The sequence below is a fragment of the Pseudomonas sp. HMSC08G10 genome, from assembly GCF_001808425.1.
GTDB lineage: Bacteria > Pseudomonadota > Gammaproteobacteria > Pseudomonadales > Pseudomonadaceae > Aquipseudomonas > Aquipseudomonas guariconensis.
The window spans coordinates 141,677-199,347 of record NZ_KV793331.1; the positions used below are offsets into that span (position 1 = coordinate 141,677).

A 57,671-nucleotide genomic window follows, 5' to 3' on the forward strand; every position below is an offset into this window, starting at 1 on the left:
ATCACCAGGTCCGCGTCCAGCGGCACATCGTATGGAAAATTTTTCCCCAGGGTGTAGTTCCATAGTTAGAAGGTACATATGAATCCTACAACGTGCTCCTACGGCGCTTACCGCGCCTTCGTTCACAGCCCCGCTATATACCCGACAGAATCCTCTCAGCCAATTCTCAATAATCTCCATGACCGTTCAACTTGGAGAGGCTCATGCCCCCACAAAAAATCGGAAGCACTTATTATCTAGATGAAGGCCTCTATATCAATGCTTATCGCGACAAGCCATTTACAGGTGGCATAGGTGGCGGTGGAAGCGGCTCGGGTGGCTGGGGACTGAACGAAGGCCCACGTAGGGGAGAGGGGCAAGGGTCTCAACGCCCGCGTCATGACATCATACCTGGCTGGAACACTATATTATTTGACGAACTAAAAGGCATCAATGCTGATATCGATAAAAAAATGGCGCCTCGCTACAATGCGCTTTCCAAAACAATAGAGATCGAAATCAACGAAGCAAAAATTCGCCATATTTCAAAAGGCGCCACTCCTTACATTAAAGCCAAAGCCGAACAGCGTGGATTGTTTGAACTCATCCACAGCAAACGAAGCGAATACACCACCCACCTTGAAAGAGAGCTTTCATTCTGGGGTAGCAACATCTTCTACAAACCCCCAATCTATTTTATTTCCAAAGGCACGAAGCTCCTGAAGAAAAACAAACTAGATGCGGCATTCTTGGGATACGAAACCTCTTTACAATCCGCCCATGAGCGAAAAATAATTGACCGAATATTCGAAGCCATCCGCCCGCACCTTCATGCCACAGCGAAAGCGTTGGAAACCGCTGAAAATCTTGCCCAACTTGATTACGCCCTAACAATAAAAACCCTCGATGAAAGAGCCGACGCCATCCGGATCGAACAAGTATTTTATTTCCAGACCCTCCCTGGCTTCTTACAAAATGATTTACTGAGGGCATCTCCGAAGGCAAGCCAACAAAACTCGGTACAAACGTTGGCCTACTATGAACAAGCACTACGGACGTTGGCTGCTAATAGGGCTAAAGCGATAACCCCTTATCTCAAGGCCAATCCCAACATTAAGGCCCCTCTGACAAGCGCTGAGCTGGAAGCACTTGATAGCCTGATCCAACATCAACAGCTCAAAGGTGTCGGGCCACGTTGGCTCGACTATCACAAGTCACTGCTCAACAAGGAGTCTGCTCGGATACTGAACGACACACTGACGGCATTTTCTGGACTGAATGCCCGTGCAAAACGAGTGGAGCAACAGCGAACCGCCGCCAACGCGCAGGAAGCGGCTCGCAAAAAAGCAGAAGCTGAACGCAAAGCCAAAGAGTTGGCTCAGCAAAAAGCGGACGCAGCGCGCAAAGCCGAAGAGCTCGCGCGCCAAAAAACCGAGGCTGAACCCAGAGCAAAAGAAGCTCAGCAGAGGGCTGAAGCTGAACGCCAAGAGATCAGTTTCATCGCACTGGAAGGCGCTTCGGTCTCCTTACCGCTGGCGCTTCCTATCGGTGCAGCCACCTTCGCGATTCCACAAACAGCCTACATTGCACTGCAAAACGCCATACAGGAGGCCGTGACTGGTTTGGCCCGCATTGCAGCGCCAGTGGTCGGTAACATCCTTGTTGGCACTCTGTTTCTGGCTTGGCCTTCGACATTGGGAAACAGCGAACGGCGCTACCTGGTCAGCGTCCCTCTCACAGACCTTTCTACACCTGACAGACCAGACTTAGCAGCCCTGGCTCTGAAATCGGAAAGTATCGACCTGCCTTATCTGATCGCAAGCAGCGGGAGCGGGGCCGAACTAGATCTGTACCTCACCCCCGGAGGTCGGGCGGTTCCTGTTCGCGCCGCCACGTTCGACAGCCAACGCCAAGTTTACAGCCTCGCACTGGACAACCCGCAGCGCATTCTTACTTGGACGCCCGCCAACGCACCAGGTAGCGAACATGGGAGCCCCACCAGCCTGCCACCCATCCCGCCCGGCTCTGTCGTCTACACCGGCAGCAGCTTGAATCCGGTCAAGACGGAGCAACAGGGCTATCCTGCGTTGGATCTGCTGGATCAAGAACGGCTGATCGTTACCTTTCCGGCTGATTCGGGTTTGCCACCGATACTGGTGATATTCAAAGATCCTCGCCTGGATCCGGGGGAACATTATGGGCAAGGCTTGCCCACCTCCGGCGTCTGGCTTGGAGATCAAGCGCGTAGCTCAGGAGCGCCTATCCCATCGCAGATTTCAAAGGCGCTATCGGGTAAAGCGGTGCGAGACATGAAAGAATTCCGAGAGGATATTTGGAAAGCGGTGGCACAAGACAATCAACTTTCCGCCCAGTTCTCCGAAGCCAACCTGAAGCGCATGGCATCAGGGCTAGCTCCAAAAGTACAAAGTATTGATCGGCACAAGTCACAGTCTACTTTTGTACTTCATCATCACATTCCTGTTTCAGCAGGCGGTGCGGTCTACGACCATGACAATATTCGAGTCGTCACCCCAAAAGCTCACTTACAAATTCATTACGGAGAGCAGCCATGAAAGAGAAAAGCAAAATCTCTGACTATACTGAATCAGAGTTCCTCGACTTTTTAAAATTAATATTCGAGACAAACGGATCCAGCCCTGATGAAATACTGGACCCATTACTGGATCATTTTGAAAACATTACCGAACACCCGCTGGGGACTGATCTAATTTTCTGGCCAGAAACGGCTGAATTAGGAAAGCCAGAGCAAATTGTTCGAATTGTCAAAGAGTGGCGCTTGGCAAATGGCAAGGACGGCTTCAGAGCTTCATAAAATTGGGCCAGTCAAGGCCCCTTATGAAACGTCAGCGCTCACCGGCCTCCTGCTCCTATCAGCCTGTAGCGCCGGCGACCCCTACCTGGCGCCAGACAACCCAGATCAACACTTCAACTGCGACATGGCCTCTTACAGCCCAGCGTGCGCGCAACACAGCGATTATGACCGGCACCTGGAAATGATCAGGACCGAAAAACAGACCCGCCGTCTGTTGCGCAACTAGTCAGGTGCCATAAACAAAAAACCCCGCCGAAGCGGGGTTTTCTGTTTATGGCAAGCGGATCAGATCGCGCCGCGCTGACGCAGCACGTCCAGCACCTGCTTGACGCCCTCTTCAACGCTGGTGGTCTGGGTATCGATCACCAGGTCCGCGTCCAGCGGCACATCGTACGGGAAGCTTTCGCCCGGGATGTTGTCGCCGCCTGCAGCGTACAGGCCCTGTGGGTCACGCTCGCGGCAGGCGATCGGCGAGGCCTGGACGTAGACAGTGACCAGGCGCTCCTTGCCGATCAACGCCTTGGCCTGCTCGCGACCTTCGGCATCCGGCGCCACGAAGGCGGCCAGGGTCAGCATGCCGGCTTCGTTGAACTGGCGCGCCACGTGGGCTGCGCGACGCCAGTTTTCGGTACGACCGGCGCGGTCCTGTGGCAGGCCCTTGTTCAGGTCGTGGCGCAGGTTCTGACCGTCGAGTACATAGACCGCACGGCCCATGTCGAACAGCTTGCGCTCCACGGCATAGGCCAGGGTGCTCTTACCGGCGCCGGAGAGGCCGCTGAACAACACGGTGGCTGGCTGCTGGCCAAAGCGCAGGGCACGCTCTTCGGTGGAGACGTGGGCGAGCTTGCCATGATGGCCGGTGCTGCCGTGCGGCAGGACTGGCGGGGCAATGATCATGCCGGCGCCGACGGTACCGTTGGTCAGGCGGTCGATGACGATGAACGCGCCGGTGGTGCGGTTGCTGTCGTAGCCGTCCAGGGCGATGGCGGCATCCAGGCTGACCTTGACGCGACCGATCTCGTTCAGTTGCAGGGCACTGGCAGCGCCCTGCTCCAGGGTGTTCACATCGACCTTGTGGGTGATGCTGGCGATCGAGCCCGGCACGTAGCTGGTGGCGCGCTTGATGTCGTACTTCTTGCCTGGGAGCATCGGCTCCTCGGACATCCATACCAGCATGGCGTCGAACTGGTCGGTGACCGGCGGAACGTTGTCGGCATGCACCAGCAAATCGCCACGGGAGATGTCGATCTCGTCTTCCATGGTCAGGGTCACGGCCTGGCCTGGGCCTGCGTTTTCCAGCTCACCTTCGAAAGTGACGATGGACTTGACCCGGCTGCTCTTGCCCGACGGCAGCACGACCACTTCGTCACCCTTGTGCACGACACCGCTGGCGATGGTGCCGGCAAAGCCGCGGAAGTTCAGGTTCGGACGGTTGACGTACTGCACCGGGAAGCGCAGGTCGGTGAAGTTGCGGTCGGCCGCCACTTCCACGGTTTCGAGGATTTCCATCAGCGCAGGGCCGGTGTACCACGGCGAACGCTCGCTGCGGTTGACCACGTTGTCGCCCTTGAGCGCCGACATCGGCACGAAGTGCAGGCTCGACGGCTTGAGGTTGATGCCCTCGGCGAACTTCAGGTAGTCGGCCTTGATCGATTCGAAGACCTGCTCATCGAAGTTCTTCAGGTCCATCTTGTTGACCGCGACGACGATGTGCTTGATGCCCAGCAACGAGGCGATGTAGCTGTGGCGACGGGTCTGGGTCTGCACGCCATAGCGCGCATCGACCAGGATGATCGCCAGGTCGCAGGTCGAGGCGCCGGTGGCCATGTTGCGGGTGTACTGCTCGTGGCCCGGAGTGTCGGCGATGATGAACTTGCGCTTGGCGGTGGAGAAGTAGCGGTAGGCGACATCGATGGTGATGCCCTGCTCACGCTCGGCCTGCAGACCGTCGACCAGAAGCGCCAGGTCCACTTCCTCGCCGGTGGTGCCGACCTTTTTCGAGTCACGGGTGATGGCCTCGAGGTGGTCCTCGTAGATCATCTTCGAGTCATGCAGCAGGCGCCCGATCAGGGTGCTCTTGCCGTCGTCGACGTTGCCGCAGGTCAAAAAGCGCAGCAGTTCCTTGCGCTCGTGCTGGGCCAGGTAGGCGAGGATGTCCTCGCTGATCAGATCAGATTGGTGCGACATGGAGTAACCCTGAAATTAGAAGTAGCCTTGGCGTTTCTTGTCTTCCATGGAACCGGCGCCATCGTGGTCGATGACGCGGCCCTGGCGCTCGGACGTACGGGTCAGGAGCATTTCCTGAATGATGTCCGTCAGGGTCTCGGCTTCCGACTCGACAGCACCCGTCAACGGGTAGCAGCCCAGGGTACGGAAACGCACCTTCTTCTTGACGATGCGCGCTTTCTCTTCATCGGTCAGATGCTCGAGGATGCGCTCGTCGTCGATCATGATCAGGGTGCCGTTCTTCTCGATGACTTCACGCTCGGCAGCGAAGTACAGCGGCACGATCGGGATACCTTCGAGGTAGATGTACTGCCAGATGTCCAGCTCGGTCCAGTTCGACAGGGGGAAGACGCGGATCGACTCGCCCTTGTTGACCTTGCCGTTGTAGATGTTCCACAGCTCCGGGCGCTGGTTCTTCGGGTCCCAGCGGTGCTTGCTGTCGCGGAACGAATACACACGCTCCTTGGCGCGGGACTTCTCCTCGTCGCGGCGGGCGCCGCCGAACGCGGCGTCGAAGCCATGCTTGTCCAGCGCCTGCTTCAGGCCCTGGGTCTTCATGATGTCGGTGTGCTTGGAGCTGCCATGGGTGAACGGGTTGATGCCCTGCGCCACACCTTCAGGGTTGACGTGGGTGATCAACTCCAGGCCCATCTCCTCGACCATCTTGTCGCGGAAGCGGTACATCTCCTGGAATTTCCACTGGGTGTCGACGTGCATCACCGGGAACGGCAGCTTGCCTGGGAAGAAGGCCTTGCGCGCCAGGTGCAGCATCACGGCGGAGTCCTTGCCGATCGAGTACAGCATCACCGGGTTGTCGAACTCGGCGGCCACCTCGCGGATGATGTGGATGCTCTCCGCCTCCAGCTGTTTCAAGTGCGTCAGTTTGTCGACCATGGCTACTCACGAAAAACGATCTTATGGACGGCCTGCGGGCCGTGTTCGAGCGAGGAACTGTATCACAGCGCCTGATTCTATTTAGGAGGCTGACTAGACCGAAAGAATCTAACGATATGACTGCGGGTTTGGGGACGTGGAGCGCGCCTTCGCGGCTAAACCCGCTGCCACAGCCAATCCTCTGCGGGAGCGGGTTCACCTTTGAAATAGCCGAGATCAGATGGGGTTGGGGCAGTCGATGAACAGGTGCTCCACCGCAAAGCGCCGTGCCAGGTAGTCGCCCAGCGCCTGCACGCCGTAACGCTCGGTGGCATGGTGCCCGGCCGCGATGAAACTGATGCCGTTCTCCCGGGCGCTGTGGAAGGTCTGCTCGGACGCCTCGCCACTGAGGAACAGATCCACGCCGGCAGCGATGGCGGTGTCGATGTAGCCCTGACCGCCACCTGTGCACCAGCCGACCCGGCGCACCAATTGTTCGCCCTCGATCACCAACGGCTCACGCCCCATCACTTCCTGCACCCGGCGGGCAAAATCGCGCGCCGACATCGGCTCGGCCAGGGAGCCCACCAGACCGACTACTTTGGGGTTCTGCGGGTCCAGCGGCCCCTCGACGGTGATGTCCAGTTGACGGGCCAACTGCACGTTGTTGCCCACCTCAGGGTGTACGTCCAGCGGCAGGTGGTAGGCGAGCAGACTGATGTCATGCTTGAGCAGGGTTTTGATCCGGCGCTGCTTCATGCCCGTGATGCACGGGTTCTCGCCTTTCCAGAAGTAACCATGGTGCACCAGCACCAGATCGGCCTCGGCCTCAACTGCCGCATCCAGCAATGCCTGGCTGGCAGTGACGCCGCTGACGATCCGGCTGACCTGCGGACGGCCTTCGACCTGCAGGCCGTTGGGGCAGTAGTCTTGGATCTTCGCGCTGCCCAGGTAGCGCTCGGCTTCCTCGACCAGAGTGTTCAGGGCGACGGCCATGGAAAATCTCCTCGAAATCTGCACGTTCGGCGGGCACAACGCCCGTATAATGGCCGCCATTATGGGCCGTCGCCGGCTTCGGGGAAACCGGCTGCAACCCGCCTGGGGATCAGCTCGTGGCACGCTCATCCGCGAGTAAACCCGCGGACGCTGCACCACGTTCAAGACCGTCGCCTGATCAACGCTTTCACGTGTATGATCGCGCGCGCTCGCACCCTTGCTGCGTAGCCACTGGCCCCTGCCCTACTCCCAGGATTCATTCGATGCTCAAGGCTCTGCGTTACTTTGGCTGGCCCCTGCTTACCGGTGTGCTGGTCGCCCTGCTGATCATCCAGCGCTTTCCCCAGTGGGTCGGCCTGCCCAGCCAGGACGTCAACCTGCAGCAGGCTCCGCAGACCTCGCGGATCGTGCAGGGCCCGGTGTCCTATGCCGATGCCGTGACGCTGGCCGCGCCGGCAGTGGCCAACCTGTACACCACCAAGGTGGTCAACAAGAGTGCCCATCCGCTATTCGAAGACCCGCAATTCCGCCGCTTCTTCGGCGACAACCTGCCCAAGCAGCGGCGTTGGGAGTCCAGCCTGGGTTCGGCAGTGATCATGAGCCCCGAAGGCTACCTGCTGACCAACAACCACGTGACCAGCGGCGCCGACCAGATCGTGGTGGCGCTCAAGGACGGTCGCGAGACCCTGGCCCGGGTCATCGGCAGCGACCCGGAAACCGACCTCGCGGTGTTGAAGATCGACCTGAAGAAACTGCCTGCGATCACCATCGGTCGCTCCGACAATATCCATATCGGCGACGTGTCCCTGGCCATCGGCAACCCCTTCGGCGTCGGCCAGACCGTGACCATGGGCATCATCAGCGCCACCGGCCGCAACCAGCTGGGCCTGAACAACTACGAAGACTTCATCCAGACCGACGCGGCGATCAACCCCGGCAACTCCGGCGGCGCCCTGGTCGACGCAAACGGCAACCTGATCGGCATCAACACCGCGATCTTCTCCAAGTCCGGCGGCTCCCAAGGCATCGGCTTCGCCATCCCGGTAAAGCTGGCGCTGGAGGTGATGAAATCGATCGTCGAGCATGGCCAGGTCATTCGTGGCTGGCTGGGCATCGAGGTGCAGCCGCTGAGCCAGGAGCTGGCCGAGTCCTATGGCATGCAGGGTCGTCCAGGCATCGTCGTGGCGGGCATCTTCCGCGATGGCCCAGCCCAACGTGCCGGCCTGCAACTGGGCGACGTGATCATGAGCATCAACGGCGAACCTGCCGGAGATGGTCGCAAGTCGATGAACCAGGTGGCGCGGATCAAGCCCAACGAGAAGATCACCATCGAAGTGATGCGCAACGGGCAACAGCTCAAGCTGATCGCCGAGGTGGGGCTGCGACCGCCACCTGCGCCGGTCGCCGCCCAGGAAGAAAAGTAACAAAAAGGGCTGCTTTGCAGCCCTGGCGCAGGCTTTCACGGCCCCTCCCACAGCGAAGATCCGGGCGAAGCCTGCGAAAGGGCCGCGTCGCGGCCCCGGTCACATCAATGCAGGATCTGGCTCAGGAACAGCTTGGTCCGATCACTGCGCGGCCGGTCGAAGAAGTCATCCGGCGCGGCCTGTTCGACGATCTCCCCCTTGTCCATGAAGATCACCCGGTTCGCCACGGTCCGGGCAAAGCCCATCTCGTGGGTCACGCAGAGCATGGTCATGCCGTCCTCGGCGAGTCCCACCATGGTATCGAGCACTTCCTTGACCATCTCCGGGTCCAGCGCCGAGGTCGGTTCGTCGAAGAGCATGATCTTGGGCTTCATGCACAGGGCGCGGGCGATCGCCACCCGCTGTTGCTGGCCACCGGACAGTTGCCCCGGATACTTGTGCGCCTGCTCGGGAATGCGCACCCGCTCCAGGTAGTGCATGGCGATTTCCTCGGCTTTGCGTCGGGGCATCTTGCGCACCCACATCGGTGCCAGGGTGCAGTTTTCCAGAATGCTCAAGTGCGGGAACAGGTTGAAGTGCTGGAACACCATGCCCACCTCGCGGCGGATCGCTTCGATCTGCTTGAGGTCGTTGGTCAGTTCCACGCCATCGACGACGATGCGCCCCTGCTGGTGTTCCTCCAGGCGGTTGAGGCAACGGATGGTGGTGGACTTGCCCGAGCCGGACGGCCCGCACAGCACGATGCGCTCGCCCTGACGCACATTGAGGTTGATGTCCTTCAGTACGTGGAACTGCCCGTACCACTTGTTCACACCCTGCATCTGGATGATGCCTTCGGGGCCGACAGGCTGCTTGATCGCTTCACTCATTTCGAGACTCCTAACGCTTGTGGCCAGTGTCCAGCTTGCGCTCCAGGTGCATGGAGTAGCGGGACATACCGAAACAGAAAATCCAGAACACCAAGGCGGCGAACACATAGCCCTCGGTCGCCATGCCCAGCCAGGTCGGGTCGGCCGCAGCCTGCTTGACGCTGTTGAGCAGGTCGAACAGGCCGATGATGATCACCAGGCTCGTGTCCTTGAACAGGGCAATGAAGGTGTTGACGATGCCGGGGATCACCAGCTTGAGCGCCTGAGGCAGGATCACCAGCCCCATCGACCGCCAGTAGCCCAGGCCCATGGCCGCAGCCGCCTCGTATTGGCCCTTGGGAATGGCCTGCAGCCCGCCGCGGACCACCTCGGCGATATAGGCCGACTGGAACAGGATCACCCCGATCATCGCCCGCAGCAGCTTGTCGAAGCTCATGCCCTCGGGCAGGAACAACGGCAGCATCACCGAGGACATGAACAGTACGGTGATCAGTGGCACGCCACGCCAGAACTCGATGAAGGTCACGCAGACCACCTTCACCGCCGGCATGTTGGAACGCCGTCCCAGCGCCAGCAGGATGCCCAGGGGCAAGGCGCCAACGATGCCGACGGTGGCGATCACCAAGGTCAGCATCAGGCCGCCCCACTGGCTGGTCGGAACCGTGCTCAGACCCAGGTAGCCACCGTGCAGCAAGGTGTAGGCGATGATCGGGTACAGCACCAGAAAGCCCAGGCCGTAGGCCACCTTGCGCGGGAAACGCTTGATGAACAGCGGCGCGGCGCCCAGCACGGCGAGCCAGACGGTCAGGTCGACCCGCCAGCGCAACTCCACCGGGTAGTAGCCGTACATGAACTGGCCGAAGCGTTGCTGGATGAACACCCAGCAGGCGCCTTCCTTGGTGCAATCGGCACGGGTGGTGCCGACCCAGTTGGCATCGATGAACGCCCATTGCACCAAAGGCGGCACGATCAGCCACACCAGGTACAGGGCGAACAGCGTCAACAGGGTGTTCAGCCAGCTGGAGAACAGGTTCGCACGCATCCATGCGAGCACGCCGACGGTCTTGACCGGTGGCGGCATGTCAGGTTTGAAAACATGGGCAGTCACTGGCGTATCCTCACCGCTCGATCAGCGCGATGCGCTTGTTGTACCAGTTCATCAGCAGCGAAATGCTGATGCTGATGGCCAGATAGACACTCATGGTGATGGCGATCACCTCGATGGCCTGACCGGTCTGGTTGAGCACGGTACCGGCGAACAGCGAGACCATTTCCGGGTAGCCGATGCCGGCCGCCAGGGATGAGTTCTTCGCCAGGTTCAGGTACTGGCTGGTCAGCGGCGGCACGATCACCCGCAATGCCTGGGGGATGATCACCTTGCGCAGGGTCGGCCCCTCGCGCAGGCCAAGAGAGCGCGCGGCCTCGGTCTGGCCATGGCTGACCGATCGGATGCCCGAACGCACGATTTCGGCGATGAACGCTGCGGTATAGATGGTCAGCGCCAAGGTCAGGGCCAGCAGTTCAGGGATCAGCACCCAGCCACCGACGAAGTTGAAGCCCTTGAGCTGCGGCACTTCCCAGCTCAACGGATTGCCGAACAGCAGCACGCACACGCCTGGGATGCCGATCAACATGAGCAGCCCCACCCAGAACTTGTGGAACGGCTCGCCGGTTTCATCGAAGCGCTTGTTGGCAAGACGCACCATCAGCGCGATGGCGACGATCGCCAGCACCACGGCGCCCACGAACGGCCAGAAGCCCTCGGCCATGGAGGCACCGGGCATGTTCACGCCACGGTTGCTGATGAAGAAGGTGTCCTGCAGGTTGATGCTGCCCCGCGGCCCCGGTAGCGTCAGGAACACCGCGAAGTACCAGAACAGGATCTGCAACAACGGCGGAATGTTGCGGAACGTCTCGACATAGACCGTCGCCAGCTTGTTGATCATCCAGTTCGGCGACAGCCGCGCCACACCGATGATGAAGCCCAACAGCGTCGCCAGGATGATGCCGATGAAGGTAACCAGCAGGGTGTTGAGCAGGCCGATGAGAAACACACGGGCGTAGCTGTCCGACTCCACGTAGGGAATCAGGTGCTGGGCGATGCCGAAGCCTGCGCTGCGCTCGAGAAAGTCGAAACCCGAGGTGATGCCCCGGTGTTGCAAGTTGGTTTGCGTGTTGTGGAACAGGTACCAGCCCAGGCCGACCACTAAGACCACCGTGACGATCTGGAACAGCCACGCGCGCACACGTGGATCGCTCAGGGAAAACCCCTTCTGCGCGCCAATTTGATTTTGCATGTAATGCCCCGAAAGGATGGGATCGAACAACCTGCGGCGGCGCGGTGCCGCCGCAGGTGCAACCATCAGCGCACTGGTGGCGCGTACTGGATGCCGCCGTTGTTCCACAGGGCGTTCATGCCACGATCGATCTTCAGGTCAGTGCTCTGGCCCAGGTTCTTCTCGAACACTTCGCCGTAGTTACCCACCTGTTTGACGATCTGCACCACCCAGTCCTTGGGCAGCTTCAGGTCCTTGCCGTACTCGCCGTCGGCGCCGAGCAGGCGGGCGACGTCGGGGTTCTTGGTGGACTTGGCCTCGGCCTCGACGTTCTTCGAGGTGATGCCTGCCTCTTCGGCGTTAAGCATGGCGAAGAGGGTCCACTTGACGATGCTGAACCACTCCTCGTCACCCTTGCGCACGACCGGGCCCAGAGGCTCCTTCGAGATGGTTTCCGGCAGCACCACGTATTCGCTTGGCGCGGCCAGCTTGGAGCGCTGGGCGAACAGCTGCGATTTGTCGGAGGTCAGCACATCGCAACGACCGGACTCCAGCGACTTGGCGCTTTCATCGGAAGTGTCGAAGGTGATCGGGGTGTACTTCAGGCCGTTGGCACGGAAGAAGTCAGAGACGTTCAACTCAGTGGTGGTACCGGCCTGGATGCAGATGGTCGCGCCATCGAGCTCCTTGGCACTGGAGACGCCCAGCTTTTTGTTGACCAGGAAACCGACGCCGTCGTAGTAGGTCACGCCGGCGAATACCAGGCCCATCCCGGCATCACGCGAACTGGTCCAGGTGGTGTTGCGCGACAGGACATCGACTTCACCCGATTGCAGCGCAGTGAAGCGTTCTTTGGCGTTGAGCTGGCTGAACTTGACCTTGGTCGCGTCGCCGAAGACGGCGGCGGCCACGGCGCGGCACACATCGGCATCGATACCGACGATCTTGCCGGTGCTGTCCGGTACCGAGAAGCCCGGCAGGCCGTCACTCACGCCACACTGGACGAAGCCCTTCTTCTTTACCGCATCTAGCGTAGCGCCAGCGTGGGCGAAGCTGGTGGCGCCCAGCGCAGCGGCAGCGGTCAGGACTGCCAGGGTGGTTTTCAACATCTTCATTCACAACCTCCAATCGCTCTTGTTGTATCGAGCCGGAATTGCACCGCACCCTTATGAGGCGCATCCGACCCCTTGTTGGCTTGTTATCGGGTCAATTGGCGCAATGGGCCGTTCTGGTGACAGCCTTCTATCCGCACGAGGGGTGTTACCGTCTCCGGCCATCCCCTCGCATCGGTTGATTCATAGCAAAGGGCGTACCACAGTCTCGGGCTCAAGCGTTTAAGGGGTCGTCAAGCAGGAAAAGTTGTAGAGTTGCGACATCTTCTTGTGGCATTACCCATACACGCCTTTATTTCATGCACTCGATCAGGCGCGTGCGCACACTTTCGGAGCAGTCATGACCAACCCGTTGATCCTCGAACCCCAGAACACCGCAGACGCCTGTGTTATCTGGTTGCACGGCCTGGGGGCCGACCGTTACGACTTCCTACCGGTGGCCGAAGCGTTGCAGGAACACCTACTCAGCACCCGCTTCGTTATGCCCCAGGCGCCGACACGCGCGGTAACGATTAACGGCGGCTACGCCATGCCCAGCTGGTACGACATCAAGGCCATGACGCCTGCGCGCGCTATCGACGAAGCGCAGTTGGAAGCGTCCGCCGATCAGGTGGTGGCGTTGATCGAAGCCGAGCGAGCCAAGGGCATCGACCTGACGCGAATCTTCCTGGCGGGGTTCTCCCAGGGTGGCGCGGTGGTGCTGCACACGGCCTATATAAAGTGGCAGGAAGCCCTGGGCGGTGTACTGGCGTTGTCCACCTACGCGCCCACTTTCAATGAAAACCATCAGCTGAGCGCCTGCCAGCAGCGCACTCCGGCCCTCTGCCTGCACGGCGTGCACGACCCGGTGGTGATCCCGTCCATGGGCCGCACGGCCTATGAGCACCTCAAGCAGTGGGGCGTCGAAGTGGCCTGGGAGGAATACCCGATGGAACACGAAGTGGTGCCCCAGGAAATCAACGATATCTACAACTGGCTGGTGCGCCACCTGCGCTAGCGGTGCAATCTGCTGTAGTTGTAGGCGCACCGCACTACGCCCTGCCCGGTTCTTGCATTACACTGCCGGGCGTACATTCCTTAACCAGTTGACGAGACGATCGTGCTCAAGGCACTCAAGAAAATTTTCGCCAAGGGCGACGCCGCACCCCAGGCCAACGTGCCTGCCGCCGGCGTGATGACGCCCCCACCTGCACCTGCGGTCGTACCGCCGGCGCCCCCAGCCTCGCCGGTCAATACGCCCGAGGCCACGTCCCCCACTCGCGACGACAAGCCCGCCAAGGACAAGCCACGTCGCGAACGCAAACCCAAGCCCCAGGCCAGCCTGTGGAAGCCGGAAGATTTCGTGGTCGAGCCCCAGGAGGGCAAGACCCGCTTCCATGACTTCAAGCTTTCCAACGAGCTGATGCATGCCATCCATGACCTGGGCTTCCCGTACTGCACGCCGATCCAGGCCCAGGTGCTGGGTCACACCCTGCGCGGCAAGGACGCCATCGGCCGGGCCCAAACCGGCACCGGCAAGACCGCCGCGTTCCTGATCTCGATCATTTCCCAGCTGCAGCAGGTACCGCCGCCCAAGGAACGCTACATGGGCGAGCCGCGCGCGCTGATCATCGCGCCGACCCGCGAGCTGGTGGTGCAGATCGCCAAGGACGCCATGGCCCTGACCAAGTACAGCGGCCTGAACGTCATGACGTTCGTCGGCGGCATGGACTTCGACAAGCAACTCAAGGCCCTGGAAGCGCGTCACTGCGACATCCTCGTAGCCACGCCAGGCCGCCTGCTGGACTTCCACCAGCGCGGCGAAGTGCATCTGGACATGGTCGAGGTGCTGGTGCTAGATGAAGCCGACCGCATGCTCGACATGGGCTTCATCCCCCAGGTCCGGCAGATCATCCGCCAGACCCCGCCCAAGAGCGAGCGTCAGACCCTGCTGTTCTCCGCCACCTTCACCGATGACGTGATGAACCTGGCCAAGCAGTGGACCACCAACCCGGCCATCGTCGAGATCGAGCCGGAGAACGTGGCCAGCGAAACGGTCGAACAGCACGTCTATGCAGTGGCCAGCAGCGACAAGTACAAGCTGCTGTACAACCTGGTCACGCAGAACAAGTGGGAACGGGTGATGGTCTTCGCCAACCGCAAGGATGAAGTGCGCCGCATCGAAGAGCGCCTGGTGCGCGACGGCATCAATGCCGCCCAGTTGTCGGGCGACGTGCCGCAGCATAAGCGCATCCGCACCCTGGAGAACTTCCGCGAAGGTCGCATCGCGGTGCTGGTGGCCACCGACGTGGCCGGCCGTGGCATTCACATCGACGGCATCAGCCACGTGATCAACTTCACCCTGCCGGAGGACCCGGACGACTACGTGCACCGCATCGGCCGTACTGGCCGTGCCGGGACCAGCGGTGTGTCGATCAGCTTCGCCGGCGAGGACGATGCCTACCAGCTTCCGGCCATCGAAGAGCTGCTGGGGCGCAAGATCAAGTGCGAGATGCCACCGGACGAACTGCTGAAGTCGATACCGCGCAAGCATCACTGAGCCGTGTACCTTGGGGCACCTTGTGCCCCTTCCCGAGCGGTCCGGCGCCCCGGCAAGACCGCTCCCACAAGCCCTGCGCCGAGCCGCAGGGCCTGTTCTGCGGGCCAAGCCCCACCCCTGCTTTCTCTACCCCTCCCTTTCTGGCGCCGAACTGCGCCCCAACCTTTTTGCGCCTGCGATATTGTCCAAATAAACAAAAAGTCCATAATGGAAAAAATAGTTTATCTGGAGCTTCGTATGACCGCGCCCCTCGTCGTCGATCAACAACACGCCCGCCAATTGCTCGCCCAGGTGGATGTCCCACACATCCTGCGCAATCTGTTCCGTGACCTGGCCAGCGGCCAGGCGGTACAGCCACCCCAACAACTGGTGGAGTTTCCGGCTGGCCGGGGCGACTTCATCAACTATGGCGGCGTGTTGGCCACGGAGCGGGTCTATGGGGTAAAAACCTCACCCTACATCGTCCGTGACCAAGGCCCCCTGGTCACCGCCTGGACCCTGCTGATGTCCATGGACAGCGGTCAACCTCTGATGCTCTGCGACGCCGGCGAACTGACCACCGCCCGCACCGCCGCTACCACTGCCGTGGCCATCGACGCGCTGGCCCCAGGCCATGCCCGCCGCCTGACGGTGATCGGCAGCGGTCCGATCGCCCGCGCTCACCTGCACTATGTGCGCGGCCTGCGCGACTGGCAGGACATTCGCCTGTATTCCCCCAGCCTGGGCCAACAGAGCGCAGGGCAACGCGAACACCTGGCCGGCCTCGACAGCCGCCTGCAATTGATGGAAAACCTCGAGCAGGCCCTGGACGATGCCGACGTGATCATGCTCTGCACCTCCTCGGCCGTGCCAGTCATCGACCCACGCACGCTGAGCAAACCGGCGCTGATCACCTCGATCAGCACCAATGCCGTGCGCGCCCATGAAATCCCGCCAGCCTGCCTGGCCGAAATGGATGTCTACTGCGATTACCGGGTAACCACCCCCGCCAGCGCAGGCGAAATGCGCATCGCCGCCGAGCAACTGGGGTGGCAGGCAGACGCGATCGTCGGCGACCTGCCGCAACTGCTCAGTGGCAACGCCGCCGCGCCCGCCTACCACCGCCATGCCTTCTTCCGCTCCATCGGACTGGGCCTGGAGGACATTGCCCTGGCCAATGCCCTGTATCAGCTGCTGCGCGAAGCCTGAGGAGAACAGCATGCAGACTGCCGACTACATCATCGTCGGCGCCGGTATCGCCGGCGCCTCCACCGGCTACTGGCTCGCAGCCCATGGCCGCGTGCTAGTGCTCGAGCGCGAATCCCAGCCTGGCTATCACTCCACCGGCCGTTCGGCGGCGCTCTACACCGCCGCCTACGGCACGCCACAGGTACGCGCCCTGACCCTCGCCAGCCGTGCTTTTTTCGATCATCCGCCCAGTGGTTTCGCCGAGCATCCTCTGCTCACCCCGCGCGGTGAGATGACCGTGGACTTCAACGGCGATCCGGCCGAACTGCAACGCCAGTACCTCAGCGCCAAGGCCTGCGTGCCCGAATTCGAGCTGCTCGATGCCGACCAGGCCTGCGCCCGCCTGCCGGTGCTGTGTCGGGACAAAGTCCATGGCGCCCTCTACGACCCGAGCGCCAGCGACATCGACACCGATGCCCTGCACCAAGGCTACCTGCGCGGCATTCGCCGGCAACAGGGCGAAGTGCGCAGCGATTGCGAGGTGCAACGGGTAGAGCGTGACGCCCAAGGGCTGTGGCAGGTGCATACCAACCAGGGCAGTTTCAGCGCCCCCGTGCTGATCAACGCCGCGGGCGCCTGGGCGGACCACATCGGGGTACTGGCCGGCGCTCGCCCCCTCGGCCTGCAACCCAAGCGCCGCGCTGCCTTCATCTTCGCCGCCCCCGAGGGCGTCGACTGCCACAACTGGCCGATGCTGGTCAGCCTCGATGAATCCTTCTACATGAAGCCGGATGCCGGCATGCTCCTGGGCTCTCCCGCCAATGCCGACCCGGTGGAGCCGCACGATGTACAACCCGAAGAGCTCGACATCGCCTTAGGCATCTATCAGATCGAGGAAGCCACCACCCTGCGCATCCGCCGTCCTACCCGCACCTGGGCCGGGCTGCGCAGTTTCGTTGCCGACGGCGACCTGGTCGCCGGCTTCGACCCGCAGGTGCCTGGGCTGTTCTGGGTCGCGGGCCAAGGCGGCTACGGCATCCAGACCTCACCCGCCATGGGCCAGGCCAGCGCCGCCCTGGTGCGTGGCGAGGCGCTGCCGGATCACCTGCATGGCTTTGGCCTGACGGCCGCCATGCTATCCCCGGCACGCCTGTCGGGATGACGCGCCGCCGCGATTGCGGCACACTCGCAGCGCCCTCGCCGCAGGGCGCTGACACAGCCTGGAGCCTGCCTCAATGCCATCCCCTCGCCCTGACCCGGCCCTGGACAACTACCGGGCCATCGCCGATGCCATCGCCACCCTGTTCTTCCCCCACGCCGAAGTGGTGCTGCACGACCTGCGCACCCAGAAGATCGACTACATCGCCAACAACCTGTCCAAACGCGAGATCGGCGACGATGCGGCCCTGGAAGACATGCTCGAGCACGGTACCGATGAAACCAACATCGGCCCCTACGAAAAACTCAACTGGGACGGGCAGAAGATCCGCTCGTTGAGCACCGTGTTGCGCGATGCCGCAGGCACACCCCTGGCCATGCTGTGCATCAATCTGAATATCTCGCTGTTCGAGAACGCCAAGGCGGCGCTGGATCTGTTCCTTTCGCCCAGCCGATTGATTCCCCAACCCGACGCGCTGTTTCGCGATGACTGGCAGGAACGTATCAACACCTTCCTCAACGGCTGGCTGCGCCAGCGTCAGTTGAGCCTTAACCTGCTGACCCGCGATCACAAGCGCGAGCTGGTCCTGGCCCTGCATGCAGAGGGCGCTTTCAAGGGCAAGAGTGCGGCCAACTACGTGGCCAACGTGCTGGGAATGGGACGGGCGACGGTGTACAAGCACCTGAAAGAACTCAAGGCCTGAGCGCTGCAGAGGTCCCTTGACGATTGCCGGGGCTGCGCAGCGGTCGGAAAAGGGGCGCAAGGCGCCCCCAGCGCAGTGTTTCAGTCGCCGTAGATATCCGATTTGAAGTACTTGGCCTGGATCTTCTGGTATTCGCCGTTGGCACGAATGGCATCGATGGCGCTATTGAGCTGGCTCACCAATTCGGTGTTGCCTTTGCGCACCGCGATGCCGGCACCTTCACCGACGTACTTGGGGTCCTTCAGCTCCGGCCCTACGAAGGCAAAGTCGGCGCCCCGAGGCATCGACAGGAAGTCCTCCAGGGGAATGGTATCGGCAAAAATGGCATCCACACGCCCGGACGCCAGGTCCATGTAGATCTCTTCGTTGTTGCTGTAGCGGTTGACCTTCACACCCATGGGTTCGAGCACTTCAGTGGCATAGCGGTCAGTGGTGGTGGCACGCTGCACGCCGATGGTCTTGCCTTTGAGGCTCTGGTACTGGTCATCGACAACCGCCCCCTTCTTCATCACTAGGCGCGATGAGGTGAAGTAGTACTTGTGGGTGAAGTCCACCGATTGCTTGCGCTCTTTGGTAATGGTCATCGACGACAAGGCCGCATCGATCTTCCTGACCTTCAACGAGGGGATCAGCCCGTCGAACTCGACCTCGTTCCAGACACACTTGACCTTCATTTGCGCGCACAGGGCATTGCCGATCTCGTAGTCGAAGCCCACGATTTCGCCCTTGTCGTTTTTCGAGGCAAACGGCGGGTAGGCGGCCTCGATACCGATGCGCAGGACGTTCTCGGCAGCGTACAGGTTGCTACCGGCCAACAGGCCCAGGGCCAGACCACTGATCAGGGTGAGCTTTCTCATGGGGGGATCTCTCTCGCTCGTTATTGGAGGTGTGGTGCAAGACAGAGCAAAGGTGACAGGCGCAAGGCTGCCTGGAATCATTTTGTACTTATGATTCCATACTGGACTTTTTTGTATAGAAACTCAACTACCAACCACAACATGCAGCACAGGCAGACGCATCCGGCCCGCCCGTGCCCCGGCAGGTTCACCAGCGACCGGCGGCATCCTGGTCGCTTTGCCGACCTTCGACCCAACGCGGCCCATCCTGGGTGTTCTCTTTCTTCCAGAACGGCGCCCGGGTCTTGAGGTAGTCCATGATGAAATTGCAGGCATCGAACGCCGCCTGACGGTGAGCGCTGGCCACGCCGACAAAAACGATCGGTTCGCCCGGCTCCAGCGCGCCGATGCGGTGCAGCACCTCGACCTTGAGCAGTGGCCAGCGCTGCTCGGCCTCGACGACGATCTTGGCCAACGCTTTCTCGGTCATGCCTGGGTAATGCTCGAGGAACATCCCCGCCACTTCACGGCCATCGTTGAAATCCCGCACATAGCCGACGAACCCCACCACCGCGCCCACGCCGACGTTGGCCGCGTGCATCGCATTGACCTCAAGGCCTGGATCGAAGGCCTGCTCCTGTACTCGAACGCCCATGCTCAACCTCCCGTGACCGGCGGGAAGAACGCCACTTCGTCGCCCTCCTCCACCGGCTCGGCCAGCTTGCTCAGATCCTGATTGCGTGCGCACATCAGGTTCTGCTCGGCCAGCACCTCGTATTGCCCGCCCTTGGCCACCAAGGCCTGGCGCACGTCGTCCAGGGTCGCGAAAGTCCCTTCGAGCGGCTCGCCATCGACCCCTAGCAATTCACGATAACGGGCGAAATACACCACCTGAACCTTCATCACGCCTCCACCTGGTAATGGCCGCTCTTGCCGCCGAGCTTCTCCAGCAGGCGTACTTGCTCGATCACCATGCCTTTGTCGACGGCCTTGCACATGTCATAGATCGTCAGCGCCGCAACGCTGGCGGCAGTCAGCGCTTCCATTTCCACACCGGTCTGCCCGGCCAGCTTGCAACGGGCGACGATGCGCACCGCATCAGAACCTTCGGCGTTGAGCTCGACCTTGACGCTGGTGAGCATCAGCGGGTGGCACAGCGGGATCAGGTCGCTGGTCTTCTTCGCCGCCTGGATCCCGGCGATGCGCGCCACGGCGAACACATCGCCCTTGGGATGCTCGCCGTCGACGATCATCTGCAACGTCTGCGGCAACATGCGCACCCGCGCTTCGGCCACCGCCTCACGCGCGGTCACGGCCTTTTCGGTGACGTCGACCATGTTGGCGCGCCCCTGGGAATCGAGATGAGTCAGCACTGCATTGCTCCTGTGAAGGGAACAAAGAGTGTAAACCCGCAGGTCAGCTTTGAGCAGTGGTTGTGTCGCAGGCAGGCCAAATCACACTGGCGGCGGTGGGAGCGGGGGTATCCGCGTAGAGGACGCCACAGAAGCCGGGCGGCGAACCGCCCGGCAGACTGGGGTTTACAGATGGGACTCGGCGTACTCGGCCAGCACCGAGCGTGGCACGCCCTGCAAGGTGATATGAACGCCGTGAGGGAAGTCCTTGAAGCGTTCGGTGAGGTAGGTCAGCCCGGAGCTGGTGGCCGACAGGTAAGGGGTATCGATCTGCGCCAGGTTACCCAGGCACACCACCTTGGACCCTGCCCCGGCACGGGTGATGATGGTCTTCATCTGGTGCGGGGTGAGGTTCTGGCACTCGTCGATCAGGATCAGGCTCTGCTGGAAGCTGCGCCCACGGATGTAGTTCAGCGACTTGAACTGCAACGGGACCCGCTCGAGGATGTACTCGACGCTACCGTGGGTACTCTCGTCATCCATGTGCAGGGCTTCGAGGTTGTCGGTGATGGCGCCCAGCCAAGGCTCCATCTTCTCGGCCTCGGTCCCCGGCAGGAAGCCGATCTCCTGGTCCAGCCCCTGCACGCTGCGGGTGGCGATGATGCGCCGGTAGCGCTTGCTGACCATGGTCTGCTCGATGGCGGCGGCAAGCGCCAGGATGGTCTTGCCGGAGCCGGCGGCGCCGGTCAGGTTGACCAGGTGGATATCCGGGTCGAGCAAGGCGAACAACGCCAGGCTCTGATGGATGTCGCGGGGTTTCAGCCCCCAGGCTTCCTGGTGCAGCAACGGCTCCTGGTGCAGGTCGAGCAGCAGCAGTTCGTCTTCACGGATGCCTTTGATCCAGCCGACGAAGCCTTGCTCGTCGATGATGAACTCATTGACGTGCACCGCCGGCAGGTTGTCGGTCAGTTGTACCCGATGCCAGGTGCGACCACGCTCCTGCCGGGTTTCGACCTTGCTGACGCGATCCCAGAACGAGCCGGTCACCGAGTGGTAGCCCTTGGACAGCAAGGAGACGTCATCGACCAACTGGTCGGTGCTGTAGTCCTCCGCGGCGATGCCGCAGGCACGCGCCTTCAGGCGCATGTTGATATCCTTGGTCACCAGCACTACGTCCAGATCTGAGCGGCGGGCACGCAACTCCAGAAGCTGGTTGATGATGATGTTGTCGTTGAGGGTTTCGGGCAGCAGCCGGTTTGGCTCGTTGCGTGGGCTCATCAGGATCGACAGGAACCCTTTGGGCCCGCTCTTGCCACGCTGGATCGGCACGCCCTGCTCGACGTCGCTGGGCGAGGCATCGCCAAGGGTCTGGTCGATGAGGCGGATGGCCTGGCGGCATTCGGCGGCGATGGTGTGTTTGCCGGTCTTGAGCTTGTCGAGTTCCTCCAGCACCGTCATCGGAATGGCGACATGGTGCTCCTCGAAGTTGAGCAAAGCGTTTGGATCGTGGATCAGGACATTGGTATCGAGCACATACAGGATTGGCTGGGTGGAGGAAGAATTGCGTCCTTGGTCATCCATACTCGGTCACCTTATGTGAAAGCCACACGACGCGTAATGCTGCGCCGCAGAGTGACCGCCGTTCTCCCCGTATCCGCGTCGTTACGGGCGGGGAGCGCACCTGGCAAGGAGGGCCTGGATGACGCCACCTGTGCTGCAGGATTCGGCTGTCTGGTACCTACATACCGCATTAATGATGACCAAAAAAAGTCTTTTTACGTTCCTTTGAACTTTATTTTTCCGATTGACGTTCAGGGCTTGGCTTGTGCCGTGAGCGGGACTAGAGTCAAAGATCAAGCCCCATCACGCTGCCCATATTCCCGGCAATCTTCCCAGCCGATTCCACTCTGCGCCGTGTTGCGCAACAGCCAATCCAGCGCCGGTTGCGCCTTGGGCAGGTTGTCGTGGAACTGGATCACCCCCTTGCGCCACAACAGCATCAAGGTCAGCACCCGATGCGCCGAGGCCTCGGCGCTCAGTGCACTGTCGTCCTGGGCGTCGATGTCCCACAGCGATACCTGAAGCTTCTGGCTGGCCATGAATGCCTCGCCATCGGCACGACGCTGTCCGTACGGCGGGCGGAACAACGGCACATACTGCGCCGGCAGGTCGGACTGGACCCGGGCCTGGGCCCGGCGCAGCGAATCCTGCCAGTCCAGCCATTGGGCATGGGAGCGATACTCCCAGCCCTGGATGCCCACGCATTGCCCGGCATAGAGCGCCCCCACAGGGGCACGCTGCTGCAAACGGTTGCCGAGCACGAAGAACAGGCCGCCGAACTTTTGCCGACGCAGATAATCGGCCAGCTCATCAGTGGCACCGCCCGCGGGGGTGGGGCCACCGACGAAAGTCAGCAGGAACACCCGGTCGTTGAGCTCATCGCCTGTGCGCTCGCTGTCCGACAGGCGCTCGACCTCGCTGCTGGTCTGAGGGAACAACGCCGCCTTGCGCAGTTGTTCATCCAGGTAACGAGTGTGGAATGCCCGGCTGGGCTCGAGCCAGCCGGTATAGAACTCGCCCACGCCGGAGGTGAAGGTGGCCGCCAGGGTCCGCAGTTCGGCCATGGACTCCAGCGGATAGCAGAAGGACGCATCCTGCTCGCAACTGCGCTGGGCCTGTTGATAGTTTTCCCATAGCCGCTGCCACATGCGCGCGCGCACCGCACGTATCACCGCCAGGTTGATCTGGCGCAGTTGCAGGCGCGCCGCCAGAGCCGGCTCGTCGAGCATTTCACTCTCCTGTAGCACCTGGGCGAACGACAGGATTTCGGCCCGCGAAGCGACATCGAACAACGCCGGGCTGTCCAGTTGTTCAGGCCACAGCGTGCGGTCCAGGGTGGCCTGGGGCGAAGGGGCAGCTTGGGCGGCAAGGCTCAGCAGGCCGGCCAGCAGGACGAAGGCAATACGCACGAATCAAGCTCTCCGCAGCAACATGACGCGCACTATAACGTGGCGTTGGGCGATGGTCCGTGACTATCGTCGCGATAGTTTGGTCTTGCCGGCCCCAGCCCGTAGAATCCGCCTCGACGATTCCAGGAGCCGACCCGATGCTGACGGTGATTTCCCCCGCCAAGACTCTCGACTACGACACCCCGCCGGTGACCCAGCGGTTCACCCTGCCCCAGTACCTGGACGACTCCCAGGTGCTGATCACCCAACTGCGCGAATTCACACCCGCACAGATCAGCGAACTGATGCACCTTTCCGACAAGCTCGCCGGCCTCAACGCCGCCCGCTTCGGCAGCTGGACCCCGGATTTCACCCCGGCCAACGCCAAGCAGGCGCTGCTGGCGTTCAAGGGTGACGTGTACACAGGCCTGGACGCCGAAAGCCTCGGCGAGGACGACTTCAGCTACGCCCAAGACCACCTGCGCATGCTGTCGGGCCTTTACGGCCTGCTGCGCCCGCTGGATCTGATGCAGCCCTACCGCCTGGAAATGGGCACCAAGCTGGTCAACGTCCGCGGCAAAGACCTCTATGCCTTCTGGGGCACGCGCATCAGCGAATGGCTGAACCAGGCCCTGGCCGATCAAGGCGATGACATCCTGCTGAACCTGGCCAGCAACGAGTACTTCAGCGCGGTCAAGCGCAGCGCCCTGAAGGCACGGGTGATCGATGTCGACTTCAAGGACTGGAAGAACGGGCAGTACAAGATCATCAGCTTCTACGCCAAGAAAGCCCGCGGGATGATGAGCCGCTTCGTGATCCAGGAGCGCATCAACGACCCCGAACAGCTCAAGCGCTTCGATGTGCAGGGCTATTTCTACAGTGCCGAACAGTCCAAGCCAGACCACCTGGTGTTCCTGCGCGACCACCCTGCCGAATAAGACCTTCAGGTCCTGCGCATTACCGGTGGGAGCAGCGGTCTTGTGTTGCTTGCAGAGGCCCCTTCGCGGGTAAACCCGCGAAGAGGAGACCACTGAGCAAGACCGCAGCCCCTACTGGCCATGTCACCTCATCCGACAGCCCTGCAATGGGGCAGGCTTCAAATGGCCATCTCGCCATAATCCCGACGTCAAAAAAACCACGAACCTACCGTTATTGCAAAACGCCATAAGACCGTTCGTAGTTTTTTGACGAATTTTGAAAAAAATTTTCGCATGCTGGCATATAACCATCCCACGTCGTTTTCGCCCTTTATATATAGGGGTGAAACTGATACGTGCTATCAGATTGAAAGTATTTTCCACTGAAAAAATATTTAGAAATCTTTCATAGCTGCAGAACCCACCTTGGAACTTCTGCTACCGGCAATCGCTCATAGGACCCGTAACGAGTTTCTTGCGGGTGTCGTGAGAGATGACTTACAGATGACAACCGGCCGGTATCCACTACCGGCTCCGATAACTTCGACAGACGCAACGGTATCAACCGAAAGCCCTGTCCACGAAGGAGAGACGCGCCCCTACTAATCGTCCTAGTGGTTGATTTCATAGGATTTTTTCCAATTGAAAGAGCAAGCACAGCAGTAGGCGTAATAGCACACTGCAATAAAGACGGCTGCATTTCAGGGCACGCCTTTTAATACTGGCCATTTAACTGCCAACTTTGAGTGCACAACTTTGCGCGCTCTGGATTTATTCATGCCTGCGTTCGGTGATATGTGCAATCGCCATGGCACCGTGCGCCCGAAAACTGCTGGTTAATCAACCCGGTCCGGCTCTTTTGCGAAGGAGCCGACGTGATAAACACACGAGGTGAATACGATGCGTATCAGCATCTTTGGTTTGGGTTATGTGGGTGCGGTCTGTGCAGGTTGCCTGTCGGCACGGGGTCACGAAGTGATTGGCGTGGACGTGTCCAAGACCAAAATCGACCTGATCAACCAGGGCAAGTCGCCCATCGTCGAGCCGGGTCTGGAACAGCTCCTGCAGCAAGGCATCGCCAACGGCCGCCTGCGTGGCACCACCGATTTCGCCGAAGCCATCCGCGCCAGCGACGTATCGATGATCTGCGTCGGCACTCCCAGCAAGAAGAACGGCGACCTGGGCCTTGAGTACATCGAGTCGGTGTGCCGTGAGATCGGCTACGTGCTGCGCGACACCGAGCGTCGCCACACCATCGTGGTACGCAGCACCGTGCTGCCGGGGACCGTCAAGAACGTGGTCATCCCGATCCTCGAGGACTGCTCCGGTAAGAAAGCCGGCGTCGACTTCGGTGTTGCGGTCAACCCGGAGTTCCTGCGTGAAAGCACCGCCATCGCCGACTACGACCGCCCACCGATGACCGTCATCGGCGAGCTGGACAAGGCCAGCGGCGACGTGCTCCAGGCCATCTACGAGGAACTGGACGCACCGATCATCCGCAAGCCGGTCGAAGTGGCCGAAATGATCAAGTACACCTGCAACGTCTGGCACGCCACCAAGGTCACCTTCGCCAACGAAATCGGCAACATCGCCAAGGCCGTGGGTGTCGATGGTCGCGACGTGATGGACGTGGTCTGCCAGGACAAAGTCCTGAACCTGTCGCAGTACTACATGCGCCCAGGTTTCGCCTTCGGCGGCTCGTGCCTGCCCAAGGACGTGCGTGCCCTGACCTACCGCGCCTCCAGCCTCGACGTGAAAGCTCCGCTGCTCGACTCGCTGATGCGCAGCAACGAGTCCCAGGTGCAGAACGCCTTCGACATCATCGAAAGCCACGACAAACGCAAGGTCGCTTTGCTCGGTCTGTCTTTCAAAGCTGGCACCGACGACCTGCGCGAAAGCCCGCTGGTGGAACTGGCCGAGCGCCTGATCGGCAAAGGTTACGAGCTGAACATCTACGACCAGAACGTCCAGTACGCCCGTGTCCACGGCGCCAACAAGGAATACATCGAGTCGAAGATCCCCCACGTGTCCTCGCTGCTCAATGACGATTTGCAGCACGTCATCGACAACGCCGACGTGATCGTCCTGGGCAACCGCGACGAGAAGTTCCGCGCCCTCGCCCAGCAGGCGCCAGCAGGCAAGCAGGTGATCGACCTGGTCGGCTTCATGACCAAGCCGACCTGCAACACCAGCCGCACCGAAGGCATCTGCTGGTAACCCCCGGCCGGGCAGCGGGCGACCGCTGCCCTTCCCCCTGATTCGCGCGACGGATGCTGAACATGCAAAGACTCCAGACAGTGCTGCTGCAGTGCGCCGGATGGCTGCTCTACATGAGCCTGCTCATGTTGATCGCCTTGGCCTTGCCCAGCGACATCTTCGACTCGCAGTCGAAGCACTTCATCTTCCTGGTCGGCGCGGTCGGCATCTGGCGCTACTCCATGGGCGCCACCCACTTCATCCGTGGCATGGTGTTCCTCTACGGCGTCTACCCCTACCTGCGCCGCAAGGTACGCAAGCTGGGCAAAGCTGCCGACCCGTCCCACGTGTACCTGATGGTCACCAGTTTTCGCATCGATGCCCTGACCACCGCGCAGGTGTACAGCTCGGTGATCCGCGAGGCCATCGAATGCGGCTTCCCCACCACCGTGGTCTGCTCGCTGGTGGAGATGTCCGATGAGCTGCTGGTCAAGAGCCTGTGGGCCAAGTACAACCCGCCCGCCCACGTCAACCTGGACTTCGTGCGCATCGCCGGTACCGGCAAGCGCGATGGCCTGGCCTATGGCTTCCGGGCCATCTCGCGGATGATGCCGGACGAGCATGCCGTGGTGGCGGTGATCGACGGCGATACCGTGCTCGGCGAAGGCGTGGTCCGCAAGACCGTGCCGTGGTTCAAGCTGTTCCCCAATGTCGGTGGCCTGACCACCAACGAATTCTGCGAAGTGCGCGGCGGCTACATCATGAGCGAGTGGCACAAGCTGCGCTTCGCCCAGCGCCACATCAACATGTGCTCGATGGCCCTGTCCAAGCGCGTGCTGACCATGACCGGGCGCATGTCGATGTTCCGCGCAAGCGTGGTGACCGACCCTGAGTTCATCGCCGACGTGGAAAGCGACTCGCTGCACCACTGGCGCCTGGGCCGCTTCAAGTTCCTCACCGGGGACGACAAGTCCAGCTGGTTCAGCCTGATGCGCCTGGGCTACGACACCTTCTACGTGCCGGACGCTGCGATCAACACGGTCGAGCACCCACCGGAGAAAAGCTTCATCAAGGCCAGCCGCAAGCTGATGTACCGCTGGTACGGCAACAACCTGCGGCAGAACTCCCGCGCCCTGGGGCTGGGCCTCAAGCGCCTGGGCCTGTTCACCTGCATCGTCCTGCTCGACCAGCGCGTGTCCATGTGGACCAGCCTGCTGGGCCTGACGGTGGCGGTGATCGCCAGCCTCAAGTTCGGCATGGGCTTCTTGCTTGTGTACCTGCTGTGGATCGGCATCACCCGCCTGATCCTCACCATCATGCTGCTGTGCTCGGGCCATAACGTGGGGCCGGCCTACCCGCTGATTCTCTATTACAACCAGATCGTCGGCGCGCTGATGAAGATCTACGTGTTCTTCCGCCTCGACAAGCAGTCCTGGACCCGCCAGCCGACTGCCCTCAAGCGTGACCTCGAAAGCTTTCAACAATGGTTCAACACCTGGTCTTCACGGACCATGACCTTCTCGGCAGCCAGCATCTTCGTCGCTGTGCTGTTCATGGTCGTGTGAGCCCCCCGGAACGGATCTAACAGGAACGAAATCGCCATGAATACCGCCGTGAACGCCAATGTCGTGCATGAGTCCGAAGCCCAGCGCCAGCATGTCCGGGTACGTATCCCTGCCAAGCTGCGCTACCTGGACCGCAATCGCGAACCGCACGATGTGAAGGTGGACGATCTCTCCGCCGGGGGCCTGTCCTTCCACACCAGCAAACCCTTGAACGTCGGCGACGTGCTGCGCGGTCGCCTGCAGTTCACGGTCGACAACCTGGGCCTGTCCATGGACGTCGAGTTCCAGGTGCGCTCCTACCAGAGCACCGGCCGCACCGGCGTGCAGTTCCAGAACCTCGAACCGCGCGACGTGGCCACCCTGCGCCATATCATCACCACCTTCCTGTCCGGCGAGATGATCAACGTCGGCGGCGTGCTCAGCACCCTGCAGCGCGACAACTTCACCAAGGCGCGCAAGCAGAAAGACAGCGGCTCGGGGCTCTCGGCCTTCGGTCGCCTGCGCGCGGTGACCGTCAGCCTGGGCGTGTTCGTGGTCGGCGTGGCGGCGTTCGGCTTCATCGCCAAGTCGCTGTACGGCATGTACTTCGTCAGCCACGCCGAGGCCGGCGTGGTCTCGGTGCCCACCACCAATGTCACCATGCCGCGCGACGGCAGTGTGCAGAGCCTGGTGGAAAACGGCGCCCAAGTGGTCAAGGGCGCGCCGCTGGCAAGCTTCAGCACCAGCATGCTCGATCTGCTCAAAGGCCACCTGGACGACTCGCAGCTCGAGCCCGCCAAGGTCGAGGAGCTGTTCGGCAAGCAGCTCTCCGGCACGCTCACCAGCCCATGCGACTGCGTCGTCGCCCGCCAGCTGGTGGATGACGGCCAGTACGCCAGCAAGGGCCAGCCGATCTTCCAACTGGTGCCACGCACCACCAACCCGATGGTCGAGGCGCGCTTCAGCTATCGCCAGTTCGACCAGGTCAAGCCAGGCACCCGCGTGCAGTTCCAGGTGGCCGGCGAAGACGAGATGCGCACCGGCAAGATCGTCAGCAGCGCCAGCCTCAACAGCGAAGACCTGGCCTCGGACATCCGCGTGCAGATCAAGCCCGACAGCGGCCTGCCGGCAGAACTGGCCGGTCGCCCGGCGGCCGTCAACGCCGATCGTGGCCCGTCCCTGGACTGGCTGATCGACAAGGCCGTAGCCCGCGGGCTGTAAGAGGGATCGGACCATGAACCCTTCGAACCGTATGACACCGCTGCAAGCGGCCGGGGCCTTGTTCGCGGGTAAACCCGCTCCCACAGGGATCGAATCGAGCCCTGTGCGCAGTGTTCGCCCGCTGGCCTGGTGCGGCCTGGCCTTGGCCGTCGCCCTGGCCGGCTGCTCGGGCCTGCCCGACCAGCGCCTGGCCAACGAGGCCATGAAGCGCGGGGACACCGCCCTGGCCGAGCGCAATTACAAGGCCCTGGCCGACCTTGGCTACAGCGATGCCCAAGTGGGCCTGGCCGATATCCAGGTCGCCACCCAGGACCCTGCCAAGCTCAAGGCCGCCGAGGCCACCTACCGCGCCGCCGCTGCCACCTCGCCCCGAGCCCAGGCACGCCTGGGTCGCCTGCTGGTGGCCAAGCCTGGCACTACCCAGGCCGAGCGCGAGGAGGCCGAAACCCTGCTCAAGCTCGCCGCCCAGCAAGGCGAGCGCAACACCCTGATCCCGCTGGCGATGCTCTACCTGCAATACCCGCAGAGCTTCCCCAAGGTGAACGCCCAGCAGCAGATCGACCAGTGGCGCGCCGCCGGTAACCCCGAGGCGGGCCTGGCCCAGGTGCTGCTCTACCGTACCCAGGGCACCTACGACCAGCACCTGGGCGACGTCGAAAAGATCTGCAAGGCCGCGCTGGACACCACCGACATCTGCTATGTGGAACTGGCCACCGTCTACCAAAAGCGCGCCCAGCCCGACCAGCAGGCCGCACTGATCCAGCAGCTCAAGGCCGCCTATGGCCGTGGCATCGTGCCGGCCACCCGGGTCGACAGCGTCGCCCGCGTGCTGGCCGACCGCAGCCTGGGCCAGACCGACGAAAAGACCGCCAAGGACCTGCTCGAACAGGTCGCCCCGGTCAATCCGGCTTCCTGGGTGAGCCTGGCGCAGTTGGTGTACGACTTCCCGGAGCTGGGCGACAACGACCAGTTGCTCGCCTACATCGAAAAGGGCCGTCAGGCCCAGCAGCCCCGCGCCGAACTGTTGCTCGGCCGCCTCTACTACGAAGGCAAGACGCTTCCGGCCGACGCCAGCAAAGCCGAAGAACACCTGCAGGCCGCCGCCGCAGCCGGTGAAGTCAGTGCCCACTACTACCTCGGCCAGCTGTACCGCCGTGGTTACCTGGGCCACGTCGAACCGCAGAAAGCCGTCGACCACCTGCTCAGTGCCGCCCGCGGGGGGCAGAACAGCGCCGACTACGCCCTGGCCCAGCTGTTCAGCGAAGGTCATGGCATCCGACCTGCCCCGACCAACGCCTGGGTGTTCGCCCAACTGGCCCAGGCCAACCCGTCGCCGCAATCGACCGAGCTGCTGCAAAAGCTCGACACGCAATTGAGCCCTGACCAGCGCAACCAGGCCCAGCGCCTGCTGGATCAGGAAAAGCAGGCACGCGGCAGCATGGCCCAGGTCGGTTCCAACCCCCTGGCCTTCGAAGCCCTGCAAGACGACGCAAAAGAAGAAGTAGACGGTGAGGACTCGCTATGACGCTCAATCCCTTCGTGAAAGCCGGCATTGGCCTGAGCTTCGCCCTGCTGTGGTCGTGCCCGACCCTGGCGGACATGACCGCCGAGAAGAACTTCGGCCTGGACATCAAGATCACCGGCCAATCCGAGGACGACCGCGACCTGGGCACCCGCTCCGGCGGTGACGTCAACGGCCTGGGCCTGGACCTGCGCCCTTGGGTCTACGGCGAACGCGGCAACTGGAGCGCCTTCGCCATGGGCCAGGCAGTCGCCGCCACCGATATCATCGAGACCGACACGCTGCGCCAGTCCGAGGACGGCAGCACCGTGGACAACGCCGATGACAGCCGCAAGCCGGACAAGAGCTACCTGGCCATGCGCGAGTTCTGGGTCGGCTACAGCGGCTTCACGCCCTACCCAGGCGAACAGCTGCGCCTGGGCCGCCAACGCCTGCGCAGCGATGACGGCATGTGGCGCGACACCAACATCGAAGCGTTGAACTGGACCTTCGACACCACCCTGCTCAAGGCCGATCTGGGTGTGGCACAGCGCTTCAGCGAATACCGCACCGACCTCACCGAGCTTGCGCCCGAGGACAAGGACCGCACCCACGTGTACGGCAACGTTGCCACCCAGTGGACACCTGGGCATTGGGTCGGCGTGCGCGCCCACCACTCCAGTGACAGCGGCAGCCTGAAAGACCCCGGGGAAACCGTCGACCCGTTGGACAAGACCCGAACGGGCGATCTGACCTGGCTGGGCCTGGAGGCCAACAGCGACGCCTACAACTGGCGCAACGACCACACCGTCAACTATTGGGGCAGCGTCACCTGGCTGACCGGCGATCGCGACACCCTCAGCACCCAGACCGTGGGCAACGACCAAGTCGCCACCGGCAAGCAGAGCGGCGATGTCAACGCCTGGGCCACCGACTTGGGTGTGCGCCTGCGTCTGGACCCCAACTGGCAGGTCGGTGCGGCCTATGCCCGCGGCAGCGGCGGTGGCGGCAGCGACGGTTCGAGCAACTACGAGCAGACCGGTCTCGAGAGCAACCGCTCCAACTTCACCGGCACCCGCTCGCGCGTGCACCGCTTCGGCGAAGCCTTCCGTGGCGAGCTGGGCAACCTGCAGGCGGCCACCCTGTTCGCCTCCTGGCAACTGCGCGACGACTATGACGCAAGCTTCATCTACCACAAGTTCTGGCGCGTCGATGACCAACAGAACATCGGTTCCAGCGGCATCAACGCGGTGGTCGAGGACAACGGTGTGAACCGTCCGCTGATCAATGGCGAGAAGGACCTGGGCCAGGAAATGGACGTGGTGGTCACCAAGTACTTCAAGCAAGGCCTGCTGCCGGCTTCGATGAGCCAAGCCATCGACGAGCCGTCAGCCCTGGTGCGCCTGCGTGCCGGCGTGTTCAAGCCAGGCGATGCCTACGGCAGCGAAGCTGATTCCTACATGCACCGCGCCTTCGTCGACGTGATCTGGCGCTATTGAGGCCCGGGAGAGGACACTCATGAACCTTCACCCGCATTTTCGCCATGGCCTGCTGGCCAGTGCCCTGCTGCTGGCCAGCAGCGGCCTGGCCTATGCCGAGCCGGTCAAGCCGGTGGTCAAGGAATTGCAGCAGGCCAAGACCTACACGGTCTCCAGCGCGCCGATCGAGCCGTTGCAGATGGACCCGCCCAAGCTGCCCGACCTCTCCGGCTACACAGCCGAAGCGGTTCAGAAAAAGCTCGACCGCAGCCACAAAGGCAAGGTCAGCGTGCGCCGCATGCTCCAGGAGGAATCGCTCAAGGAGTTCATCGGCGGCGACAACAAAGGCGCCGAGTGGGTTCGTCGCCAGCAGGGCATTCCCCAGGCGATCTTCATCGATGATGGCCATGTGGACCTGGTGCAGTTGAGCAAGCAGGTGCCCAAGCAGTACCTGCGCGAAACCGAGCCGGGCGTGTACCTGGCACGCCTGCCGATCGTGGTCGGGCGCAAGGGCGTGCTGGAGATCGATGGCAAGGTCAAGGAACTGCGCCTGTCCCAAGAGGGCGGGTCATTCCTGATCAACGACGGCAAGCTGTTCGTCACCGACACCCAGGTCACCGCCTGGCGCGAGAAGGACAACGGCCCCGCCACCTTCCGCAAGCCGGACGAGTTCCGTCCCTTCCTGTTGTCCTGGGGCGGTACCGAGACCTACATCGTCAACAGCAAGATGGCCAGCTTCGGCTACGCCAAGTCCAAGTCGTATGGCGTCAGTATCTCCCAGTACACGCCGAACATGGCCAAGCGCATGGGCCGTCCGGAACCTACCGGCTGGATCATCGGCTCCGAATTCAGCGACATGTGGTACGGCTTCTATTGCTACGAGACCCAGGACTTCGTGATCAAGGACAACACCTATCGCGACAACATCGTCTACGGCATCGACCCCCACGACCGCTCGCACCGCCTGATCATCGCCGGCAACACTGTGTACGGCACCAAGAAAAAGCACGGGATCATCGTCTCGCGTGAGGTCAACGACAGCTGGATCATCAACAACAAGAGCTACGACAACAAGCTCTCCGGCGTGGTCCTGGACCGTAACAGCGTCAACAACCTGGTGGCCTACAACGAGATCTATCGCAACCACACCGACGGCATCACGCTGTACGAAAGTGGCGACAACCTGATCTACGGCAACAAGCTGCTCAACAACCGCCGCCACGGCATCCGCGTGCGCAACAGCGTGAACATCCGCCTGTACGAAAACCTCGCCATGGCCAACGGCCTGGTGGGCGTGTACGGGCACATCAAGGACCTCTCCGACACCGACCGCGACATCGCCCTGGACCCCTTCGATGCCAAAGTCTCGCTGATCGTGGTCGGCGGTGAACTGGCGGCCAATGGCTCCGGTCCCCTGTCGATCGACTCGCCGCTGTCGGTCGAGCTCTACAAGGTCTCCATGCTCGCCCCGCGCAAGGCCAACGGCATCAGCCTCAACGGCGTGCTCGGCGAGCGCCAGGACGAAATCCTCGACCTGCTGGTGCGCCAGCAGAAGGCCGTGCTGATCGACCCGGTCGAACGCCAGACCGAAATGATCGATTAAGGAAGCCCAGACCATGACTCCGCATCTGATGAAACTGCTCGGCTTGTCCGCCGCCCTCCTGGCCATCAGCCAGGGCGTGCGCGCCGCCGATGTGCAGGCCCCGAGCTTCACCGCCGAGCCTTGCTGCCAGCTGTGCCCAGAGGCCCACGACGCCAGCCGTTACGTGACCCGCTACCAGCAGAACTTCACGACTCTGGTCCAGGCCAAAGGCGACTGGCTGTTCCGTACCCGCGAAGACCTGCGCACCGAATTCAACACCACCCCGGCCGGCTACAAACGCCTGCAACAGGTGCATGACGCGTTCAAGAAACGCGGCGTGGAACTGGTGCTGGTGTACCAGCCAACCCGTGGCCTGGTGAACCGCAACATGCTCAACCCCGCCGAGAAAGCCGCCTTCGATTATCAAAAGGCGCTGGGCAACTACCAGGCCATGCTCAAGCGCTTCGCCAGCATGGGCTACAACGTGCCCGACCTGTCGCCGCTGACCAACGAGCAATTGGCCGCCGCCGACCAGGGCAAGGACTTCTACTTCCGCGGTGACCAGCACTGGACGCCCTACGGCGCCGAGCGCGCGGCCAAGATCGTGGCCGACACCGTACACAAGATGCCAGCCTTCGAAGGCATCCCGCGCAAGGAATTCGAAACCCACAAGTCCGGCCGCATGGGCAAGACCGGTACCCTGCACAACGTCGCCGGGCAACTTTGCGGCACCAGCTATGCGGTGCAGTACATGGACCAGTTCGCCACCGAGCCCAAGGGCGGTGCGAGCGATGGCGACGACCTGTTCGGCGATTCGGGCAATGCCAAGATCACCCTGGTCGGCACCAGCCACAGCGGCAAGAACTACAACTTCTCGGGCTTCTTGCAGCAGTACATCGGTGCCGACGTGCTCAACGTCGCCTTCCCCGGTGGTGGCCTGGAAGGTTCGATGATCCAGTACCTGGGCAGTGAGGAATTCAAAAAGAACCCACCGAAGATCCTCATCTGGGAGTTCTCGCCCCTGTACCGCCTGGACCAGGAAACCATCTGGCGCCAGATCCTCGCCTTGCTCGACGACGGCTGTGACGACCGTCCGGCCCAGATGAGCGCCAGCGCCACCCTCAAGCCCGGCAAGAACGAGCTGATGGTCAACGGCAAGGGCGGTGTGATCAAAGACCTGATCAACCGCAATCACCAGCTGGACATCAAGTTCGAGGACACCTCGGTCAAGGTCCTGCAGGCCACCCTCTGGTACCTCAACGGCCGCCACGAGGACATCAAGATCGAGAAGCCGGAAACCTCCGACACCGACGGCCGCTTCGTCTTCCAGATGCGTGAAGACGAGGACTGGGCCAGTCAGAACCTGCTCGCCCTCGAGATCCAGGGGCCGGAAACCGGCACCCAGAAGGTCGAGGCCAAGCTGTGCAAACGCAACAACTTCGCCGGCCCTGCGCAGAACACCGCGCAGGCCGGCCAGTGAGGCGACCATGAACCCATTGCGCACAATCACCGCACCTGCCCTGCTCGCCCTGGCCCTGTTCGGCCCGGCCGCGCAGGCCGGCAGCCTGGTGCCGCCACAGGGCTACTACGCAGGCATCGAGAAGCTCAAGAAAGGCGACGGCAACTTCCGCTGCGAACCGGCGCCCAAGCCCTACACCGGCCCCCTGCAGTTTCGCAGCAAGTACGAAGGCTCCGACGGTGCCCGTGCGACCCTGAACAAGGCGTCCGAAAAGGCCTTCCGCCAGTCCACCGAGGACATCACCACCCTCGAGCGTGGCGTCAGCAAGATGGTCGGCCAGTACATGCGCGATGGCCGCCCGGCCCAGCTCGACTGCGCCCTGGCCTGGCTGGGTACCTGGGCGCGGGCCGATGCGCTGGCGTCCACCGACTACAACCACACCGGCAAGTCGATGCGCAAATGGGCGCTGGGCAGCATGAGCGGCTCGTGGCTGCGCCTTAAGTTCTCCAACTCCCAGCCGTTGGCCGCGCACCAGGCCGAGGCCGAGCTGATCGAGAAATGGCTGGCGCGCCTGGCCGAACAGACCGTGCGCGATTGGAGCGACCTGCCGCTGGAAAAGATCAACAACCACAGCTACTGGGCGGCCTGGTCGGTGATGGCCACTGCCGTGGCGACCGACCGGCGCGACCTGTTCGACTGGGCGGTGAAGGAATACAAGGTCGGCGCCAACCAGGTGGACGAGCAGGGCTTTTTGCCCAACGAGCTCAAGCGCAAGCAGCGAGCCCTGGCCTACCACAACTACGCCCTGCCGCCGCTGGCGATGATCGCAAGCTTTGCCCAGGTCAACGGCGTGGACGTGCGTGGCGAGAACAACAACGCCTTGCAGCGCTTGGCGCAACGAGTGCTCAGCGGGTCGAAGGACCCGAGCGCGTTCAAGAGCCGCAACGGCGAGAAACAGGACATGCACGACCTGAAGATCGACAGCAAGTATTCGTGGATGGAGCCCTACTGCAGCCTCTATGCGTGCAGTGGCGACACCCTCCAGCGCAAGCGCGGCATGCAGCCGTTCAACAGTTTCCGCTTAGGCGGAGACCTGACCCGGGTCTACGACCCGAGCGCAGAGAGCAAGAAGTGACACGACACCCTGTGGGAAGCGGGTGAACCCGCTCCCACAGGGCCTAGGTATCTCCCACTTTCGAGTGGGGGGTTTGGGGGGCGCTGTGCCCCGGATGCTGTGAACAAAAAGGAGAACCGGGATGGTCTTCTCGTCCAACGTGTTCCTGTTCCTGTTCTTGCCGATCTTCCTCGGCCTGTATTACTTGAGCGGGCAACGCTATCGCAACCTGCTGCTGCTGATCGCCAGCTACATCTTCTATGCCTGGTGGCGGGTGGACTTCCTGGCACTGTTCGCCGGTGTCACCCTGTGGAACTACTGGATCGGCCTCAAAGTCGGCGCCGCAGGCGTGCGTACCAAGCCGGCCCAACGCTGGCTGCTGCTGGGTGTGGCAGTCGACCTGGCGATTCTGGGCTACTTCAAGTACGCCAACTTCGGCGTCGAGAGCCTCAACGCGATCATCACGTCGTTCGGCCTGGAACCGTTCATCCTCACCCATGTGCTGTTGCCGATCGGTATCTCGTTCTACATCTTCGAGTCGATCAGCTACATCATCGACGTGTACCGCGGCGACACACCGGCCACGCGCAACCTGATCGACTTCGCGGCATTCGTGGCGATCTTCCCGCACCTGATCGCCGGCCCCGTGCTGCGTTTCAAGGACCTGGTCGACCAGTTCAACAACCGCACCCACACCCTGGACAAGTTCTCCGAAGGCTGCACCCGCTTCATGCAGGGCTTCATCAAGAAAGTGTTCATCGCCGATACCCTGGCGGTGGTCGCCGACCACTGCTTCGCCCTGCAGAACCCGACCACGGGCGATGCCTGGCTGGGCGCACTGGCCTACACCGCGCAGCTGTACTTCGATTTCTCCGGCTACAGCGACATGGCCATCGGCCTGGGCTTGATGATGGGCTTTCGCTTCATGGAGAACTTCAAGCAGCCGTACATCAGCCAGTCGATCACCGAGTTCTGGCGGCGCTGGCACATCAGCTTGTCGACCTGGCTGCGTGATTACCTCTACATCACCCTGGGTGGCAACCGCAAAGGCACCTTCAATACCTACCGCAACCTGTTCCTGACCATGCTGCTGGGCGGGCTTTGGCACGGCGCCAACTTCACCTACATCATCTGGGGCGCCTGGCATGGCACCTGGCTGGCCATCGAGCGCGCCCTGGGCATCGACACCAACCCGCAGCGCTTCAACCCGATCAAGTGGGCGTTCACCTTCCTGCTGGTGGTGGTTGGCTGGGTGATCTTCCGCGCCGAGAACCTGCACGTGGCCGGCCGCATGTACGGCGCCATGTTCAGCTTCGGTGAGTGGCAGTTGTCGGAACTCAACCGCGCCCAGCTCACCGGCCTGCAGGTCGCGACCTTGGTGGTCGCCTACGTCACCTTGGCGGTGTTCGGCCTGCGCGACTTCTACCGCAACGCCAAGCCCACGCCCAAGGCCACCCCGGTGCAGATCAACGCCGACGGTTCCGTGGGCCTGGACTGGACCCGCGTCATGACCCGCGCCCTGGTCCTGCTGCTGTTCGTTGCCTCGGTGCTCAAGCTCTCGGCGCAGAGCTACTCGCCGTTCCTCTACTTCCAGTTCTGAGGACAGGACCATGAACCGGACACTACGCATCACCTACTCCCTGTCGTTCCTGGGCCTGCTGACCGGGCTTGGCGCCTGGTCGGTGGGCGGCCTTGAAAGCTTCAACCGCACCGAGCAGATGACCCTGCTCAACGGCAAGCTGGCCAAGGCCGCCGAGACCCACTACGACGAGCAGTTCCCGATCAAACGCATCGGCACCAACCTGTGGGCGGCGTTGGACTACAAGCTGTTCAACGAAGGCCGCCCGGGCGTCGTGCTGGGCCGCGAGCAGTGGCTGTTCAGCGATGAGGAGTTCAAGCCCACCGCCGGCGCTGAGCAACTGATGCAGGAGAACCTGGCGCTGATCCGTGGCGTGCGCGACACCCTGCAGCGCCAGGGCACGCAGCTGGTGCTGGCGATCGTCCCGGCCAAGGCGCGGATCTATTCCGAGTACCTGGGCAAGGACCAGCCGGCCAGCCTGCACGAGAACCTGTACAACCAGTTCCACGCCCAGGCCCGCCAGGCCGGTGTCTTCGCTCCGGATCTGCTCGCGCCCCTGGAGCAGGCCAAGGCCCGTGGCCAGGTGTTCCTGCGCACCGACACCCACTGGACGCCCATGGGTGCCGAGGTCGCGGCCCAGGCCCTGGCCGAGGCGGTGTCGCGCCAGAGCCTGCTCAATGGCGACCCGCAGGCATTCATCACCGAAGCCGGCGCCACCAGCCCCTACAAGGGCGACCTGACCAACTTCCTGCCGCTGGACCCACTGTTCAGCAACCTGTTGCCCTCACCGGACAACCTGCAGCAACGCAGCACCCGCCCGGTCGAGGCCGAAGGTGAAGCAGGCGATGCCCTGTTCGCCGAAACCCGGATCCCGGTGGCGCTGGTCGGCACCAGCTACAGCGCCAACCCGCACTGGAACTTCCTCGGCGCCCTGCAGCAAGCCTTGCGCAGCGACGTGGCCAACTACGCCGAAGACGGCCATGGCCCCCTGCTGCCAATGCTCAAGTACCTGCAGAGCGACGCCTTCAAGGACGCTCCCCCGCAAGTGGTGGTGTGGGAATTCCCCGAACGTTATCTGCCAATGAAGAACGACCTCAGCGCCTTCGATCCGACCTGGATCGCCCAGCTGAAGAACACCCGCAAGACCGAAGAAAACCTGGCCCTGTCGTCCAATCGGACGGTTCACTGAAGAGGACATCAACATGACCAACAAACCTTCCTTCGCTAAAGCCTTCACCCTCGCTGCGGGCCTGTCCCTACTCTCGCTGCAGGCCCTGGCCGGCGCCGATGCGGCGCTCTATGGCCCAAGTGCGCCAAAAGGCTCGACCTTCGTGCGCCTGTACAACGCCTCCTCCAGCCCTGCCGCGGCGTCGGTGGGCAACACCCAGATCAAGCCGGTCGGCGCCCAGGCCAGCAGCGACTTCAGCTTCCTGCCCGGAGGTGACTACACCGCCCAGGTCGGCGGCAAGAGCGTCCCGGTCAAACTGGCCGCGGACAAGTACTACACCTTGGTCAACAACGCCGGCGGCAGCCCGCAACTGATCGAAGAACCACCGTTCAAGAACAAGCAGAAAGCCCTGGTGCGCGTGCAGAACCTGAGCGACCAGTCGCTGACCCTCAAGACTGCCGACGGCAAGACCGAAGTGGTCAAGCCTGTGGCCGCCAAAGGCCGTGGCGAGCGCGAGATCAACCCGGTCAAGGTCAGCCTGGCCCTCTACGAAGGCGACAAGAAAGTCAGCGACCTCAAGCCGGTCGCCCTCGAGCGCGGTGAAGCCGCGGTGCTCTATGTCACAGGTTCCGGCAGCAACCTGTCGCCGGTCTGGGTCACCCGTCCCGTTGCCAGCAACTGATTCAAACCCCTATCGACCTTTTGGAGAAACATCATGATTCCGGTAATTCTTTCTGGTGGTAGCGGTTCGCGTCTGTGGCCTCTGTCGCGCAAGCAGTTCCCCAAGCAGTTCCTGGCCCTGACCGGTGAGCACACCCTGTTCCAGCAAACCCTGGAGCGCCTGGTGTTCGAAGGCATGGACAGCCCGATCGTGGTCTGCAACAAGGACCACAAGTTCATCGTCCAGGAGCAACTGGCCGCACTCAACTTGCAGACCCAGGGCATCCTCATGGAGCCCTTCGGTCGCAACACCGCGCCTGCGGTGGCCATCACCGCGATGAAGCTGGTCAACGAAGGCCGCGACGAGCTGATGCTGGTCCTGCCGGCCGACCATGTGATCGAGGACCAGAAGGCCCTGCAACGCGCCCTGGCCTTGGCCACCGTGGCCGCCGAGCGCGGCGAGATGGTGCTGTTCGGTGTGCCGGCGACCAAGCCTGAAACCGGTTATGGCTATATCCGCTCCAGCCAGGATGCCCTGCTGCCCGAAGGCGTGGCGCGCGTGGCGCAGTTCGTCGAGAAGCCCGACGAGAAGCGCGCCAACGAGTTCGTCCGCGCCGGCGGTTACTTCTGGAACAGCGGCATGTTCCTGTTCCGCGCCAGCCGCTTCCTCGAAGAGCTGAAAAAGCACGACCCGGACATCTACGACACCTGCCTGCTGGCCCTGGAGCGCAGCGACGAACAAAGCGACGTGCTGAGCATCGACGCTGCGACCTTCGCCTGCTGCCCGGACAACTCCATCGACTACGCGGTGATGGAAAAGACCCAGCGGGCCTGCGTGGTACCGCTGTCGGCCGGCTGGAGCGACGTGGGTTGCTGGTCGTCGCTGTGGGAAGTGCACGAGAAAGACGACAACGGCAACGTCACCAAGGGCGACGTGGTGGTGCAAGACAGCCACAACTGCATGATCCACGGCAATGGCAAGCTGGTGTCGGTGATCGGCCTGGAGAACATCGTGGTGGTCGAGACCAAGGACGCCATGATGATCGCCCACAAAGACAAGGTCCAAGGCGTCAAGCAACTGGTCAACACCCTTGACCAGCAAGGCCGCAGCGAGACCCAGAACCACCTGGAGGTATACCGCCCGTGGGGCTCGTACGATTCGGTGGACATGGGCGGACGCTTCCAGGTCAAGCACATCACCGTCAAGCCGGGCGCGAGCCTGTCGCTGCAGATGCACCACCACCGCGCCGAACACTGGATCGTGGTGTCCGGCACCGCCGAGGTGACCTGCGACGAGAACGTGTTCCTGCTCACCGAGAACCAGTCGACCTACATCCCCATCGCCTCGGTCCACCGCCTGCGCAACCCAGGCAAGATCCCGTTGGAGATCATCGAAGTACAGTCCGGCAGCTACCTGGGCGAAGATGACATCGAGCGCTTCGAAGATGTCTATGGCCGCACCTCGACGCCAGTGGAGCGCGGCATCTCGATCAAGACCATTGCGCAGTAGAGCGGCTAGCCGCTAGCGGCAAACTGCAAGAAAAAAGCAGGGCGGCAGTGAACCGACCATTCGGATTCACCACCGCCCTGCTTTTTTTCTTGTGGCTTGCCGCTTGAAGCTTGAAGCTCGCAACTCCAAGATACCCAAATCCTCGAAACGGAATTTGGACGACATGCTCATTGGCGCCCTGCTCATCCTCACCTGGCTGGTTCTGCTGCTGCGCTACCCGGCCAAGGCCTTGCCGATATCCCTGGCGGCGGTGTTCGGCCTCGGGTTGGTGGCACTCGGGGTGGTGTGGCAGGACAGTCGCGAAGCCTCGCAGCTGGCGCGCCTGGACCTGCGCCTGAGCTATGCCCCCGACAAGTGCCCTGCCGACCGCACCTTGCAGGTGCACATGAAGAACGGCAATTCAGTGCCCCTCACCGAACTGCGCTGGCGCGTCGCCGCCTATGCCCCAGGCGACACCGTCAACCTGGCCGAGAACACCTACAACGCCCCGCGCTACCGAGGCCCCGGCGAGCTGCAACCGGGCGCCGAATGGACCGACTGCCTGCCCCTGCCGCCGCTGCGCAGTGGGTACCGGCCACAGACACTGGAATTTCGTGCCGAGCATCTGCAAGGTACATTCGCCAACTAATGTGTTGCCGGTGTCGAGCCGTTCGCGGGTAACCCGCGACGGAGCCGACACAAGTTCATACCCCTTCCCTCTGCCAACAGGCCTGAACCCATGCCCACCGTCCTGATCACCGGTTGTTCCAGCGGCATCGGCCGCGCCCTGGCCGACGCCTTCCGCGATGCCGGCCACCACGTGTGGGCCACCGCCCGCAAGCCCGAGGATGTCGAACGACTGGCCGCCGCAGGCTTTGCGGCGCGGCAGTTGGATGTCACTCACCCCGATGACCTGGCGCGTCTGGCCGACGAGCTGCAGGACCGCCACGGTGGCCTGGACATCCTCATCAACAACGCCGGCTACGGCGCCATGGGGCCCCTGCTCGACGGTGGCGTCGAAGCCATGCGCCAGCAGTTCGAGACCAATGTCTTTGCCGTGGTCGGGGTCACCCGCGCGCTGTTCCCGCTGCTGCGTCGCAACCGGGGCCTGGTGGTGAACATCGGCAGTGTGTCGGGTGTGCTGGTCACCCCGTTCGCTGGCGCCTACTGCGCCTCCAAGGCGGCCGTGAATGCCCTGAGCGATGCCCTGCGTCTGGAGCTCGCGCCGTTCGGCATTCGCGTGATGGAAGTGCAGCCCGGAGCCATCGCCTCGCAGTTCGCCGATAACGCCCAGCGTGAAGCCGAAGGCGTGCTGGCGGCGGATTCGCCGTGGTGGCCGTTGCGCGATTACATCCAGGCGCGGGCCCGAGCTTCCCAGGACAAACCCACGCCAGCCGCGGTGTTTGCCCAAGGGCTGCTGGCAGCGACCCGCAAGCACCCGACGCCTGCCGTGGTACGCCTGGGCAATGGCAGCAAGGCCCTGCCACTGCTGGCCCGGCTGCTGCCCCGGCGCTTGCTGGACAAGGTGCTGCGCAAACGCTTCGGGTTGCTGCGCCCACTCTGATACGGCGCAGCGCCTTTCGCGGCTACCCCCCGCCCCCAGGTTCCCTGCGACCCTTGAAAGCCACGCAGTACCCGTGGGCGCTGGCAAAGCCTGGGACGGGCCGCGCATAGCGGCCTCTTACACCTTCTCATCGAACGCCTGCCAGCCGCCGCCCAGGGCTTTGTACAACCCCACCAACGCCTGGGACACTGCCGCCGAACTGTCGATCCACTGCTCCTCGCTGGCCAGCAGCGCGCTCTGCACGGTCAGCACATTGAGAAAGTCCACCGCCCCTTCCACGTACTGTCGCTGGGCCGTCTCCAGCGCGACGCGGTTCTGTCTCACCGCCTCGGCCAGATGATCGCGACGCAACTGGCTGGCGTTGTACAACCGCAGCACATCGTCGATCTCGTGCCAGGCACCCAGCACCACCTTGCGGTAGTTGAGCGCCGCCTCCTGCTGCTGCGCCTCACGCAGCTCGAGCGTGCCCTTCAAGCGCCCGCCTTCGAAGATCGGCAACGACAACTGCGGGCCGAAGGCGAAACGCCGGGCATCCCACGCACCGAAGTCAGACAACTGCATGGCCTGCAAGCCCACGTTGCCCGAGAGCCGAATGCTCGGGTAGAAGTCGGCCTTGGCCACGCCGATGCTGGCGGTGGCCGCGTGCAGCCGCGCCTCGGCCTGGCGGATGTCAGGACGTCGCTCGGCGAGCTCTGACGGCAGGCCGATGGCAAAGCGCTGCTGCGGCGTCGGCAAATCGCCAGGGGTCAGCAACTCGCTTTGCAGGCTGCGCGGAGGTTGCGCGGCGAGCAGGCTCAGGGCGTTGATCAGGTCGTCGCGGCGAGCCTCCAGCGTGGGCAAACGCGCCTCGATCGACGCCACCTGGGCGCTGGCCTGGGCCACGTCCAGGCGCGTGGCGACGCCTTCGGCCTGACGCTCCTGGGACAGCTTGAGGCTGTGCCGGGCGACCTTGAGGTTGTCCTGGGTGACTTCCAGGGTGTGCTGCACCGCGCGCAACTGGATGTAATCACCTGCCGTTTCGGACAACAGCGCCAGCAGTACGCCGCGCCGGTCGTTCTCGGCCACTTGCACCGAAGCATCGGCCGCCTCGACCTGGCGACGTACCCGTCCCCACAGGTCCAGCTCCCAGCCTGCGACCAGATCGCCCTGCCATAGGTTGAAGGCGGACTTGCCCGCCTTGCCGGACGGGTCGCTCAGGCCTTCGGCGCTGTTGCGCGCGCGGCTGTAGCCGGCGCTCACGTCCACCGAAGGCACCTCGTCGGCCGCCACGGTGCTGCGCAAGGCGCGGCTTTGCAGCAGGCGCGCAGTGGCCATCTGCAGGTCCAGGTTACGTTCGGCGACGCGCTGGATCAGCGCGCTCAGGCGGGCATCGTGGAAGCTGTCCCACCAGCGCAGTTCCAGCGGCTCGGCGGTCGGCTGACTCGCCGCCGCCTCGCCTTGCACCTGCGCCCAGGCCTGGGGCGCCTGGCTGTCGGGGCGCTTGAAATCCGGCCCGAGGGTGCAGCCGGCGAGCATCACCGCCAACAGCAGTGGGCTAATGCGTGTTACCGCCTTCATCGCGCGCTCACCGCTTTGCCATCGAGGGTGTCGCCGTGGGTGTCGATCGTCGCCACCACCGACATGCCCACGCGCAGGCGCTCGAGCAGTGGCTGGCCATCATCGAAGACGATCTTCACCGGAATCCGCTGCACCACCTTGGTGAAGTTGCCGGTGGCATTGTCTGGCTTGACCGCGGCGAAGGTGACGCCGGTGGCCGGGGCGATGCTCTGCACATGGCCGTGCAGTTTCTCGCCGGAAAAGGTATCGACACTGATGCTCACCGGCTGGCCCGGCTGCACGTGAGTGAGCTGGGTTTCCTGGAAGTTGCCCACCACATAGGCCTGCTGCAGCGGCACCACCGAGAGCAGACGCGCGCCCGGATTGACGTACGCACCGATGCGCAGGGCACGCTCGCCGACCATGCCATCCACCGGCGCGGTGATGCGGGTGTAGGACAGATCCAACTGGGCTTTCTCAACGCCAGCCTCGGCACGCTTGAGCTGGCCCTCGGCGCTCGCCACCTGGGCCGTGAGGATGTCCACCTGCTTGCGCGTGGCGACCAACGCCGCCTGGGCGTTGGCCAGACGCGCGCGGGCCTGGTCGACACGGCTGCGCGCCTGCTGGGCGTTCTGCACGGTACCGGCGCCCTGCTCTGCCAGGCGGCTGTAGCGGGTCACTTCATGATCGGCAAAGGCCATTTCGGCCTGGGCGGCCTTCACCGCCGCTTCGGCCTGGGCGATCAACGACGCCTGACGCTCGAGGGTGGCGCGGGCATCGGCGCTCTGCGCCTTGGCCACCAGCAATTGGGCTTGGGCGGCGTCGAGGGCCGCGCGGTAGTCGCGATCATCGATGGTCGCCAGCAACTGGCCGGCGGTGACTTGCTGGTTGTCTTCGACCAGCACTTCCTTGATGAAGCCTGGCACCTTGGGCGCGACTACGGTGTAGTCGGCGGTCACATACGCATCGTTGGTGCTTTGCCGGTGGTCGCTGCCCAGCATCCAGGGGGTCACCAGGGCAGCCAGCACGGCCACGGCGAGCACCGAGCCGATCACGAGTGTCTTGCGGTTGTTGGTCATTTCTACAGTCTCGAATTCATCCAGGCGTCAGGCCACCGCACGCGGTGGGAAGATCCGGGTAGGCACGAAAGGAATCAGGCAGATCAGGGCCACGGCGACACCGGCCATGACCAGGTACAGGTCGGCCGAAGTCAGTACTTGGGCTTGTTCGTGGAGGCGCCGGGCCAGGCCTGCCGCCTGGTCATCGACCAGTGGCGCGTTGCCCAGGCTGTCCACCAGATGGTTGGAATGAAAATGCCGACGCACGGTGCCCAGGGCGTCCAGCAGCCCGGTGGCGATCACCGAGGCCAGCCCCTTGACGGTGTTGAACCAGCTGGAGGCGAACGGGCCTTCCTGGGGCGTCATGCCATTGGTGGAGAGCATCAGCAGCGGCAGCACCGACATCGGCTGACCGAACACCTGCAGCAGGTAGAAGGGGTAGAAATCGCCGCGGATCCATTGCGAGGTCAGCAGGCTGCTGCCCACGCAGGAGACCGCCAGCATCCCCAGGCCCAGCGCCAGCACCCAGCGGCAGTCCACCGCACGGATGTTGCACAGTGCTGCCGTGAGCGGCAGGGCGATCAGTTGCGGCATGGCCACCAGCATCATCAACGGGCTGGTCTGCGCCGGACGATAGCCCTGGATCTGCGCCAGGTATGCCGAAGGGATGCTGCCCACGCCCGAGAGCACGATCAGCACGCCGGCCAGTGTCACCAGGGCAAAGCTCAGGTTGCGCCGCGTCAACAGGCGCAGCTGGAAGAACGGCAGTGGCTCGGACCATTCGTTGTACATGAACAGCACCAGCAGCAGCACGCCACCACCGAGCAGCCAACAAATCAGCGGCGAATCGAACCAGCCCCAACGATCGCCCAGGGACAAGCCCAGGACGATGCAGCTGATGGCCGGCAGGCCGAGCACCACGCCCCGCCAGTCGAATTGCTTGAAACGCTCCAGACGCAGCGGGTCCTGGGGCAAGCCCCAGCCCACGCAGAACATGGCCAGAGCCGACGGCAGGATGATCTGCCAGAACGCCCACTGCCAACCGACATATTCCGTCCACAAGCCCGCCAATGGCGTGCCCAGGTTGGGGCCGAAGGTCGCGGTCAGGGCATAGCAGGCCAGGCCGTAGATCTTGATACCCGGGGGCAGAAAGCGCAGCGCCACGGTCATCAGCATCGGCGGTAAAGCCCCCGATGCCAGGCCCTGGACGATGCGCAGCAGCATCAGGCTGTGCAGGTTGGGTGCGAAGGGCTGGACCAGGCCTAGCACGGCGAATAGACCGGTCGCGCATAACGTGAAGCGGCGCAGGGAAAAGGTGCCGGCCATCCAAGGCGCGAAGGCCATGGCCGAGACCGACGCGGCCGAATACACCGCCAGCAGCCAGGCGCCTTCATCGGCGCCGATGCCCATGGCGCCGCGGATGTCGCCCAGGGAAATCTTCGTCACCGCCTCATTGAGTCCGGCGCAGAGCACCGCCAACAACACGCCGAACAGCCCGACCACCACCCGCAGGCCGAACGCCGTCTGCGCTGGTGCTGCAGGCGCCGGAGCGGCGACAGGCACGGCGGAAGGCGCGGACAGGGAACTCATGGACAGACATCTCCAGCAACAAATTCAAGGCAGGAGGGAAGTCTAAGAAGGTCGAATGCTGACGAAAACTGACTTATTGGCAGTTTTATGTTGCACCAGACGCAATCCACACAACTGTTAGTGGGGAAGCCGCCGCGCACCACATATGACCCGCTGCCGCAGGGATCTGCGGTGATCGCGGGCTCGTTGCTCCGATTGATCCGCGAATGGCCCCGTCAGGGATCGACGCTGCAACAGGCCTTGAGCGTCTGGCGCAACCAACGATGGGCCGGGTCGTTCTGAAAGCGCGGGTGCCAGGCCTGCATGACGGTCACCTGCTCCAGCGGCAGCGGGATCTGGAACGAGCGCAGCGGCAGGCCCAGCTTGTTCACGCTGTTGAGGATGTTGGCCGGCATCGGCAGGATCAGGTCGGAATCCGGCAGCGAGAACATCGCCGAATGAAAGCTCGGGGTGATCAGCGCCACGCGCCGCTGAGCCTTGAAGTTGGCCAGCTCCACATCGATCGGCCCGTTGGCTCGGCCGCGTCGCGACACGCTGATCTGCGGGTAGGCGGCAAAGCGCTGCGGGGTGATCTGGGCGTCGAAGATGGGATGATCGCGGCGCGCCAGACCAATGTATTCGGTGTGAAACAGGCTCTGCACCTTGATCTCCGGCCCCAACTCCACGGTCGAGCTGATGATCAAATCGGTGCGCCCGTCGCGCAGCACGCTGTCGTCATCGCCACCCGGGCTCTCGGGCACGAACCTGAGCACCGTGCGCGGCGCCTGCTCGTGCATCATGCGCAACAGCTGAGCGCCGTACAAGGCGATGAACAGGTCGTTGGTGCGGATGTTGAAGGCCCGCTCCAGGTTCGGCAGGTCCACCTCATCGCCACTGCGAAACACCTGCCCGGCCTGCTCCACCAAGGCCGAGACCTGCTCGCGCAGGGCCAGGGCCCGGGGCGTGGGCACCAGGCCACGGCCAGCGCGCACCAGGATCGGGTCGCCCAGGGCATCGCGGATCCGCCCCAGGGTGCGGCTCATGGCGGCGGGGCTCAGGTTCATGCGCTGCGCCGCGCCGACCACACTGCCCTCGTCGAGCAGGGCATCGAGGGCGACGAGCAGGTTCATGTCGGGCAATTGCATGGGCCGTTTTCCGTGACAGCTGTGGGAAAAGACATCTTATCAGGCCGGATGATTGCGTCTGGCGCAATGTCCCCGTGCGTGGTGGGCCATTTATCCAGCGCGGTGGACGATCAAGAATGGTGCGCACAGCTTCGCGGGTGAACCCGCAACAAGGCCACCACCGAACCGAAGGAACCTCCATGCCCCGCCCGGTCCTGATCGCCATCGACGCCTCCCCTGCCACCAGCGCCCTGCTCGACCTCGCCCAGCGTTACTGCCGGCCCGGCGAGCATGAACTGCACGTGCTGCTGGCCATCGACACGACCTTCGCCGTGCACGATCACCCGATGGCCTACACCGAAGAGGAACAGCAGGAGTACCCGGCCGCCTGCGAAGAACAGCACCTGGCAGACCAGGCCGTGGCTACGGCGGTACGTGCATTGCGCAAGGCCGGTTTCAGCAGCCATGGCTGCATGGTCGCCGCAGAGCCCGTCGAGGCCATCGTCGACAAGGCCAGGGCGCTGGATTGCGAACTGATCATCATGGGCCACCGCCATCTGTCGCGACTCGGGCGGCTGCTGGATCCATCGATCAGCGCGAAGGTGATCGACCGGGTGCAGGTTCCGGTGTTGGTCGGGGCGGCGGGATAAGCCAACGGGCTCGGTGCTGCCACCGACGCATTCGCGGGTGAACCCGCGAATGCGTCAGGAGCCCCAATGCCGAATTCGGATCAGCCCTCGCTCGGCTTGACCACCACCGTGCAGGTGGTCCCCGCCGCCAGCAAAAAGCCTACCGGCACTTGATCGATATGAATGCGCACCGGCACCCGCTGGGCCAGGCGCACCCAGTTGAAGGTCGGGTTCACGTCGGCGATCAGCTCGCGGCTCTGCGGGTTGTCGCGGTCGTAGATGCCGCGGGCGATGCTCTCCACATGCCCCTTGATGCGCTCGCCGCTCATCATCTGCAGTTCGGCCTGGTCGCCCACCTTCACGTGGGGCAGCTTGGTCTCCTCGAAGAAGCCATACACCCAGAACGAGTTCTCATCCACCACCGCCATCACCGCCTCGCCGGTGCGGGCGTAGTCGCCCTTGTGGATGTTGAGGTTGGTGACGTAGCCATCGACCGTGGCAATGATCCGCGTGCGCTTGAGGTTGAGCTCGGCGGCCGCCAGTTGGGCCTGGGCCTGCTGGTAGTCGGCCAGCGCGGCGCTTGCGATGTTGCTGGCGTCGTCGCGGTTCTCCTTGGAGATCACCAGGTTGTCCAGGTCGGCGCGGCGCTTGGCGTTGACCTTGCGCATCTCCCACGTGGCCTTGCGCGAGGCGACCAGGGCCTTGGCCTGGTCCACCGCCAGCTGGTAATGCTCGGGGTCGATCTGGATCAGCAGGTCCCCCTTCTTCACGCGTTGGTTGTCCTTGACTGGCACGTTCACCACGTAGCCCGGCACGTCAGCAGCGACGTTGATGATGTCGGCGCGCACCCGGCCGTCCCGGGTCCAGGGGGTGGTCATGTAGTGCAGCCACAACTGGCGACCGATCACCACGGCGCCCGCCAGCACCAGCAGGGTGGCGATCAGGCTGAAGAATTTTTTCATCGAAGGATTCTCACCAGTAGACAGACAGCGCCATGGCGCCGAAGAGGCAGATGAACAGGCACAGGCGCAGCAGCGCCGGGTGCCAGAAGAAGCGGTAGCCGTCATGGCTTGCGATGAAGCGGTCCAGGCCCCAGGCCAGGCCTGCGGCGAACAGGAACATCAAGGTCATGGTGGGCATGTACACGCCATGGAAGGCGATTTCACGAGGCATGGTGCAATCCTTTGGCCGGAGCCAGGGGCGACTTGGGGTCGAGCAGGGACGTACGAATGAAATGCAGGTAGCTCTGCACCCGACGCAACACCGAGGTGTCGAAGTGCCGGGCGAAGGGTTCGTCGGTGGCCTGCACGCGGCTGATGGCATGGTCCACCGCCACCAGGGCGCGTTCGTGGTTGCTGGCGTTGGGCTGCAGGAACAGCCGCGCCAAGGCCCGGCCCATCACGCGGATGGCCTGGCGCCAGGGCTGGCTTTCGGCATAGGCCGGGTGGATCGGGGCGCGCACCTGTTCCTTGCGCAGCTCGATGATCGCGTGGCCGATTTCCAGCACAGTGAACATCCAGCGCATCAGCTCGCTCTGCACCTGCGGCCGGCCGGCAGCCAAACCGTAGGCCTGGTGCAGCAGGTCGCGGGTACGGCTCTCGAACGCCGAGCCCAGTCCGCGCAGGCGACCGGTGATGGCGAACAGCACTTGCTCACGCAGGTCCTGCTCCAGGCGGCTCCACAGCCAACGGCTGTTGGGCGGCAGGATGATGGCCCCGGCGGCGGCGCAGACCAGCATGCCGATGACCATGCCGATGTAATCGTTGATGAACACGTAGGGGTCGTACACCGTCAGGTTGTTCGGCACCGATCCGATGGCGAAGAACACCAGCAGGCCGATCCCGTAGCCAGCATAGGCCGGGCGCGAGGACAGAAACGCCCCGAGCACGAACACCGGCGCCAGCACCATGCACAGCAATGGGAAGCCATCGATCCAGGGGAAGACGAAGAAGGTCTCGAAGAAGCCGACGAAGGCACCGATCATCGTGCCGCACGCCATCTGGAACGACATGCGTTTGGGGTTCGGCGAGGCAGCCGACAGCCCCACGGTGACTGTCGCGATCAGCGTCATCATGGCGCCGCTTGGCCAGTCGCTGAGCAGCCAGTAGCTGCCCAGCAGCAACAGCACCGCCGAGGCACGCACACCGGCGGCCAGCGACACCAGCCAGCTGGTCTGGGCCACGTAGGGCTCGTCCCACTGTTCACGCTCGTGCCTGTGGGCGGCGAGCGAGGCGTGGGTCTGGGCATAGCTGTACATCTCGTCGACGAAGCGGTACAGCAGCTCGAAGGCGGTGTGGAAGTCGAGCAGGTCCGACTCGCTGGGCTCGGTCTCGAGGTAGTCGGCCCGCAGGCCGCGCACCTGGGTTTGCAGGCCTTCCTTGTAGGCTGCCAGCTCCAGGGTCAGGCGCAGCGCATCGGCGTCGGTCAGGGCGCGGCCCACATAGGGGTCGAGCAATTCGGCAAGGGTCGCCAGGCCCGGCTCGATGGCCCCGACGATCTGCAACGGCCCACGGGCGCGCAGGCGCTCCAGCAGACTGTGCAGGGCGTTGAAGCGGGTGGTGATGGCCATGAACTCGCTGTTCATGCGCACCAGCCGGCCCGAGCGCCTGCGCATGTGCGGGTCTTCGAAGGCGGTGACGTTGCGCAGACTCTCCAGGCCCACGGCCTCGGCGATGAAACGCACGTTGCTGCTTTCGTAGCGGTCCGGCTGGCTGTCGCCACGCAGGGCCTCGACCACCACCCCGGCGAACACGCCAAAGCGTTGGTACAGGGCGTTGCGCATGGCGGCGCTGGCCGACTGGGGCAGGATCGCCGCGCTGACCAGGGTCGACACCAGGATCCCCAGGGAGATTTCCAGCACCCGCCACACCGCCGCCATGAACGCTTGGTCGGGGTGCTGCAACACCGGCAGGCCGATCATCGCCGCGGTATACCCGGCCAGCACGAAACCATAGGCCTGGAAGGTGCGGTAGCGCATGGCGCCGGCCGAACACAGGCCGACCCACAACGCAAGGCTGGGCAGGAACAGCTCGGTGTTCTGCGGAAAGAGCGCGACCAGCGCGACCATCATCGCCGAGCCCGCCAGGGTGCCGAGCACCCGGTAGAAGCTTTTGGCGAACACATGCCCGCTCTGTGGCTGCATGACGATGAACACGGTGATCATCGCCGTGCGTGGTTGCGGCAGCTCCAGACGCATGGCCAGCCACAAGGTGATGAAGGCGGCTGCCAGGACCTTGAAGATGTAGACCCAGGTCACCCCGTCGGTGCGCGCCCAGGCAAAGAAGCCCCGGCGCCATTCCAGGCTCTGCAGCCAGCGCAGGGGCAGGCTCGATGTGCTCATTCGGCGTGGCTCGGCGTGTCGAAGATGGCCAGGGTCGCAGGCGTTTTCGGCGCCACCTGGCGTTGCTCGTCCGGTACGTCCTGGCCGGCCTGCAGCCCACCACCGAGGGCGGTGACCAGCTCGGCATGGGCGCTCAGGCGCGCGGCCTGGACCTGCTGTTGGATCTGTTGCTGACGGAACAGCAGGGTCTGGGCGTTGAGCACATTCAGGTAATCGGTCAGCCCGCGCTGGAAGGCGACCATGGCAATGTCATAGGTCTTCTGCGCGGCGGCCACGCCCTGTGCGGCGAAGTGCGACTGCTCTTTCATCGACTCGCGGCGGATCAGCTGGTCGGAGATGTTCTTCAGCGCACCGACCACGGTTTCGTTGTAACGCGCCACCGCCATGTCATAGCCCGCCGACGCCACGCCCAATTGCGAGCGCAGGCGACCGCCGTCGAAGATCGGCAGGCTGATGGCCGGGCCTACGTTGTAGTTGAACTTGCGCCCGGTGAGAAACTCCAGCGGGCCACCGCCGGTGGCCATGAAGCCCAAGCTGCCCACCAGATCGACATTGGGGAAGAAGCCGGCGTGGGCGACATCGATACCACGAGCCTGGGCCGCCACCTGCCAGCGGCTGGCGACCACGTCGGGGCGCTGGCCGACCAGTTCGGCGGGCAGGTTCGATGGCAGCTTCAGCGGTGCACCGAGGCTCAGGGTGGGGCGTTGGATCTGCGCGCCCTCCCCCGGCCCCTTGCCAGCCAAGGCGGCCAACTGGTTGCGGGTCAGGGCGATCTCTTCGTTGAGGCTGTCGAGCTGACGATGGGTTTCAGGCAACGGGGCCTCGGCCTGGCTGACCTCGAAGTGCGTGCCTAGGCCGCTGTCCAGACGCCGCTTGGCCAGGGCGAGGATCTGCTCCTGCTGCTCCAGCTCGGCCTGGACGATATCGCGCTGGGCGAAGTGCAGACTCAACTGGATGTAGGCGCGCACCACGTTGTTCTGTAGCTCTAGCTGGGCCTGGCGGGCTTCGGCAACGCTCATGTGCGCCTGGTCCACGGCCTGCTCGCTGGCATTGCGCTCACGGCCCCAAAGGTCCAGGGCGTAGCTCAAACCGATGGCGGCGTTGTTGTCCCAGGTGTTGGCCCCGGACAGCGCGCCAGGGCCATAGAACTGATCTTCCGGCCAGTTGTGGCGCTTGAGGGTGGCCTGGCCGTTGGCTTGGAGCTTTTCCGCCGACTCGATCACACCGGCCATGGACTTGGCCTGGCGCACCCGCGCCGCGGCCATGGCCAGGGTCGGGCTGCCGCTCTGGGCCAGCTCGACCCAGCGGTCCAACTGCGGGTCGCCATAGGCACGCCACCACTGTTGCGCCGGCCAATGGGCGTCGGTGGCAGCTTCGCGGATCGCGTCGTCGGTGGTCAGGGTGTTGGCTTGCAGCGTCTTGCTTTGCGGGGCGATGCCCCAGGTTCCGATACAGCCGCTCAAGGTGAGGCTAAGGGCACAGGCACTGAGCGCATTCAGCGCTCTGATGATGCGACGCGGCACAGCTGCGATTTCCCGAGGATGAGGTGAAGAGGCCGGGCAATTCTAGGGGGCGGTCGCACTGGCGATAAGCGTATATTCCTGCGAATCTTTGTTACCAAAACAGTGATAATCCGGCTTTAGTCTGAAGACCGTTTTGGTTACTTCATGTCACAATTTTGTCCTCTACCTTGAGAGTGACCCATGGACACCCTGCAAAACATGCGTGCTTTCAGTTGCGTAGCCCAACTCGGCAGCTTCACTGCCGCCGCGGCGCAACTGGATACGACCACCGCGAACGTCTCGCGGGCGGTCTCCAACCTGGAAGCCCATCTGCAAACTCGGCTGCTCAACCGCACCACCCGGCGCATCGCCCTGACCGAGGCGGGCAAGCGTTACCTGATGCGCTGCGAACAGATTCTGACCTTCGTCGAAGAAGCCGAGGCCGAAGCCAGCGATGCCCACGCCCGCCCGGCCGGGCAGTTGAAGGTGCATTCGATGACTGGCGTCGGCCAGCACTTCGTGGTCGATGCCATCGCCCGCTACCGTGAGTCGCACCCGGACGTGACCTTCGACCTGACCATGGCCAACCGCGTACCGGACCTGCTCGACGAGGGCTATGACGTGTCCATCGTGCTGGCCAGCGAGTTGCCGGACTCCGGCTTCGTCTCCCAGCGTCTGGGCATCACCTACAGCATCGTCTGCGCCTCGCCCGAGTACGTGGCCAAGCACGGCACCGCGCACAAACCATCCGACCTGCTCAAGCATTCGTGCCTGCGCATGGTCAGCCCGGTGATCCCGCTGGAGAAGTGGCTTTTCGACGGTCCGGAAGGCCAGGAGGTGGTCAACATCACCAGCTCGCCGTTCCAGGTCAATTCGGCCGACGCCATGAAGACGGCGATCCGCAGCGGCATGGGGGTGGGCGTGCTGCCGATCTATTCGGCCATCGACGGCCTGCGCGACGGCAGCATCGTGCGGATCATGCCCGACTACCGTCTGCAGGAGCTGAATCTCTACGCAATCTACCCCTCGCGCCAGTACCTGGATGCGAAGATCAAGACCTGGGTCGAGTACCTGCGCAACTCGCTGCCGGAGATCCTCGCCGCCCACGAGGCGGACCTGAAGATCCACGAGAGCGGTCGCTAACCGCAAGTTTCAAGCCGCAAGAAAAAACCAGGCCCACGCCGCCCGGCTTTTCTTGCCGCTCGAAGCGTGAAGCTTGTAGCTTTCAACTTTTTGCCATGAGAAGTAGCCCGATGAAAAAGACCGTCCTGGCCTTCAGCCGCATCACCCCGGCCATGGCCGAACGCCTGCAGCAAGACTTCAACGTGATCGTGCCCAACCCCAAGCACGGTGACATCGCCGCCCAGTTCAACGAAGCCCTGCCCCAGGCCCATGGCCTGATCGGCGTCGGTCGCAAGCTCGGCCGGGCGCAGCTGGAGGGCGCAGGCAAGCTGGAAGTGGTGTCCAGCGTCTCGGTCGGCTACGACAACTACGACCTGGACTATTTCAACGAGCGCGGCATCGCCCTGACCAACACCCCCGACGTGCTCACCGAAAGCACCGCCGACCTGGCCTTCGCCCTGGTCATGGGTTGTGCGCGCCGGGTCGCCGAGCTCGACGCCTGGACCAAGGCCGGCCAATGGCAAGCCACCGTTGGCCCAGCCCATTTCGGCAGCGACGTGCATGGCAAGACCCTTGGCATCGTCGGTCTGGGCAACATCGGCGCCGCCATCGCCCGGCGTGGCCGCTTCGGTTTCAACATGCAAGTGCTGTACAGCGGCAACAACCGCAAGCCCGTGCTGGAACAGGAGCTTGGAGCCCAGTACCGCAGTCTGGAGCAACTGCTGGCCGAAGCCGACTTCGTGTGCCTGGTGGTGCCGTTGTCGGAGGCCACGCGCAAGCTGATCGGTGCCCGCGAGCTCAAACTGATGAAGCCCAGCGCCTTTTTGGTCAACGTCTCCCGCGGGCCGGTAGTGGACGAGGCGGCGCTGGTCGAGGCGCTGCAGAGCGGCACGATTCGCGGTGCCGGGCTGGACGTGTACGAGAAAGAGCCGCTGGCCGACTCGCCGCTGTTCACACTGCCCAATGCCCTGACCCTGCCACACGTGGGTTCCGCCACCGCTGAAACCCGCGAAGCCATGGCCAACCGGGCGATCGACAACCTGCGCGCGGCGCTGTTGGGCGAGCGACCTCGGGACCTGGTCAACCCGCAGGTCTGGAAGGGCTGAGTCGTCTTTCAGGACGCATTCGCGGGTAAACCCGCTCCGGCAGGTTCGCTGTTGTTCTTGAAGCCAGCAGAGCACCTGTGGGAGCGGGTTTACCCGCGAAAGGGCCGCATCAAGCCCATCACCCGATGAACGCCTACCTCACGCCGACCGCCCCCCCCATCACCTTGGCTTTTGGCTTGCGAAACACCAGCACGTTGCCCGCCATCACCGCCACCAGCCCCAGCAGCGCTGGCGCCGTCCACTGGTAGCCCTCGGCGACAGCCGAGACATTCAGCGCCACCAGCGGGAACAGCACCGTGCAGTAGGCCGCCCGCTCCGGCCCCATGCGTCCGACCAAGGTCAGGTAGGCGGTGAAACCGATGACCGACCCCGGGATCACCAGGTACAGCAGCGAACCGATGTAGCGGGTGTTCCATTCCATGTCGAAAGGAATGCCGCTGAGCAGGCAGTACAGCGCCAGCATCGTCGCCCCATACACCATGCCCCAGGCGTTGGTGGTCATGGGCTTGAGCCCTGCCTTCTGCTGCACGCTGGAAAGCATGTTGCCCGCCGAGAAACACAAGGTGCCCAGCAAGGCGAGGCCCAGGCCGTATAAGGTCTCGCGGCTGGCGGTGTGGCTGAACAGCTCCGGCCAGAACAGCAGGCCCAGGCCCACCAGCCCCAAGGCACCACCACCCAACACATTGGCGGCGATACGCTGGCCAAAGAATATCCGCGCGTTGAGTGCGTTCCATAGGGTGGCGGTGGAGAACACCACGGCGATCAACCCACTGGCAATCCACTGGCTGGCGGTGAGAAAACACATGAAGTTGACGCAGAACAGGCAAAAACCCTGGGCCAGGCACACCAGGTGGGCGCGGCGGTTCATCGGTTGCAGGCGTCGGGTGAGCAAAAGGATGGCGAACAGGATCAACCCGGCCAGGGCGAAGCGATAGACGATCGACACCGGGATGGCGACCACGCCCAGCTGCAGTTTCAGGGCGATCCAGGTGGTACCCCAGATCAGGACAGTGAGCAGATAGAGCGAGAGGTTCATGGTAGGACTTCCGTGGCGGTCACAAGAGCTGGGGCTGCGTTGCAGCCCATCGCAGGCTTCGCCAGCTCCCACAAGGTTCAGCGGCACCTGCAGGCGAAGCCTGTGATCGAGGGCCCAGCCCTCGTCGTGATCTCCAGTCTCCACCCGCCACCGATGTCTGCGCTTGCACAAACTTGCGCATTTGCCATCGCCGGGGCTGTCAGCCCGAACGCCACGCAGTAGGATGGCAACACGAGGAATCGCCGATGACCCCACTGACCCAATTGCAAGTTTTCAACGCCATGCACGCCTCCCCCAATGCCCGCCTGGAGCTGAGCGCGCACCTGGGCGACGGCCTGGCTGCAGCAGTGTGGAGCAATCGCGACGATGCACGCGACTACCAGGCACCGAGCCACCATACCCTGTCGTGCTACATCGCCGACGGCACCGGCACCTTCCGACGTCAGCGCCCGGCCGACAAAGGCGCGCCGGACAAACTGTGCATCATGCCCGCAGGTCACGAGTCCAACTGGGTGGTCAATGGGCACATCCGCCTGGCCCACCTCTACATCAGCGAGGCCCAGTTCGCCCTGGGTTGCCTGCACCTGCTCGACCGTGAACCGCGGGAAATGCAGCTGCAAGAGGCGACCTTCCTCGATGATCCGCAACAGGCCCAACGCTTCCGCCAACTGGTGACACTGGACTGGGACGAACCCGGCGAGCGTCTCTTGGCCAGTAGCCTGGCCCACGAAATTGTCGACCACGCCGTGCTCAGCCAGGCAGGTCTGCGCCAGGGCCTGCGCCTGAAGGGCGGCCTGGCACCGCACCAGCGCCGGCAGTTGGTGGAGTACATCGAAGCGCACCTGGACCAACCCATCACCCTGGGCGAGTTGGCCGTGCGCTGCA

The 57,671-nt window shown here is 63.2% G+C and carries 49 protein-coding genes (1 of these 49 cut by a window edge); 27 read left to right on the top strand and 22 right to left on the bottom strand.

Translation table 11 applies throughout. The annotated features are described in order from the left end of the window. The first annotated feature begins 203 nt into the window (after positions 1-203). Together HMPREF3173_RS20630 and HMPREF3173_RS20635 are read left to right on the top strand one after the other, a co-directional pair. Entirely contained in the window at positions 204-2,552 is a 2,349-nt protein-coding gene (locus tag HMPREF3173_RS20630) for an S-type pyocin domain-containing protein (RefSeq protein ID WP_070576222.1), read from the top strand. Further along, positions 2,549-2,812, top strand: a complete 264-nt coding sequence (locus HMPREF3173_RS20635) for a bacteriocin immunity protein (RefSeq protein ID WP_043207449.1) — start codon at positions 2,549-2,551, stop codon at positions 2,810-2,812. The genes HMPREF3173_RS20630 and HMPREF3173_RS20635 overlap by 4 nt, the downstream gene beginning before the upstream one ends. Positions 2,813-3,097: 285 nt before the next feature. Here HMPREF3173_RS20635 and cysN read toward each other — a convergent pair whose 3' ends face one another. From cysN to HMPREF3173_RS20650, 3 genes are all read right to left on the bottom strand, one after another. Continuing rightward, a complete protein-coding gene (gene cysN / locus HMPREF3173_RS20640; RefSeq protein ID WP_043207448.1) occupies positions 3,098-4,999 on the bottom strand; it encodes a sulfate adenylyltransferase subunit CysN in 1,902 nt (633 codons plus the stop codon). Between the two features lie 15 nt (positions 5,000-5,014). Beyond that, positions 5,015-5,932, bottom strand: a complete 918-nt coding sequence (cysD, locus tag HMPREF3173_RS20645; RefSeq protein ID WP_043207446.1) for a sulfate adenylyltransferase subunit CysD — start codon at positions 5,930-5,932, stop codon at positions 5,015-5,017. A 216-nt stretch (positions 5,933-6,148) separates the two neighbouring features. Continuing rightward, positions 6,149-6,907, bottom strand: coding sequence for a Nif3-like dinuclear metal center hexameric protein (locus HMPREF3173_RS20650; protein ID WP_070576226.1), 759 nt, complete (start codon positions 6,905-6,907; stop codon positions 6,149-6,151). 263 nt (positions 6,908-7,170) lie between these two features. Here HMPREF3173_RS20650 and algW point away from each other — a divergent pair, with 263 nt between their 5' ends. Beyond that, on the top strand, positions 7,171-8,331 hold the full coding sequence (gene algW / locus HMPREF3173_RS20655; protein WP_043207443.1) for a Do family serine endopeptidase AlgW: 1,161 nt from the start codon (positions 7,171-7,173) through the stop codon (positions 8,329-8,331). 104 nt (positions 8,332-8,435) lie between these two features. On the opposite strand, the gene HMPREF3173_RS20660 is transcribed toward algW, so the two are convergent. From HMPREF3173_RS20660 to HMPREF3173_RS20675, 4 genes are all read right to left on the bottom strand, one after another. Next, a complete protein-coding gene (locus tag HMPREF3173_RS20660; protein WP_043207442.1) occupies positions 8,436-9,200 on the bottom strand; it encodes an amino acid ABC transporter ATP-binding protein in 765 nt (254 codons plus the stop codon). Positions 9,201-9,210: 10 nt separating this feature from the next. After that, on the bottom strand, positions 9,211-10,308 hold the full coding sequence (locus HMPREF3173_RS20665) for an amino acid ABC transporter permease (protein WP_070576229.1): 1,098 nt from the start codon (positions 10,306-10,308) through the stop codon (positions 9,211-9,213). A 10-nt stretch (positions 10,309-10,318) separates the two neighbouring features. After that, positions 10,319-11,497 (bottom strand): amino acid ABC transporter permease, encoded by a 1,179-nt coding sequence (locus tag HMPREF3173_RS20670; RefSeq protein WP_070576422.1) that lies wholly within the window; start codon positions 11,495-11,497, stop codon positions 10,319-10,321. A gap of 65 nt (positions 11,498-11,562) precedes the next feature. Further along, the gene (locus HMPREF3173_RS20675; protein ID WP_043207439.1) at positions 11,563-12,591 is read right to left on the bottom strand and encodes an amino acid ABC transporter substrate-binding protein; all 1,029 of its coding nucleotides are present in this window, start codon (positions 12,589-12,591) and stop codon (positions 11,563-11,565) included. A 337-nt stretch (positions 12,592-12,928) separates the two neighbouring features. On the opposite strand from HMPREF3173_RS20675, the gene HMPREF3173_RS20680 reads away from it, so the two are divergent. The 5 genes from HMPREF3173_RS20680 (at position 12,929) to HMPREF3173_RS20700 (ending at position 18,156) form a co-directional block, all read left to right on the top strand. After that, positions 12,929-13,585: an alpha/beta hydrolase gene (locus HMPREF3173_RS20680; RefSeq protein WP_043207438.1), complete on the top strand. Its 657-nt coding sequence runs from the start codon at positions 12,929-12,931 to the stop codon at positions 13,583-13,585. Between the two features lie 102 nt (positions 13,586-13,687). Continuing rightward, positions 13,688-15,127: an ATP-dependent RNA helicase RhlB gene (rhlB, locus tag HMPREF3173_RS20685; protein WP_070576232.1), complete on the top strand. Its 1,440-nt coding sequence runs from the start codon at positions 13,688-13,690 to the stop codon at positions 15,125-15,127. A 237-nt stretch (positions 15,128-15,364) separates the two neighbouring features. After that, a complete protein-coding gene (locus HMPREF3173_RS20690) occupies positions 15,365-16,315 on the top strand; it encodes an ornithine cyclodeaminase family protein (RefSeq protein WP_070576235.1) in 951 nt (316 codons plus the stop codon). Positions 16,316-16,325: 10 nt separating this feature from the next. Continuing rightward, positions 16,326-17,456, top strand: a complete 1,131-nt coding sequence (locus HMPREF3173_RS20695) for an NAD(P)/FAD-dependent oxidoreductase (protein WP_070576238.1) — start codon at positions 16,326-16,328, stop codon at positions 17,454-17,456. A gap of 73 nt (positions 17,457-17,529) precedes the next feature. After that, a complete protein-coding gene (locus HMPREF3173_RS20700) occupies positions 17,530-18,156 on the top strand; it encodes a helix-turn-helix transcriptional regulator (protein ID WP_043207432.1) in 627 nt (208 codons plus the stop codon). 80 nt (positions 18,157-18,236) lie between these two features. On the opposite strand, the gene HMPREF3173_RS20705 is transcribed toward HMPREF3173_RS20700, so the two are convergent. The 6 genes from HMPREF3173_RS20705 to HMPREF3173_RS20730 all read right to left on the bottom strand — a co-directional run bounded on the left by HMPREF3173_RS20705 (position 18,237) and on the right by HMPREF3173_RS20730 (position 23,313). Next, entirely contained in the window at positions 18,237-19,013 is a 777-nt protein-coding gene (locus HMPREF3173_RS20705) for an ABC transporter substrate-binding protein (RefSeq protein WP_070576241.1), read from the bottom strand. Between the two features lie 187 nt (positions 19,014-19,200). Then, positions 19,201-19,647, bottom strand: a complete 447-nt coding sequence (gene moaE / locus HMPREF3173_RS20710) for a molybdopterin synthase catalytic subunit MoaE (protein WP_043207430.1) — start codon at positions 19,645-19,647, stop codon at positions 19,201-19,203. Positions 19,648-19,649: 2 nt separating this feature from the next. Beyond that, positions 19,650-19,895, bottom strand: a complete 246-nt coding sequence (locus HMPREF3173_RS20715; RefSeq protein ID WP_070576245.1) for a MoaD/ThiS family protein — start codon at positions 19,893-19,895, stop codon at positions 19,650-19,652. After that, the gene (gene moaC, locus HMPREF3173_RS20720) at positions 19,895-20,365 is read right to left on the bottom strand and encodes a cyclic pyranopterin monophosphate synthase MoaC (RefSeq protein WP_043207428.1); all 471 of its coding nucleotides are present in this window, start codon (positions 20,363-20,365) and stop codon (positions 19,895-19,897) included. Before moaC ends, HMPREF3173_RS20715 begins: the two co-directional genes overlap by 1 nt. Positions 20,366-20,530: 165 nt before the next feature. Beyond that, the gene (locus HMPREF3173_RS20725) at positions 20,531-21,925 is read right to left on the bottom strand and encodes a PhoH family protein (protein ID WP_070092305.1); all 1,395 of its coding nucleotides are present in this window, start codon (positions 21,923-21,925) and stop codon (positions 20,531-20,533) included. A 272-nt stretch (positions 21,926-22,197) separates the two neighbouring features. After that, positions 22,198-23,313: a polysaccharide deacetylase family protein gene (locus HMPREF3173_RS20730; RefSeq protein WP_070576248.1), complete on the bottom strand. Its 1,116-nt coding sequence runs from the start codon at positions 23,311-23,313 to the stop codon at positions 22,198-22,200. A gap of 137 nt (positions 23,314-23,450) precedes the next feature. On the opposite strand from HMPREF3173_RS20730, the gene yaaA reads away from it, so the two are divergent. From yaaA to HMPREF3173_RS20805, 15 genes are all read left to right on the top strand, one after another. Next, on the top strand, positions 23,451-24,230 hold the full coding sequence (gene yaaA / locus HMPREF3173_RS20735; RefSeq protein ID WP_070576251.1) for a peroxide stress protein YaaA: 780 nt from the start codon (positions 23,451-23,453) through the stop codon (positions 24,228-24,230). 879 nt (positions 24,231-25,109) lie between these two features. Continuing rightward, a complete protein-coding gene (locus tag HMPREF3173_RS20740; RefSeq protein ID WP_070576254.1) occupies positions 25,110-26,426 on the top strand; it encodes a nucleotide sugar dehydrogenase in 1,317 nt (438 codons plus the stop codon). 62 nt (positions 26,427-26,488) lie between these two features. After that, a complete protein-coding gene (locus tag HMPREF3173_RS20745; protein WP_043207422.1) occupies positions 26,489-27,970 on the top strand; it encodes a glycosyltransferase family 2 protein in 1,482 nt (493 codons plus the stop codon). 36 nt (positions 27,971-28,006) lie between these two features. Next, positions 28,007-29,170 carry an alginate biosynthesis protein Alg44 gene (locus HMPREF3173_RS20750; protein ID WP_043207421.1) on the top strand — a complete coding sequence of 388 codons (1,164 nt, stop codon included), beginning with the start codon at positions 28,007-28,009 and terminating at the stop codon, positions 29,168-29,170. Positions 29,171-29,183: 13 nt separating this feature from the next. Beyond that, positions 29,184-30,695, top strand: coding sequence for an alginate biosynthesis TPR repeat lipoprotein AlgK (gene algK, locus HMPREF3173_RS20755; protein WP_083300110.1), 1,512 nt, complete (start codon positions 29,184-29,186; stop codon positions 30,693-30,695). After that, the gene (locus tag HMPREF3173_RS20760) at positions 30,692-32,170 is read left to right on the top strand and encodes an alginate export family protein (RefSeq protein ID WP_043207420.1); all 1,479 of its coding nucleotides are present in this window, start codon (positions 30,692-30,694) and stop codon (positions 32,168-32,170) included. The genes algK and HMPREF3173_RS20760 overlap by 4 nt, the downstream gene beginning before the upstream one ends. Positions 32,171-32,189: 19 nt before the next feature. Beyond that, positions 32,190-33,752 (top strand): mannuronan 5-epimerase AlgG, encoded by a 1,563-nt coding sequence (gene algG, locus HMPREF3173_RS20765; RefSeq protein WP_070576257.1) that lies wholly within the window; start codon positions 32,190-32,192, stop codon positions 33,750-33,752. Between the two features lie 13 nt (positions 33,753-33,765). Beyond that, positions 33,766-35,211 carry an alginate O-acetyltransferase gene (locus tag HMPREF3173_RS20770; RefSeq protein ID WP_043207418.1) on the top strand — a complete coding sequence of 482 codons (1,446 nt, stop codon included), beginning with the start codon at positions 33,766-33,768 and terminating at the stop codon, positions 35,209-35,211. A 7-nt stretch (positions 35,212-35,218) separates the two neighbouring features. Next, positions 35,219-36,325, top strand: a complete 1,107-nt coding sequence (locus HMPREF3173_RS20775; RefSeq protein WP_070576261.1) for a mannuronate-specific alginate lyase — start codon at positions 35,219-35,221, stop codon at positions 36,323-36,325. Between the two features lie 121 nt (positions 36,326-36,446). Continuing rightward, positions 36,447-37,904, top strand: coding sequence for an MBOAT family O-acyltransferase (locus HMPREF3173_RS20780; protein ID WP_070576265.1), 1,458 nt, complete (start codon positions 36,447-36,449; stop codon positions 37,902-37,904). 10 nt (positions 37,905-37,914) lie between these two features. Further along, positions 37,915-39,072: an alginate O-acetyltransferase gene (locus HMPREF3173_RS20785; RefSeq protein ID WP_043207414.1), complete on the top strand. Its 1,158-nt coding sequence runs from the start codon at positions 37,915-37,917 to the stop codon at positions 39,070-39,072. 13 nt (positions 39,073-39,085) lie between these two features. Then, the gene (locus HMPREF3173_RS20790) at positions 39,086-39,733 is read left to right on the top strand and encodes an alginate O-acetyltransferase AlgF (protein ID WP_043207413.1); all 648 of its coding nucleotides are present in this window, start codon (positions 39,086-39,088) and stop codon (positions 39,731-39,733) included. A 33-nt stretch (positions 39,734-39,766) separates the two neighbouring features. Beyond that, entirely contained in the window at positions 39,767-41,221 is a 1,455-nt protein-coding gene (locus HMPREF3173_RS20795; protein ID WP_043207412.1) for a mannose-1-phosphate guanylyltransferase/mannose-6-phosphate isomerase, read from the top strand. 163 nt (positions 41,222-41,384) lie between these two features. Further along, positions 41,385-41,849, top strand: coding sequence for a hypothetical protein (locus HMPREF3173_RS20800; RefSeq protein WP_043207411.1), 465 nt, complete (start codon positions 41,385-41,387; stop codon positions 41,847-41,849). A 90-nt stretch (positions 41,850-41,939) separates the two neighbouring features. After that, positions 41,940-42,764 (top strand): SDR family oxidoreductase, encoded by an 825-nt coding sequence (locus tag HMPREF3173_RS20805; protein WP_070576268.1) that lies wholly within the window; start codon positions 41,940-41,942, stop codon positions 42,762-42,764. A gap of 117 nt (positions 42,765-42,881) precedes the next feature. Here the strand turns inward: HMPREF3173_RS20805 and HMPREF3173_RS20810 are convergent, their stop codons facing one another. The 4 genes from HMPREF3173_RS20810 to HMPREF3173_RS20825 all read right to left on the bottom strand — a co-directional run bounded on the left by HMPREF3173_RS20810 (position 42,882) and on the right by HMPREF3173_RS20825 (position 48,072). Beyond that, positions 42,882-44,321, bottom strand: coding sequence for an efflux transporter outer membrane subunit (locus tag HMPREF3173_RS20810; RefSeq protein WP_070576271.1), 1,440 nt, complete (start codon positions 44,319-44,321; stop codon positions 42,882-42,884). Continuing rightward, positions 44,318-45,379, bottom strand: coding sequence for an HlyD family secretion protein (locus HMPREF3173_RS20815; protein ID WP_070576274.1), 1,062 nt, complete (start codon positions 45,377-45,379; stop codon positions 44,318-44,320). The genes HMPREF3173_RS20810 and HMPREF3173_RS20815 overlap by 4 nt, the downstream gene beginning before the upstream one ends. Positions 45,380-45,406: 27 nt before the next feature. Next, positions 45,407-46,948, bottom strand: a complete 1,542-nt coding sequence (locus HMPREF3173_RS20820; RefSeq protein ID WP_070576276.1) for an MFS transporter — start codon at positions 46,946-46,948, stop codon at positions 45,407-45,409. 215 nt (positions 46,949-47,163) lie between these two features. Continuing rightward, positions 47,164-48,072 (bottom strand): LysR family transcriptional regulator, encoded by a 909-nt coding sequence (locus HMPREF3173_RS20825; RefSeq protein ID WP_043207404.1) that lies wholly within the window; start codon positions 48,070-48,072, stop codon positions 47,164-47,166. Between the two features lie 179 nt (positions 48,073-48,251). On the opposite strand from HMPREF3173_RS20825, the gene HMPREF3173_RS20830 reads away from it, so the two are divergent. Continuing rightward, entirely contained in the window at positions 48,252-48,701 is a 450-nt protein-coding gene (locus HMPREF3173_RS20830) for a universal stress protein (protein WP_070576279.1), read from the top strand. Between the two features lie 80 nt (positions 48,702-48,781). On the opposite strand, the gene HMPREF3173_RS20835 is transcribed toward HMPREF3173_RS20830, so the two are convergent. Genes HMPREF3173_RS20835 through HMPREF3173_RS20850 form a run of 4 tightly spaced genes read right to left on the bottom strand, consistent with a single transcriptional unit; the run spans position 48,782 to position 53,543 of the window. Further along, entirely contained in the window at positions 48,782-49,642 is an 861-nt protein-coding gene (locus HMPREF3173_RS20835; protein ID WP_070576282.1) for an efflux RND transporter periplasmic adaptor subunit, read from the bottom strand. Between the two features lie 10 nt (positions 49,643-49,652). Next, positions 49,653-49,853 carry a DUF1656 domain-containing protein gene (locus HMPREF3173_RS20840; protein ID WP_043207396.1) on the bottom strand — a complete coding sequence of 67 codons (201 nt, stop codon included), beginning with the start codon at positions 49,851-49,853 and terminating at the stop codon, positions 49,653-49,655. Beyond that, entirely contained in the window at positions 49,843-52,020 is a 2,178-nt protein-coding gene (locus tag HMPREF3173_RS20845; RefSeq protein WP_070576285.1) for an FUSC family protein, read from the bottom strand. Before HMPREF3173_RS20845 ends, HMPREF3173_RS20840 begins: the two co-directional genes overlap by 11 nt. Beyond that, positions 52,017-53,543, bottom strand: a complete 1,527-nt coding sequence (locus HMPREF3173_RS20850) for an efflux transporter outer membrane subunit (RefSeq protein WP_070576287.1) — start codon at positions 53,541-53,543, stop codon at positions 52,017-52,019. Before HMPREF3173_RS20850 ends, HMPREF3173_RS20845 begins: the two co-directional genes overlap by 4 nt. A gap of 180 nt (positions 53,544-53,723) precedes the next feature. Between HMPREF3173_RS20850 and HMPREF3173_RS20855 the strand changes: the two genes are divergently transcribed. Together HMPREF3173_RS20855 and HMPREF3173_RS20860 are read left to right on the top strand one after the other, a co-directional pair. Then, positions 53,724-54,665 (top strand): LysR family transcriptional regulator, encoded by a 942-nt coding sequence (locus tag HMPREF3173_RS20855; protein WP_043207389.1) that lies wholly within the window; start codon positions 53,724-53,726, stop codon positions 54,663-54,665. A gap of 110 nt (positions 54,666-54,775) precedes the next feature. After that, entirely contained in the window at positions 54,776-55,750 is a 975-nt protein-coding gene (locus HMPREF3173_RS20860; protein ID WP_070576290.1) for a 2-hydroxyacid dehydrogenase, read from the top strand. Positions 55,751-55,883: 133 nt separating this feature from the next. On the opposite strand, the gene HMPREF3173_RS20865 is transcribed toward HMPREF3173_RS20860, so the two are convergent. Beyond that, positions 55,884-56,786 (bottom strand): DMT family transporter, encoded by a 903-nt coding sequence (locus tag HMPREF3173_RS20865; protein WP_070576293.1) that lies wholly within the window; start codon positions 56,784-56,786, stop codon positions 55,884-55,886. A gap of 245 nt (positions 56,787-57,031) precedes the next feature. Here HMPREF3173_RS20865 and HMPREF3173_RS20875 point away from each other — a divergent pair, with 245 nt between their 5' ends. Beyond that, a protein-coding gene (locus tag HMPREF3173_RS20875; protein ID WP_070576300.1) for a helix-turn-helix domain-containing protein crosses the window boundary here: on the top strand, positions 57,032-57,671 show its 5' portion. 236 nt of this gene lie beyond the right edge of the window; 640 of the gene's 876 nt are visible here — the first part of the coding sequence; it begins with the start codon at positions 57,032-57,034; its stop codon lies beyond the right edge, outside the window.

Bases quoted from the DNA above. Each gene is read 5' to 3' on its own strand.
- HMPREF3173_RS20705 (WP_070576241.1), bottom strand. From the start codon at position 19,013: ATGAGAAAGCTCACCCTGATCAGTGGTCTGGCCCTGGGCCTGTTGGCC.
- HMPREF3173_RS20790 (WP_043207413.1), top strand. From the start codon at position 39,086: ATGACCAACAAACCTTCCTTCGCTAAAGCCTTCACCCTCGCTGCGGGC.
- HMPREF3173_RS20805 (WP_070576268.1), top strand. From the start codon at position 41,940: ATGCCCACCGTCCTGATCACCGGTTGTTCCAGCGGCATCGGCCGCGCC.
- HMPREF3173_RS20690 (WP_070576235.1), top strand. From the start codon at position 15,365: ATGACCGCGCCCCTCGTCGTCGATCAACAACACGCCCGCCAATTGCTC.
- HMPREF3173_RS20715 (WP_070576245.1), bottom strand. From the start codon at position 19,895: ATGAAGGTTCAGGTGGTGTATTTCGCCCGTTATCGTGAATTGCTAGGG.
- algK (WP_083300110.1), top strand. From the start codon at position 29,184: ATGAACCCTTCGAACCGTATGACACCGCTGCAAGCGGCCGGGGCCTTG.
- HMPREF3173_RS20820 (WP_070576276.1), bottom strand. From the start codon at position 46,948: ATGAGTTCCCTGTCCGCGCCTTCCGCCGTGCCTGTCGCCGCTCCGGCG.
- HMPREF3173_RS20670 (WP_070576422.1), bottom strand. From the start codon at position 11,497: ATGCAAAATCAAATTGGCGCGCAGAAGGGGTTTTCCCTGAGCGATCCA.
- HMPREF3173_RS20835 (WP_070576282.1), bottom strand. From the start codon at position 49,642: ATGAAAAAATTCTTCAGCCTGATCGCCACCCTGCTGGTGCTGGCGGGC.
- HMPREF3173_RS20660 (WP_043207442.1), bottom strand. From the start codon at position 9,200: ATGAGTGAAGCGATCAAGCAGCCTGTCGGCCCCGAAGGCATCATCCAG.
- HMPREF3173_RS20785 (WP_043207414.1), top strand. From the start codon at position 37,915: ATGAACCGGACACTACGCATCACCTACTCCCTGTCGTTCCTGGGCCTG.
- algW (WP_043207443.1), top strand. From the start codon at position 7,171: ATGCTCAAGGCTCTGCGTTACTTTGGCTGGCCCCTGCTTACCGGTGTG.
- HMPREF3173_RS20650 (WP_070576226.1), bottom strand. From the start codon at position 6,907: ATGGCCGTCGCCCTGAACACTCTGGTCGAGGAAGCCGAGCGCTACCTG.
- HMPREF3173_RS20680 (WP_043207438.1), top strand. From the start codon at position 12,929: ATGACCAACCCGTTGATCCTCGAACCCCAGAACACCGCAGACGCCTGT.
- HMPREF3173_RS20630 (WP_070576222.1), top strand. From the start codon at position 204: ATGCCCCCACAAAAAATCGGAAGCACTTATTATCTAGATGAAGGCCTC.
- HMPREF3173_RS20700 (WP_043207432.1), top strand. From the start codon at position 17,530: ATGCCATCCCCTCGCCCTGACCCGGCCCTGGACAACTACCGGGCCATC.
- HMPREF3173_RS20695 (WP_070576238.1), top strand. From the start codon at position 16,326: ATGCAGACTGCCGACTACATCATCGTCGGCGCCGGTATCGCCGGCGCC.
- HMPREF3173_RS20840 (WP_043207396.1), bottom strand. From the start codon at position 49,853: ATGCCTCGTGAAATCGCCTTCCATGGCGTGTACATGCCCACCATGACC.
- HMPREF3173_RS20800 (WP_043207411.1), top strand. From the start codon at position 41,385: ATGCTCATTGGCGCCCTGCTCATCCTCACCTGGCTGGTTCTGCTGCTG.
- moaE (WP_043207430.1), bottom strand. From the start codon at position 19,647: ATGGGCGTTCGAGTACAGGAGCAGGCCTTCGATCCAGGCCTTGAGGTC.
- algG (WP_070576257.1), top strand. From the start codon at position 32,190: ATGAACCTTCACCCGCATTTTCGCCATGGCCTGCTGGCCAGTGCCCTG.
- HMPREF3173_RS20810 (WP_070576271.1), bottom strand. From the start codon at position 44,321: ATGAAGGCGGTAACACGCATTAGCCCACTGCTGTTGGCGGTGATGCTC.
- HMPREF3173_RS20740 (WP_070576254.1), top strand. From the start codon at position 25,110: ATGCGTATCAGCATCTTTGGTTTGGGTTATGTGGGTGCGGTCTGTGCA.
- HMPREF3173_RS20860 (WP_070576290.1), top strand. From the start codon at position 54,776: ATGAAAAAGACCGTCCTGGCCTTCAGCCGCATCACCCCGGCCATGGCC.
- yaaA (WP_070576251.1), top strand. From the start codon at position 23,451: ATGCTGACGGTGATTTCCCCCGCCAAGACTCTCGACTACGACACCCCG.
- HMPREF3173_RS20780 (WP_070576265.1), top strand. From the start codon at position 36,447: ATGGTCTTCTCGTCCAACGTGTTCCTGTTCCTGTTCTTGCCGATCTTC.
- HMPREF3173_RS20830 (WP_070576279.1), top strand. From the start codon at position 48,252: ATGCCCCGCCCGGTCCTGATCGCCATCGACGCCTCCCCTGCCACCAGC.
- HMPREF3173_RS20750 (WP_043207421.1), top strand. From the start codon at position 28,007: ATGAATACCGCCGTGAACGCCAATGTCGTGCATGAGTCCGAAGCCCAG.
- cysN (WP_043207448.1), bottom strand. From the start codon at position 4,999: ATGTCGCACCAATCTGATCTGATCAGCGAGGACATCCTCGCCTACCTG.
- HMPREF3173_RS20770 (WP_043207418.1), top strand. From the start codon at position 33,766: ATGACTCCGCATCTGATGAAACTGCTCGGCTTGTCCGCCGCCCTCCTG.
- HMPREF3173_RS20825 (WP_043207404.1), bottom strand. From the start codon at position 48,072: ATGCAATTGCCCGACATGAACCTGCTCGTCGCCCTCGATGCCCTGCTC.
- HMPREF3173_RS20815 (WP_070576274.1), bottom strand. From the start codon at position 45,379: ATGACCAACAACCGCAAGACACTCGTGATCGGCTCGGTGCTCGCCGTG.
- HMPREF3173_RS20675 (WP_043207439.1), bottom strand. From the start codon at position 12,591: ATGAAGATGTTGAAAACCACCCTGGCAGTCCTGACCGCTGCCGCTGCG.
- HMPREF3173_RS20745 (WP_043207422.1), top strand. From the start codon at position 26,489: ATGCAAAGACTCCAGACAGTGCTGCTGCAGTGCGCCGGATGGCTGCTC.
- HMPREF3173_RS20865 (WP_070576293.1), bottom strand. From the start codon at position 56,786: ATGAACCTCTCGCTCTATCTGCTCACTGTCCTGATCTGGGGTACCACC.
- HMPREF3173_RS20760 (WP_043207420.1), top strand. From the start codon at position 30,692: ATGACGCTCAATCCCTTCGTGAAAGCCGGCATTGGCCTGAGCTTCGCC.
- HMPREF3173_RS20775 (WP_070576261.1), top strand. From the start codon at position 35,219: ATGAACCCATTGCGCACAATCACCGCACCTGCCCTGCTCGCCCTGGCC.
- HMPREF3173_RS20855 (WP_043207389.1), top strand. From the start codon at position 53,724: ATGGACACCCTGCAAAACATGCGTGCTTTCAGTTGCGTAGCCCAACTC.
- HMPREF3173_RS20795 (WP_043207412.1), top strand. From the start codon at position 39,767: ATGATTCCGGTAATTCTTTCTGGTGGTAGCGGTTCGCGTCTGTGGCCT.
- HMPREF3173_RS20635 (WP_043207449.1), top strand. From the start codon at position 2,549: ATGAAAGAGAAAAGCAAAATCTCTGACTATACTGAATCAGAGTTCCTC.
- cysD (WP_043207446.1), bottom strand. From the start codon at position 5,932: ATGGTCGACAAACTGACGCACTTGAAACAGCTGGAGGCGGAGAGCATC.
- HMPREF3173_RS20845 (WP_070576285.1), bottom strand. From the start codon at position 52,020: ATGAGCACATCGAGCCTGCCCCTGCGCTGGCTGCAGAGCCTGGAATGG.
- HMPREF3173_RS20725 (WP_070092305.1), bottom strand. From the start codon at position 21,925: ATGGATGACCAAGGACGCAATTCTTCCTCCACCCAGCCAATCCTGTAT.